The following is a 56,374-nucleotide window of genomic DNA, read 5'->3' on the forward strand; positions in this document are numbered from 1 at the left end:
CCCCGCCCCCCGGGGGGGCGGGGCCCGCCCGGCCCGGGCCGTGTGACCAGCCCGGGGCCTCAAAAACCCCCCCCCCCCCACCCCCCCCCCCCCCCCCAACCCGGGGGGCCGCCCCCCGCCGCCCGCCGCCCCCCACGACTTCATCGAGCATTTGCCCGATGGCTACGACACCGAGCTCGAGCAGCGCGGCGGCAATCTCTCGCTCGGCCAGCGCCAGCTGATCAGCTTTGCCCGCGCGCTGGTGGCGGACGCCAAGATCCTGGTGCTCGACGAGGCCACGGCGAGCATCGATTCCTACACCGAGATGCTGATCCAGAAGGCGCTGGTCACGCTGCTGGAGGGGCGCACCGGCCTGGTCATCGCCCATCGGCTGGCGACCATACGCGGCGCCGACCGCATCATCGTTTTACAGAACGGCGAGATCGTCGAAAGCGGCAACCACGAGCAGCTGATGGCGGCCAAGGGCCTCTATGCCAGGCTCTACAACATGAACTACGCATCGTTCGACGATATTGCCGAGGAAGACATAGGCGCGCTGGCCGGCAAGGCGACGTGAGCTGCTGCCGGTTCGGCTCGACTGGAAATGGTGCGGGGCCAAAACTCGTCGTCGACCAATTCGGCTTCAGATGTCGACACGTTTAAGCTCGCCTTCCAGCGTAAGCTCGGCGTCACGCCTGCCGGCGCGTTCGGGTGGACGAGCCGCCGGCCGCCTTAAGGGCGATCCCGCGCAAATTCTGAATTCTACGCGCCGCCCAGCGCGCGTGATGGCACGCCGAGCTTGCGCCTGAACCTCAGCAAACGCCGTGATGATGGCTTTCGTTCCTTAGCCGTCGGATGAAAATCGCCGGGGAACAGGAAGGCTTGCTGGGAGTTTAGTTCTTCGAGCCGCGCCGTGAACGGCGCGGCAGCGAAGGAGACGGCATATGGGCCTGGGTACCATTCTTATTATCATCCTGATCATCGCGTTGCTCGGCGGCTTCAGCGGCCTCGGCGGCGGCCCGTTCTACGGCACTGGTTACTATGGCGGCGGTGGCCTCGGGCTGGTGCTGATCATCGTGATCATTCTGGTTGTTCTCGGGCGAATATAGCGTCGCCATTGGCGGCCGCCGAGTTTCTACGGCGGCCGCGTTTTCGCCTGACATCGAGGTTTGAAGACATGGCAGCTGAAGACATTGCTGGTCCGGACTGGGCCGGCGTCGGCGCGAGCGAGAGCGAACGCGACGAGCTGGGATATCCTAATGGTGGCACTATCCGAAGGCGGCGGGCGTAAGCTGCAGACCCCGACACCCGCCTGGCGGCCGTGGCGTTCATCGAGGCGGATCGGACGCTTCGAGAAACCCAGGACGGCGACGAGGCGGGTCCGGCCTTTCTCGCTATTGTCGACAAGGGCAGCATCGGCCTGAAGGCCGCAATGGCAGGCACGCCTTACGCCTGAACGCGGTCAACCCGCCGTAACTCCGCCAGCAGAAACACCACCAGCACGCAGCACAGCAGGCCAAGCGACAATGGCAGTCCCTGATGTCCGGTCAGTTGCATCGCCAGCCCGGCCACGGGTGAGCCGACGATGCCGCCTACCCCCCATACGAACGCGAAGGCGGCATTGCCGGAGATCAAGGCTTGACCGGTGAAACGCTCGCCGAGCTGGATCAGCGACAGCGTGTAGATCCCGAACGAGACCCCGCCCCAGACGAAGAAGAGCGGCCAGACAAGCCATGTAGCGAAGAGCAACGGCAACAGCAAACAACCGGCCAGGCAAGCCAGGACACAGAACAGCATCATCGGCTTCGAGCCAAACCGTTCGGCGGCGCGCCCAAGCACGACCTGCAGCACGGCATTGCCGGCGATGAAACAGGTGATGAGCGAAGCGATGCGCTGCTCAGTGCTGCCGAGCGCGGCACCATAGACCGCGAACAGCGAAAGCAGGACTTGCTCGAAGGCGGCAGCCGTGAAGACTGCGAACAAGAGCAGCGGCGCCAGCGCGAAGAAGCCGCCGACCGACACCGCTTCGCCCTCACGCGGCATGTCGGGCAGGCGTGGCGCGACGGCAAGCACGATCAGGCCGCAGACAAGGAAGGCCGCGCTGCCGATGATGAAGGGTGGCCATCCTTGCGTGCCGACCAAGCCTAGCGACAGCGGGCCGAGGCCAAAGCCGGCGGAAACGATGGAGGAGTATAGGCCCATGATGCGGCCTCGGCGTGCGGCGGGTGTGATCGAGACCAGCCAGGTTTCACTGATCACGTAAAGCGGATTGGCAAAGAAGCCGAGCAGGAAGCGCAACGGCATCCAGGCCCATACATCCTGCGTCCAGGCAATCGCGATCAGGACGGTTGCTGCCAGGATCGAACACACAACCGCAAAGCGCGCCGCGCCCACCCGCCGGACCAGCGCCGGCGTGAAGAGCGACGATATAATGAAACCCAGAGGCGTCATCGCGGCCGAGAGGCCGATAAGGCCCGGTGTCGTCCCTTGCCGTTCCAGGATGAAGCTGAGCAGCGGATACGTCAGCCCCTGTGCTATGGCGAACACCGTAACTGTCGCGATGATGCCGGCCATCGCGGCCCATGCGATGAGGTTCTCCGGCGGTGACGTCGCGTCTTCGGCGCTCATGCCGACTTCGAAGCAGGATCGGCACGTTCCGGCAAGTGCAAATGCCGGCAAAACGCCGCGGTACGCCCAAACAGGCGGGCGGGTCTTATCCGCGACATCAGCTCACACTTGCCAGAAGCGTTTGACGATTTCGGCCTCGACCTGGCGTCTGGTCAGACCGATATCGTCGATCAGGTGCGGATTGGCCTCCGCCATCTGCTTGAGGTCCCAGCGAAAGCGTATCCGCTCGCGCCAGGCCGCGATCATGCCCCGCGGGCCCGTCGGACGCCGGCCCGATGACACCGCCTTTTCCGGCAAGGCTGCACGAGCAGAAGCAAGGGTATCGTTCATGGCAACCTCCATTCGGTTTGAGGGGCGACAGCCCTCGGCTTGAAAGAGGTTGAATTCTGCCGCATGCGGACGGCGCCGTAATTAAGCGCGGCCAAATAGTTCTCAAAAGTTCCAAAGCAGTTAGAGCACCTCGCCGATTCATCGAAACGACGAGGTGCTCAACTCCTTGTTTTGACGCCATACGTCCGTGAAGCGCTCTGCGCTTTCCCGTGGGAAAACCGCCTTCACACCTTTCCTGGAATTGCTCTATAGATGCGCGTTATGCAGGGATCGCGCTTTGCCTTTGGTCCGTTCGTGCTTGATCCGGGTGCGGGAACGCTCCTTCGGGACCAAGTTCCCGTCGCCGCCGGCCACCGCGGACTGCAGCTGCTGGCGGCGCTCGTCGCCCGGCCCGGCGAGATCGTGGCCAAGGCCGAGTTGATGGATGCGGCATGGCCAGGCACCGCCGTTGAGGAAGGCAACCTCACCGTCCAGATTGCGCAATTGCGCAAGCTGCTGGGTCCGGCCACGAACGGCGGAGAATGGATATCGACCGTTCCGCGCGTCGGCTATCGCTTCGCCGGCGCCATCGAACAGCTCGGCGACGAGAAGCGACAGGCTTTGCCGCTGCCCGCCAAACCGTCGATAGCCGTGCTGCCCTTTGCCAATTTCAGCAACGACCCCGAGCAGGAAGCCTTCGCCGACGGGTTGACCGAAGACCTGATCACCGACCTGTCGAGGATCGGCGGCCTGTTCGTCATCGCGCGCAACTCGACCTTTGCCTACAAGGGCAAGGCGGTGGATGTGCGCGAGGTCGCCAGAGAACTTGGCGTGCGCTATCTGTTGGAGGGCAGCGCCAGACGCGCCGCCGGGCGCGTGCGCATCAACGCCCAGCTGGTCGACGCGCTGAGCGGCGAGCATTTGTGGGCAGACCGCTTCGATCGCGGCCTGAAAGATATTTTTGCCGTTCAGGACGAGGTGACGGCCAAGATCGTCGAGGCGCTGCTTGGCCGGCTGCGCGCGCCGCTGCCGCGCAACCGGCCCCGAAATCTCGAGGCCTACGATCTGTGCGTGCGGGCCCGCAACCTGATCGACGTCTCGCCGGAGACGGCGCGCGAAGCGCATCTGTTGCTGACGCGCGCGCTTGCGCTCGATCCGGACTATGCCGAAGCCTATCGCTGGCTTGCCATGAACCACTGGATGGGATGGGTGCATTGGGGAGAGCCCATTGAGCCTGCCCGCGGCCTTGCCCTGGAACTGGCGCGCAAGGCTGTGGCGATCGATCCCAACGATGCCGGCTGCCACTGGGTGCTTGCCAACCTGCTTGCCTATGAGCGCAGATTCGACGAGGCGGATGTGGGATTTGCCAAGGCGTTCGAGCTCGACCCGAACGAGGCCGATGCCTGGGCGACATTGTCCGACATCGCGGTCCTGGCCGGGCGCGTCGAGGAGGGCCTCGACTATATCAGCAAGGCGTTCCGGCTGAACCCGTTTCCGGCAAGCTGGTACTATCTGACGCTCGGCCAGGCGCAATATGCGGCGCGCGACTATGAAGCCGCCGTCGAGACGACGCGCCGGGACGAGACGTATCGGACAAGCTCGCGCCGTTTCCTTGCGGCAAGCCTTGCGCAACTCGGCCGGATCGACGAGGCGCGCGCCGAGGTCGACCTGTTCCTCGTCGCGAACCCACATTTCACCACCCGTCACTGGGTCGAGACGGAGCCGTTCCGCGACACTGCCACGCTCGACCATTTCGTCGATGGCTTCCGAAAGGCCGGCCTTCCGGAGTGACGGACCGGCGTGCTGGATCGATGCCAGGCACCGTCGGTTGCGGATCAATCCTGCCAATGTTTGCACGTCGCGAGGCCGCTCGACCGATCTTGCTTCCGCGAGCAGTCATCCAACAGCGATTGCAGCGAAGCGGCGCGCGAAACCTCTGTCACGGTGAAGCCGGCTGGAACGGCCACGATCGATCCGGCCACGGGTGAGCGCTGGGTGGCGGCTGGCGACTGCCTGTTGCGCTCTCGTCTGCAATGCCGGCATCACGGTCGCCGTGGGCAATGATCGGCTTGCCTCATTGAGCTTTTAGCGACGCGCTCCGACAACTCGCGATGATTTTTCTAGATGCCATTTGTCGAAGCACGATCTTTTCCGAAAGCCGGTTTCCACTTTTCGGGACCATGCTCTAGCGGCTGTCTGTTTCTTGTTGCTGGCGCGATCGGAAGTCACCCGCACAACCTGGTTATCTGAGCGCCCTTTAGCTTCCTTGTTTGAGGTCGGCGGCGGGAGTAATAGTCGCCAAGGAATTGCGAGGAGGAAGAGATGACGCTGAACTTCGACCCGAAGGCGAAGGCCACGGCGTTGTACCATGGCGAATTCCGACCGATGTTCATTGGCGGCAAGTGGGTCGCGGCGCAGTCCGGCCACGGCATGCAGGCACTCAATCCGGCAACAGGCGAGGTGCTGGCGACAGTGCCGCGCGGCGGGGCTGCCGATATCGACTCGGCGGTGGCCGCCGCGCGCGCGGCCTTCGAAGGCTCATGGTCCAAATTCTCGCCCTACGAGCGGCAGTGCGTGCTGCTCAGGATCGCCGATCTCTTCGAGACGCATTGGGAAGAGCTCAGCGTTTCCGACACGCTGGATATGGGGCTGCCGATCACGCGCACGCTCGCTAACCGGCGCCGCGTCATCGGCATGCTGCGCTTCTATGCCGGCATGGCGACGGCGCTGCATGGCGAGACGATCGACAATTCGATTCCCGGCGAGATCGTCACCTTCACCCGGCGCGAGCCGGTGGGCGTCGTTGGTGCGATCATTCCCTGGAACGCGCCGACCGCCGCCTCGATTTGGAAGATCGCGCCGGCGCTGGCGACGGGCTGCACCATCGTGCTGAAACCGTCCGAGGATGCGTCGCTGACGCCGCTGCTGATCGCGCAACTGATGCAGGAAGCCGGCGTGCCCGACGGCGTCGTCAACGTCGTCACCGGCACCGGGGCCGAAGCCGGTGCGCGGCTCGCCGAACATCCAGACGTCAACAAGATCGTTTTCACCGGATCGACGCTGACCGGCCAGGCCATTGCGCGGGCAGCCGTGGCCAACCTCAAGCGCGTTTCGCTGGAACTCGGCGGCAAGTCGCCGATCATCGTCTGCCGCGACGCCGACATCGACAAGGCTGTTCCGATCGCGGCGATGGCGGTGTTCGTGCATTCGGGCCAGATCTGCATTGCAGGCTCGCGGCTGTTCGTGGCGCGCGAAATCCATGACGAGTTCGTCCGACGGCTCGCCGATTTCGCCGGCAGACTGCGAATCGGCCATGGCATCGAGGCCGAGACGGAAATCGGACCGCTCATCAATGCCAGGCAGGCAGCCAAGGTGGAGGGCTATATCAGGGCCGGCAGCGACGAAGGCGCCGAACTGGTCGCCGGCGGCTCGCGGCTGACCGGCGAGCTCTACGATGGCGGCAACTTCATTGCGCCGACGGTCTTCGGCGCCGTGTCGGACCAGATGACCATCGCGCGCGAGGAGATTTTCGGCCCGGTGATTTCGGCGATGCCCTTCGACACGCTCGACGAAGCGGTGGCGCGTGCCAATGCGACGCCCTATGGCCTGGCCGCCGGCATCTTCACGACACATCTGGGCACCGCGCACAAGCTTGCCCGCCGCGTCAAGGCCGGCTCGGTCTGGGTCAACATGTACCATGCCATCGACCCGGCGGTGCCGTTCGGCGGCATGAAGATGTCGGGCTATGGCCGTGAGGGCGGCATCGAGCATCTGCACGAGTATCTGGAGACCAAGTCGGTCTGGATCCAGACCGACTGATATTCGCGCGGCGTACTCTGCGAAATCACGATGAAACCAAAACGGCCAGGACGGCGGCGCAGTCACCGGCTTTGACCAGGCCGGGGAAATGCCGCGCCGCCAGAATGCCGGACATTTTTGCCCGGATTTCCTGCGGAGCGATGCCGGTGCGGCCGGTGGAATGGATGCGCCCCAGCACCGAGCCTTCTTTCACAGGCTCGCCGAGATCGACCATGGTTTCGATCATGCCGTCGTCCTCGGCGAAGGAGAAGCAATCGCCCGACGGCATGTCGAGCCACTGCGTCGGGCTCTTCTCTACTGCACCGGCGACAATGCCGGCATGACGCAGCACATTGCTGATGCCGCGCCGCGCAATCCGCACCGTCTGTGCGCGCGAGGTGCCGCCGCCACCAAGCTCGGTGCTGACGAAGACCTTGCCCATTTCCTCCGCCGCCGTGTCGTACATGCCGACGGAGTCGATCTCGATCATGCGCATCGAGAACGGAGCCGCGAATGCGGCGACCGCGTCGAAGGCTTTCTGCTCCAGTGCCTTGTCGGGCACCGTGTGCGCGGCACAGAAGGGCACGAAATCCAGCGTCCTGCCGCCGGAGTGGAAATCGAAGACGAGGTCGGCGCGCGGCAGCAGTTCGCGTTGAAAGTAGTCGGCGATCTTCTCGGTCACCGTGCCGTCGGGGCGGCCGGGAAAGCTGCGGTTCATATTGCCCTTGTCGATCGGCGACGTCCGGGTGCCGGCGCGGAAGGCCGGATAGTTCATCGCCGGCACAATGATCACCGTGCCGCTGACCTGTTTGGGATCGAGCGTGCGGGCAAGATCGTAGAGCGCCAGCGGCCCCTCATACTCGTCGCCATGGTTGCCGCCGGTGAGCAGCGCGGCCGGCCCCTTGCCGTTGCGGATGACGCAGATCGGGATCATCACCGAGCCCCAGGCCGAGTCGTCGCGGCTGTAGGGCAGGCGCAGGAAACCATGTTGCACGCCGTCCTTGTCGAAATCGACGGTCGGCGCGATCGGAGATGGGCGGAGGCTAGGCATCGGGCTCAATTCTTCACCACAAGTTTGCGCGGTACATTGGCGAGGCACTCTACACCGGTTTCGGTGATCAGGATGGATTCGGTGATTTCCAGTCCCATCGTCTCCAGCCACAGGCCGGTCATGAAATGGAAGGTCATGCCGGGCTTGAGTTCGGTGCGGTCGCCGGGGCGCAGGCTCATGGTGCGTTCGCCCCAATCCGGCGGATAGGATAGGCCGATGGAGTAGCCGGTGCGGTTGTCCTTGACGATGCCGTATTTCTTCAACACGGCGAAAAAGGCATTGGCGATGTCCTCGCAGGCATTGCCGGGTTTCGCCGCCGCAAGCCCCGCCTCCATGCCTTCCAGCGTCGCCTTCTCGGCATCGAGGAATTCCTGTGTCGGCTTGCCGAGAAAGACGGTGCGCGACAGCGGGCAATGGTAGCGGTTGTAGCAGCCGGCGATCTCGAAGAAGGTGCCCTCGCCCGACTTCATCGGCTGGTCGTCCCAGGTGAGATGTGGCGCCGAGGCGTCGGCGCCCGACGGCAGCAGCGGCACGATCGCCGGATAGTCGCCGCCGACGCCATCGACACCGCGCGTGCCGGCATCGTAGATCTCGGCGACCAGATCGCATTTGCGCATGCCGACCTGGATCTTGTCGACGATGCGCTGGTGCATGGCTTCGACGATGCGGGCCGCCTTGCGCATATAGTCGATTTCAGTCGGGCTCTTCACCGCGCGCTGCCAATTGACCAGCGCTGTCGCGTCGACGAAGCGGGCGTTGGGCAGGTGCTTCTGCAACGCGGCGAAGGCGGCAGCCGAGAACCAGTAATTGTCCATCTCGACGCCGACGGTCAGCTTGCCCCAGCCGCGATCACTAAGCACGCTTGCCAAAAAATCCATCGGGTGGCGCTCGGTCGACTGCACGTAGTGGTCGGCATAGCCGACGATGTTGTCATGCGCGAGATAGGCGGTGCGCTTGGCGCCATTGGCATCCTGGCCGCGACCGTACCAGACCGGCTCGCCCGATGGTGGCACGATCACCGCCTGATGCACATAGAACGACCAGCCATCATAGCCGGTCAGCCAGGCCATGTTGGATGGGTCGCTGATAACAAGCAGATCGACGCCTTTCCCCTCCATGGCTTTTCGCGTCTTGGCGAGGCGATCCGCAAATTCGGCGCGCGAGAATTTCAGGTTCGGTTGCATTGTTCTTGGTCCTCGTTTGTTGGGCCTTGCGACCAGCATCAGCTTTCAAAAATGGTTCCGGCATTGGCCGCCCGCGCCCGGTCGCGAGCGAGCGTGGCGATCGCCGTATCCTGCACGCCGGTGCCGGTGAGGTCGGCAATGGTGATATCGCTGGGTGAGCGCCTTCCGTGCCGTTCGCCGGCGATGATCTGGCCGAGTTCGGTGACCTCGGCATCGGCTCCCATCACGCCCGATGCGATGGCGTGATGCAGTTCTCCCAGACGCCGTGTCTGCTTGGCGCTGTCGGCGACATAGAGATCGGCCATGCGCAGGATCGCCGGCGCGATCTCGTTCTTGTGTTCGGCATCCGAGCCCATGGCGGTGATGTGCTGCCCGGCAACGACAAAGCCGGCCTTGATCAGCGGCTCGGTCGACGGCGTGGTGGTGACGATGATGTCGGCGCCGATGGTTGCTTTGGCTGCATCCGGCTCGGCGCGCACGAGGACGCCAAGTTCTTCGCGCAGCGCGCCTGCGGCCGCCTCCGCCTTGACGGCATCGCGCGCCCAGATACGTGCCTCGGCGATCGGCCGCACCAACATGAGCGCTTCGAGTTGCAGCCCGGCTTGCACGCCGGCGCCGAAGATTGCGGCGACGGACGAATCCGGCCGCGACAGATGCTTCGCCGCGACGGCGCCGGCAGCAGCGGTGCGGACATCTGTGAGATAGCCATTGTCCAGCAGCAGCGCCTCGACCACACCGGTTCTTGCCGAGAGCAACACCATCATGCCGCCCCCGCTGGGCAGACCGAGCTTCGGATTGTCGAAGAAGCCGGAGCTTATCTTAACGGCGAAACCGTCTATTCCAGGCACATAGGCCGACTTCACATCGACCTCGCCGCGCTGCTCGTGAATGTCCAACCGCAGGATCGGCGGCATCGCCACCGGCAATGTGGCGAGCGCGCAGAAAGCGTTTTCGACGCAGGCGACCGCGTCGAGATCGAGCGGCACGATTGTGCGCAGTTCCTTCTCGGTGAGGATGGTCATCGGACTCATGTGTCGCGCTCCGTACTAGCGCGCACGACGAAGGATAGTGTTCCGTCACACCCCCCTCTGGCCTGCCGGCCATCTCCCCCGCAAGGGGGGAGATTGGACTGCACTCCTGCCTTCGCCAATCTCCAGCGCAGCAAGAACAGCGACCGCATCGAAGCTGCCGATCTCCCCCCTTGCGGGGGAGATGTCCGGCAGGACAGAGGGGGGTGGGCGGGAATTCGGCGTGGGAGAGCTTTCATGCCGCGCGCTCCGCGATTGCGTCACCGCAGACGATCTTGCGATGCGTGTTCATGTCGATATTGCGGCCCGAGAGAAGAACGACCACCGGCCCGGTCGCCCTGACCTTGCCGGCGAGTAGCGCAGCGATGCCGACCGCACCGGCGCCTTCGACGATCTCGCGCTCCTGTTCATAGGCATGTCGGATGCCGGCGGCGATCTCGTCCTCGGTGAGCAGGATGACGTCGTCGAGCAGATCGCGGCACATGGCGAAGGTCAGCCGGTTGTCGAGACCGATGCCGCCGCCGAGCGAATCCGCCAGTGTCGGCAGTTCTTCAACCTCGACCGGCCGGCCGGCGTCGAGGCTGGCCTTCATCGCAGCGCCACGTTCCATCGAAACGCCGATCACTTTTGTCCTGGGGCTAGTGCCTTTGATAGCTGCGGCGATGCCCGAGGCCAAGCCGCCACCGGAAAGCTGGACGAGGACGAGAGCGGCATCCGGGACCTGCTCGATCATCTCCAGTCCAAGCGTGCCCTGCCCAGCGATGATGGCCGGGTGGTCGAAGGGCGGCAGCATCACCAGTCCCTCCTGCGCCACCAGCCGTTCGACCTCCTGCTGCGCCTCGTCCTGACTGTTGCCGATGATGCGGACATCCGCGCCAAGCCGACGGATTTCGTCGAGCTTGTTGCCCGGCACCAGTCGCGACATGCAGATCACCGCACGCATGCCTTCGAGCTTCGCAGCATGGGCCAGCGCACGGCCATGATTGCCGGTCGACGCCGCGACCACGCCGCGCGCCTTCTCCTCGGCGCTCAGCGAAGCAACGGCATTCGAGGCGCCGCGCAGCTTGAAGCTGCCGGTGGTCTGGCGGTGTTCAAGCTTGAGGTGGACGGGGATGCCCAGTCGTTCGGAAAGGCTGTGAGATAACCCTGTCGGCGTGCGTTCGATTTTGCCGGCAATTCGCTCCCGGGCGGCACGAATATCGTTAAGGGTGACTGTCGTCATGATCGTCAATCGCGCGGCAAAGGCAGCGTCATCAGACGGCCAAATTCGGGATGCGACGTCCCGTCGCCACACAACCGCAAACAATTCCAGGCGCTGGCCTGATTGCTGGTGACGACCGGGCGGTCGATCGCCTGTTCCATGCCGGGAACCGCGAGCGCTCCGCGCAATGCGGTGCAGGACACGAACAGTGCATCGGCCTGCGCATGCGTCGCCTCACGAGCCAGGTCGACGATCGCTGCCGGCGCAATGCGCGCCATCTCGCGATCGTCCTCGAAGCCGAGGCAGGTGAAGCTGACGATCTCAAAGCCGCGCTCGCCGAAATACGTCGCCATCGGCCTGGAGGTTTCGACGGTGTAAGGGGTGAGGATGCTGATCTTTTTCGCGCCCAGCGCCTGCAGCCCGCGCACGCCGGCCATCGGCGGCGTGACGACGGGAACACCCGGCTTGGCAGACTGGATCGCGGCCTCGATTTCAGCGTCGCCAATCACCACCGAGGCCGAGGTGCAGGAGTAGCAGATCGCGTCGAGCGGCTCATCGGGCAGGATGAGGGCAGCACCCGCCGCCAGCTCGGGCTGCATCTTGCGGAGATTCTCGGGTGTGGTCGGATTCTTGTAGGGAATGCGCGCGACATAGACGCCGACCCGCTCGCTCGCCACCATGCGGCGGAAATCCGGTTCGCTGGTGTGGTCGGTGGCAAGGATGATCAGGCCGACGCGCTTTTCCAGCGGGCGCGCATCGAGCGCCGGCCTTGTCGGCATCAGCCTGATCTCGGGCAGCGGTTTCATCTTGAGAATTACCTTTCGATCTTGCCGTAGCGATGTTCCAGCCAGCGCAGCAGCACGACCGAGAAGAGGCTGATGACGAGGAAGAAAGCGCCGACCAGCGTGATCGGCTCAATGTAGCGATAGTAGGTGTTGGCGACGCTCTTTGCCTGGTTCATCAGCTCCAGCACGGTGATTGCCGATAGCAGCGGTGTCTCCTTGAACATGGCGATGAAATAATTGGCCAGCGCCGGGATCATCGGTGGGATCGCTTGCGGAATGATGATGTTGGTCCAGGTCTGCGTGGCGCTCAGATTGCAGGCCTTGGCCGCCTCCCACTGGCCGCGCGGCACGTTGTCGATGCCGGCGCGATAGACTTCCGCCGTGTAGGTGCCGTAGTGCAGGCCGAGCCCGATGACGCCGGCGACCAGCGGCGGCAACAGGATGCCGAAATCCGGCAGGACATAGAAGATGAAATAAAGTTGCACCAGAAGTGGCGTGCCGCGGATGAATTCGGCCGCCCAGCCGACGGTGCGCGACAGGACCTTGTTGGGCGAGCGTCGCGCCAGCGCGATGCCCAGACCCACGATAGCGGCCAGCACGGAGCCGAGCAGCGTTGCCAGGATGGTGATCTTCACGCCCTGGATCAGCGTCGGCAGGATCTCCCAGACGAAGTTCCAGTCCCAATCCATCAGACGCGCACCCCGTCGAGGCCGCGCGCCATGCGGCGTTCCAGAGAACGCACGCCCCAGGAGATGATCAGCGCCAGGGCGAAATAGATGATCAGGATGGTGGTGAACGGCGCCAGCGTGTTGCCGGTCTGCGAGCGCACGACCTGCGCCTGAAAGGTGAGATCGGCGAGCGAGATCAGCGACACCACGGAGGTCGCCTTGAGCAGTTCGATGGCATTGTTGCCGAAGGTCGGCAGCATGACCAGCAGCGCCTGCGGCAGGATGACATGGCGCATGCCTTGCCAGCGGCCGAGGTTGAGCGCGATGCAGGCCTCATATTGTTCGCGGCCGACCGACTGGATGGCGCCGCGTACCACCTCGGCCGCATAGGCGCCGACATTGAGGCCCAGCGCCAGCACACCCGCCTGCAGCGGGGTCAGTTCGAGGCCGATCAACGGCAACACGAAATAGGCAAAAAACAGCTGCACGAAGATCGAGGTGCCGCGGAAGAATTCTATATAGGCGGTGGCCAGCCAGCGCAGCGCAAAGAAGCGCGACACGCGGCCCATGCCGGCGAGGAAGGCCATGATCAGGGCGAGCACCGACCCCATCAGCGTCAGCTCGATGGTGACAAGCGCTCCCTGCAATATCAGGCCGAGGTAGCCGGACCACTGGGTCATTCGGGTTCCAACGTTGGCGGTTAGCTTCCTTCTCCCCGTTCACGGAGAGAAGATGCCAGTCCACCCTCCGAAGCTGCAGCGCAGCTGCTGCGGAGGACGGGCAGGCAGATGAGGGGCAGCGCTAAATTCTCAGAACCTGGCGCCGCCCCTCATCCGGCCCTTCGGGCCACCTTCTCCCCGTGAACAGGGAGAAGGCAAAAACGGCGCTATTTCGCCGCGCAGAGCTTGTCCCGCGTGGTCGACATCGCGGCTGCGGCCGAGAAGCCGTAGGGCTCGATGATCTTGGCGAACTCGCCGGATTTCTTCAGCTTGGCGAGCTCGACATCGAAGGCATCGCGCAGGGCCTCATCGCCTTTCTTGAAGGCGGCGCCGTCGCAATAGACCGGCGCGCCGACCACTGGGGCGATGACTTCGAGGTTCGGATCGTTGGCTTTCTTGACGAGGTCGTTGATCGACAGGACGGGAAGCGAATAGGCATCGATGCGACCGTCCTGCAGCATCTTCAGGCCGCTCTGGCCGTCCGGCACGACGATGACGCGCTCGCGCGGCACGCCGGCGTTGAGCGCCAGCTTCTCCTCGGTGCCGCCACCGGGCGCGCCAATGGTGGCTGACGTGTCCTTGGCGACGTCCTCGTAGCTCTTGAAGCCCTTCGGATTGCCCTTCTTGACCAACATCGCCTCGGCGTCGCACAGCACCGGCTCGGAATAGACGACCGCCGCGCAACGCTCCGGCTTCATGAACAGGCCGGCGGTGACGACGTCGAAGCGGCCGGCCTGCAGGCCGGGGATCATCGCGCCATATTCGGAGATCGAAGCGACGATGTCGGCAACACCGAGACGCTTGAAGACCTCGCGCGCCACGTCGGGCGCCGCACCCGAAACTTTGCCGTCGGCGGCGACCGCAGTGTAGGGCGGCTCGTTGGCGATGGCGACGCGGGCAAAGCCCTGCGCCTTCAATTGCTCGAGCTTGCCGTCATCGGCCGAACCGGTGCCCGACGCGGCGAGCACCGCCGTCAGTGCGAGACCGGCGACACCGGCCAGAATGCCAAGTTTCTTCATTGTTCCCAACTCCTTGTTGTCTTCTTGGTTTTGTCTGGGGCGGTCTTCCGCCCCGCAAAGCGGTCAGACACGATGTCCGGCTGCGATGATCTTCTTCAGGAAGCCTTGCGTGCGCTCCTGCTTTGGATGGCGGAAAATCTCGTCTGGTTTGCCCTCTTCGACGATCTTGCCGCGGTCGAAGAACAGCACGCGGTCGGCGAAGTCGTGGGCAAAGCCCATCTCGTGGGTGACCAGCAGCATGGTCATGTCGGTCTCTGCGGCGAGCTTGCGCATGACATTCATCACCTCCTCGACCAGCTCCGGATCGAGGGCCGACGTCACCTCGTCGAACAGCATGATCTTCGGCGACAATGCCAGCGCACGGGCAATCGCCACGCGCTGCTTCTGGCCGCCGGACAGCTGCGCCGGCATCGACTTCGCCTTGTCGGCCATGCCGACCATGTCGAGCAGTTCCATGGCCCGCTTTTCAGCGGCGGCGCGAGGCGTGCCCTTGGTCAGCATCGGCGCCAGCGTGACGTTATCCATGACGCATTTGTGCGGAAACAGATTGAACAGCTGGAAGACCATGCCGATCTTCTGCCGCATCTTGGTCAGGTGCCGCTCGTCGGCGGGCAGCAGCTGGCCGTTGCGCTCCATGTGATAGAGCTGCTCGCCATCGATCTGGATATGGCCGCCGTCGATCTTCTCCAGCGTCATCAGGATTCGCAGGATCGTCGTCTTGCCCGAGCCGGACGGGCCGATCAGCGCCAGCTTCTCGCCGGGCATGACCTGCATCGACAGGCCGTCCAGTACCTTGAACGAGCCGAAGCTCTTCGAAATGGCGTCGACCTTGATGATGGGTGAGGACAAATGAATTTCCCCTGCTGGAGAAGCCTGTGCCCTTAACGATGCGGAACGCGCCAAATCATGTCAATTGGGAAAATAAAATCATGACAATATTTCCGGCACTGCATGATTCCAGAGCAATTCCCGCTTAGATTGCGAGCAGCAGATGCTCCGGATCGCCAAGCAGCAACTTGGTGACAACGCCGAGGCCGGCGCGCAGTTCCCCCTCGGTGGTCGAGCCGAGCGAGATGCGCACCGCCGGATGCCAGGGCGCATCCGAGATGCGGAAGGAGGTGCCGGGCGCGATCGCCACGCCTTGCAGGCGGGCCTGGGCGACGAAGCTTTCCTCGGCACGGTCCGCGGGCAGTTGCAACCAGACATGCAGCCCGTCGCGCCTGGCGCGATAACCAACCCCGCCCAGCACCTCGGCTGCGATGTCCTGGCGGCGGCGCAATGCCGCGCGCTGCCAGCGAACGAGTTCCATCGCCGTGCCGTCGGTCACCCATTTGGTGGCGATCTCGGCCACCAGCGGCGTCGCCATCCAGTTCGACACCAGATGCCGGTTGGCAACGGCGGCGACATAGCGGTCGGGCGCCGCGAGATAGCCGATGCGCAGGCCAGGTACGGTGATCTTGGTGAAGGAAGTGACGTAGAGCGTGCGCTCCGGCGCAAAGGCGGCGACCGGCGGCGGCCGGTCCTCGACCAGCGGACCCAGCACATCGTTCTCGATGATGGCGATGTCGTGCTTGCGCGCGACCGCGGCGATCTCTTCGCGCCGCCGAGCGTCCATCAGCGTCGCCGTCGGGTTGATCACCGACGGTTGCACGAATACCGCGCGAATGTCGGTGAGCCGGCAGACCTCGTCCAACGCCTCCGGGATCAGGCCATTGCCGTCGATCGGCAGGCCTTCCAGGTTGAAGCCGAGATAGCGCGCCAGCGGCACCAGCGTGTGGTGGCCGATAGCCTCGGTGGCGACGGTCGAGCCCGGCGGCGCCACGCTCATCAGCGCTACGGTCATCCCAGCAGTGGCGCCGTTGGTCAGGCTGATATTCTGCGCGGAGACGTCAAGCCCGCACAGTTTCAGCCATTCGACCGCCACCGCGCGGTGGCGCGGAAACACCATGTTGGGCCGAAACGACAGCGCCGAACTCGATGGCAGGTTTTCGGCCAGCCAGCCCAGCGCCTGCTTCAGCCGCTCCAGATGCATCGGCTCGCAGACCGGCTTCAGGATCGATAGGTCGATGACCTCGCCGAGGCGCTCCGGCAGATAGGGCGGCTCCGGTTCACGGCGCTGCGTCTGGACAAAGCTGCCGCGGCCGATCTCGCCCGAAATCAGGCCGCGCCGGATCAGTTCTTCGTAGGCGCGGCTGACCGTCTGCACCGACAGTTTTAAATCGTCTGCCAGCCTTCGATGCGTTGGCAGCCGCGCGCCATTGGCCAGCCGCCCGTCATGAATGGCGCGGGCGAACTGGTCGGCCAGCGATTGATAGGCTGGCCGGCGGAGGAGCGCAGGGTCGGGTTGCCATAATGTCATGACTTAATAGAGATCGAAATCAGTGCAATTGACAATCGAAATAATGCGCCGTCATGGTGATGCCGACAAAAAGCGGACGCCGATGACATCGAAACTCGACGCGGTCGACCTCAGGATACTCGACGCCATCCAGCGCGACGGGCGCATCACCAAGCTGGCGCTGGCCGAACAGGTCGGGCTGTCGCCGACGCCGTGCTGGATGCGGCTGCGCAAGCTGGAGAAGGCCGGCATCGTCTCGGGCTACCACGCCAGGATCGCCATGCGCGTCGTGGCGCCGGTCGCCACCGTGCTGATGGAGGTGACGCTGGCCAGCCATCGCCAGGCCGATTTCGATCGCTTCGAACGCGTCATCCGCGATATCCCCGAAATCGTCGCCTGCTGGTCGGTGGGCGGCGGCGTCGACTATGTGGTGAAGGTGATGACGCGCGACATCGACGCCTATCAGCGGCTGGTCGACGGCCTGCTGGAGCGCGAGATCGGCATCGACCGCTACTTCACCTACATCGTCACCAAGACGGTGAAGGACGAAATCGTGCTACCGATATCCGACCTGTTGCCGGCGTCGGCATAAGCCCGGAGAGAATGTCTGTCGGGACGGCACAATAGAGAGAGTCTCTCTCCTTCAGGGCGTCGAAACAGTCTCTCTGTCTGGATGTGACGGATAGTCTTCCCGCATCGTCCGAACCGGGAGGCCTCGACCATGTCCGCGCATTTTGCCCGCTCGCATCGCCATGAGGCGCTCGACCGCCTCTCCGACCGCCGGCTGCTGCGCGAGCTCGCCTATGTCGACGGTCACTGGACGGCAAGCGGAGCGGCGAAGAGTTTCGAGGTTACCGATCCGGCGACCGGCACCACTGTCGCATTTGTCGCGGCGCTCGATGCCGGGCAGACGACCAAAGCAATCGGTGCCGCCGCGCGTGCCTTCCCGGCTTGGCGGTCACTGCTGCCGCAGGAGCGGTCCAGAATTCTGCGAAAATGGTTCGAGCTGATCGTTGCAGCCAAGGATGATCTGGCCCTGCTGATGACACTGGAACAGGGCAAGCCGCTGCAGGAATCGTTTGGCGAAATCGACTACGCCGCCTCCTTCGTCGAGTGGTATGCCGAAGAGGCAAAGCGCCTCAACGCCGAGAGCGTCACCAGCCATCTGCCCAAAGCGGAAATGATGGTGCGACGAGAGCCGCTCGGCGTTGTCGGCGTCGTCACGCCCTGGAATTTTCCGGCGGCGATGCTGACCCGCAAGGCGGCGGCCGCCCTTGCCGCCGGCTGCACCATCGTCGCGCATCCTTCATCCGAGACGCCGCTGTCGGCGCTGGCGCTGGCGGAACTTGGCGAGCGCGCCGGCATCCCCGCCGGTGTCTTCAACGTCATCACCGGAAAGGCTGCAACCATCGTCGGCCGCATGTGCGAAGACCCGCGCGTTCGCGCCATAAGCTTCACCGGCTCGACCGAGTTCGGCCGGCTGATCGCGGCGCAAAGCGCGCCGACGATGAAGCGGCTGGTGATGGAGCTTGGGGGCCACGCGCCGCTGATCGTCTTTGCCGATACCGATCTGGACAAGGCGGTGAGCATCGCCATCGATGCCAAATTCGCCACCTCCGGCCAGGACTGCCTCGCCGCCAACCGCATCTATGTCCAGCGCCCGATCTACGATCGCTTCTGCGCCGCTTTTGCCAGGCGTATCGAGGCGCTGCGCACCGGCAACGGCCTTACCGACAAGATCGACATCGGGCCGCTGATGCATGAGCGTGCCGTCGCAAGGGTCGAAGAGCAGGTCGCCCATGCCATCGCTCGTGGCGCGCGCTGTCTCACCGGCGGCAAGCGGCATCAGGCCGGGCCGCTGTTCTACCAGCCGACGCTGCTGGCCGATGTCAGCGACGAAGCGCTGATCATGCGCGAGGAGACCTTTGGGCCGGTCGCCGCCGTCACGCCGTTCGACAGTGAGGACGAAGTGATCGCCCGTGCCAACGCCACAGAATATGGCCTGGTTGCCTATGTCGTTACCGAGAACGGCGCCCGCCAGCAGCGCCTGGGCCGCGCGCTCGACTACGGCATGGTCGCTATCAACCGCGTCAAGATCACCGGCGCGCCGATCCCATTCGGCGGCGTCAAGCAATCCGGCATCGGCCGCGAAGGCTCGCGCCATGGGCTCGAAGCTTTCGCCGATCTGAAGTACCTCTGCCTGGACGTCGCATAAGTCCGTCCGGCCATCTCTCAAGGAGTCAAAAAATGCTCGACCAATCCAACGAACTCAATGCCTGGGATCGCGACCACTTCTTCCATCCTTCGACCCATATGGGCACGCATGCGCGGGGTGAATCGCCGACCCGCATCATGGCCGGCGGCGAAGGCGTCACCGTCTGGGACAACAATGGCAGGAAGAGCATCGATGCCTTTGCCGGTCTCTATTGCGTCAATGTCGGCTATGGCCGCCAGAAGATCGCCGACGCGATCGCCACCCAGGCGAAGAACCTCGCCTACTACCACGCCTATGTCGGCCACGGGACCGAGGCCTCGATCACGCTGGCCAAGATGATCATCGACCGCGCGCCGAAGGGCATGTCGAGGGTCTATTTCGGCCTCTCGGGTTCGGATGCCAACGAGACCAACATCAAGCTGATCTGGTACTACAACAACGTGCTTGGGCGGCCGGAGAAGAAGAAGATCATCTCGCGCTGGCGCGGCTATCACGGTTCGGGCGTGATGACGGGATCACTGACCGGGCTCGACCTGTTCCATAACGCCTTCGACCTGCCGCGCGCGCCGGTCCTGCACACCGAAGCGCCCTACTATTTCCGCCGCGCCGACCGCTCGATGAGCGAGGAGCAGTTCTCGCAGCATTGCGCCGACAGACTGGAAGAGATGATCCTGGCCGAAGGTCCCGAAACCGTCGCCGCCTTCATCGGCGAGCCGATCCTCGGTACTGGCGGCATCGTGCCGCCGCCGGCCGGCTACTGGGAGAAGATCCAGGCGGTGCTGAAGAAGTATGACGTGCTGCTGGTCGCCGACGAGGTGGTGACGGGCTTCGGCCGTCTGGGCACCATGTTCGGCTCCGACCATTACGGCATCAAGCCGGACCTCATCACCATCGCAAAGGGGCTGACCTCGGCCTATGCGCCGCTGTCGGGTGTCATCGTTGCCGACAAGATGTGGCAGGTGCTGGTGCAGGGCTCCGACAAGCTCGGTTCGCTCGGCCATGGCTGGACCTATGCCGCGCATCCGATCTGCGTCGCCGCAGGTGTCGCCAATCTCGAACTGATCGACGAACTGGACCTGGTAACGAACGCCGGTGAGACCGGCGCTTATTTCCGCGCCGAACTGACCAAGGCTGTCGGCGGGCACAGACACGTCGGCGACGTGCGCGGCGATGGCATGCTGGCGGCGGTCGAATTTGTCGCCGACAAGGACGACCGGGTGTTCTTCGACGCCTCGCTCAAGATCGGGCCGCAAGTGGCGACAGCACTTGCCGCCAGCGGCGTCATCGGCCGCGCCATGCCGCAGGGCGACATACTAGGCTTCGCGCCGCCGCTCTGCCTGACGCGTGAGGAAGCCGACATCGTCGTTTCGAAAACCGCCGATGCCGTCAACAGCGTGTTTTCCAATCTCTGAGATCGACCATGAATGCCATGACCAAGACCCTCCCCGCCACCATGGCCGCCGTGCTGCTCACCGGGCATGGCGGGCCGGAAAAGCTCGTCTATCGCAGCGATGTGAAAGTGCCTGTGCCTGCCGCCGGCGAGGTGCTGGTTAAGGTCAGCGCTTGCGGTATGAACAACACCGATGTCTGGGTACGCCAGGGCGCCTATGGCACGGAGGAGGACGCTGCCGCCGTGTCGACGTGGCGGCGGCAAGGCAACACGCTTACCTTCCCGCGCATCCAGGGCACCGACACGGTCGGCACCATCGCTGCCGTCGGCGAAGGCGTTTCCCCGGGCCGTATCGGCGAACGGGTAATGGTCGATTTTTCGATCTACAACCGCGACGACGATTCCCTCGCCGACATTGACTATATGGGCCACGGTCGCGACGGCGGGTACGCCGAGTACCAGACGGTGCCGGGCGAGAATGCGCATTTCGTCGATACTGACATGAGCGACGTCGAACTCGCCACCTTCTGCTGCGCCTACCTCACCGGCGAACAGATGCTGGAGCGCGCCGGGCTGAAAGCCGGCGAACGCGTGCTGGTCACCGGCGCCTCAGGCGGCGTCGGTTCCGGCATCGTGCAGCTGGCGCGGGCGCGCGGCGCCATTCCCTATGCGGTCGTCGGCAAGGGCAAGGAGCAGGCGGTGCGCGACATCGGCGCCGAAGCGGTCATTACCCGTGGGGTTGCCGATCTTCCCGCCGCCGTGAATGAAGCCACTGGCGACCAGCCGATCGATGTGGTCGCTGATCTCGTCGGCGGCGCGATCTTCAACGACCTGCTGCGCATCCTGCGACCTGAAGGCCGCTACACCACCGCCGGCGCCATCGCCGGCCCGGTCGTGCAGCTCGATCTCAGGACCATGTATCTCAAGCAGCTGCAACTGCACGGATCGAGCCAGGGCACGCGCGCCGACTTCCGCCGCATCATTGGATACATCGAAGCGAAGAAAATCCGGCCGCTGGTCGGCGGCGTCTACAGGCTCTCCGATTTTCACAAGGCGCAGGCAGACTTTGTTGCCAAGGACTTCGTCGGCAAGCTGGTGATCGTGCCGGACGCCATGTGGAACCCGAATATCCGCACATAACGCCCCTACGTCAGAGCTCGTCGTAAACGGCATCATCAACACCTTGCGGCGTGGAGTCGTCGAAACCCAGCATGCGGTTGGTGACGTAGCCGAATCCGACACCGGCGCCGGGATCGGCAAAACCGAGGGCGCCGCCCCAGCCGCCATCGCAGCGACGCGCGGCTGGCATAGGCGGCGTCGTCGAGTTGAAAGCCGGCGGCGAATTGTCGGCGCTTGAGACATAGCGCGCATGAGGCGAACCGGAATCATCGCAACGAATGCAATCCACAGGCCGGCAACCAGACCCTGCATCTTGACAGACGAGGCGAAAGCCAAAAGAGTGAAACCGGTTTCACTGGGGACCGCCGGTGCATTTCGATCTGTCCACTCTGCTCCCGCATCTGGGTTTTCTGGCGCGCGGCGCCGAACTCACGGCCGCGGCTTGCGCGCTGTCGCTGGTAGGAAGCGTCTTCATGGGCGCGTTGGTGGCGATCGCACGCACCTCCGCCTCGGCACTGCTTCGACGGATCGCCTTCGTCTATGTCGATCTCTTCCGCAATGTGCCGTTCATCGTCCAGCTGTTCTTCTTCTATTACGGCCTGCCCGAGCTCGGCATTTACATCGATGCCTTCACCACCGGCGTCGTGGCGCTTTCGATTGCCGGCGGCGCCTATGCCTCCGACATCATTCGCGCCGGCATCCTCGCCATCGACCAGGGCATCATCGACGCCGCTGAAGTGAGCGGCCTGTCCAGGCGCAAGATCTTCACCCGCATCGTGCTGCCGATTGCGCTGCGCACCTCCGTGCGACCGCTCGGATCCGTGCTCATCAACATGATCCTTACGTCCTCGATCCTCTCGACAATCACGCTCAACGAGCTCACCGGCTCAGCCCAGATCGTGGTCTCGCAGACCTATCGGCCCTTCGAGGTCTATATGGTGCTGCTCTGTGCCTATGCGGCCCTGACCTATCTGGTCTCGCTGGGCGTCACCCTGCTCCACCGCCATCTCAATCGGGACATGATGGAGGCGGTCGACTGATGCGGTTCAGCGACTTCACCTCCTACGACCTGATCCTGCTGGCGCAAGGTCTCGGCACCAACATCGCGCTGTTTCTCGTCACCTCTCTGATCGGACTGCTGATTGGCCTGAGCTGGGCGTTGGTGCGGTTCTACCGTGTGCCGGTTCTGGCCCAGGTCGTCACCTTCCTGTCGGAGCTGTTGAAGAACTCGCCGGTGTTGGTGCAGCTGTTCCTGGTGTTCTTCGGCCTGCCGGCGCTGTTGCATATAAGGGTGACGCCGGTCACCGCAGCGACCATCACTCTGTCGGCGAACACCGCGGCATTCGTCTATGTCATCGCGGTCTCGGCGATCGAGTCGATCGAACGCGAGCAGGTCGAGGCCGCGCGTGTCTTCGGCCTGACCCGGTGGCAGGTCCTGCGCCATATCGTTTCGCCCCAGGCTGCCGCCTTCGCGGTCGGCCCGCTCGTCGCGCTGCTGGTCAACCAGCTTCAGGTGACGTCGCTGATTTCTGTCATCGGCGTCGTCGACCTGACCAAGATTGGCCACATCCTCAACATGCGAACCTTGAAGCCGTTCGTGGTCTGGACCGTCGTCGGGCTGCTCTACTATGGCGCGGCAAAGCTGGTCGCCCTGCTTGGCGAGCGTCTTGAAAACCGCCTGCGGGCGCACAGCGCCTGGCGGGGGCTTTAACATGCTCAAGATCGAAAACGTGCACAAAGCGTTCGGCGAGGTCACTGTGCTGGACGGCGTCGACCTGACGATCGCGCCCGGCGAAGTGGTCTCGATCCTCGGGTCGTCGGGGTCCGGCAAGTCGACACTGATCCGTTGCATCAACGGCCTCGAAATGCTGAAGTCGGGCCGCATCACGGTCGACGATTTCGATGTCAGCAAGCCGAAGGAGCTGGCCGAGGCGCGCAAGCGCTCAGGCACCGTCTTCCAGCTGTTCAACCTCTATCCGCATATGAGCGCGCTTCAGAACATTACGCTCGCCCCGATCGAGGTGCTGAAAATGCCGCGCCCTGAGGCCGAGGCGCTGGCGCGCAAGCTGCTCGAGTCCGTCGGCCTCGCCGATCGGGCCAACGCCTACCCGGCGCAGTTGTCGGGCGGGCAGCGCCAGCGTGTCGGCATCTGCCGGGCGCTCGCCATGCAGCCGCGCTATCTGCTGCTCGATGAAGTGACCAGCGCGCTCGACCCGGAAATGACTTCCGAGGTGCTGGCCATCCTGGCAAAGCTCGCCGCGCAAGGCACGACGATGCTGTTCGTCACCCACGAGATCGAATTCGCGCGCGAGATTTCCAACCGCATCGTCTTCCTCGACAAGGGCAGGCTGGTGGTCGATCTGCCAACGGATCGTTTCTTCGCCGCGGACGGCGGCCGGGCGCAGCCGCGGGTTGCGCAGTTTCTCTCCAAGATGCGCAAGGACTAGGAATGCTGCTGTTAGCCAACAACGAAGCATGGCCGGGATTCGAAACCTCGGTGCAAATGCTGCGCGATGGCGCCGTCAGCCTGGACGCGATGGTTGCCGGCATCGGCATGGTGGAGAAAGAGGTCAAGGTTCGCAGCGTCGGTTATGGCGGCTGGCCGAACATGCTGGGCGAGATGGAGTTCGACGCCGGCGTCATGGACGGCAATACAAGAGAGGTCGGTTCAGTCGGCGCCGTGCCAAGGACCTTGGCGGTCGCTGCCCTGGCGCAGCAGGTAATGAAGCGCCTGCCGCATGTGATGCTGACCGGCGAAGGGGCGCGGCGCTTTGCCAGCGAAATCGGTTTTGCCGAAGACGAAGTCTTGTTCGAGGACAGCAAGCGCGTCTGGTGGGAGCGGCTGCAACAGGAACTCACACCGCAACAGCTGGCGAAATTCCCCGATATCGATCTGGCGCCGCTCAGCCGTACTATCACCGATCCCGAGCGGGTCCGCGACACCACCGTCTTCCTGTCGGCGGATGCGCGGCGCGGCGTCCATGCCGCGAGTTCGACCTCGGGCTGGGCGTGGAAATATCCGGGCCGGCTCGGCGATTCTCCCATTCCCGGCGCAGGCTTTTACGCCGACAGCCGCTATGGCGCGGCGGCGTGCACCCATACCGGCGAGATGACGATGCGCTGCGCCACCGCACGGACCGTCGTGCTGGCCATGAAGCTTGGCCGATCCCTGTCGGATGCGGTCGCGCTGGCGGTCGAGGAACTGGCTGAACTCGACACCGGCTTCCTGGCCGGAGTGGTCATCCACGCCGTCGACGCCGAGCAGAACCACGAGGTGGTGAATTTCAGATGCGAGGGCGAGGTCCGCTACTGGCTCTGGAAGGATTCCATGCCCGCACCCGAATTGCGGGCAGCAAAACGTGTCACTAGAAAATAAGGAGAGGAACCATGAAAACCGTACTGCGTGCCTTCGCCGCGCTGGCCATCGTGGCCGGTTCGGCTTTTCCGGCCCTTGCCGGCATGATTGACGACATCCGCTCACGCGGCACCATTCGCATCGGCGTATCGCTCGGCGGCGAGCCGATCGGCTTTCGCGATGCACAAAACAACCCTGTCGGCTACGATGTCGATGTCGCGACGCTGCTGGCGCAAAAGCTCGGGGTGCCGGTCGAGTTCGTCGACGTCTCGGGCGATGCCCGTATTTCCATGCTGGTGTCGGGACAGATCGATGTCGCGGTCGCAAACACCTCGGCAACGCTCGAGCGGGCCAAGACCGTCAACTTCACCATCCCCTACAACCGGGCCGGGCTGCGCGTCATCGTCCAGAAGGATGCCGGGATAACCGACCTCAAGGGGCTCGCCGGCAAGAAGGTTGTCGTCGGCCGCGGCACCACGGGCGAAACCTTCCTCAAGGCGGCCGTGCCGGAAGCAGAGCTCGTCTATGTCGACCAGTTCGCGCCCGACGGGGTTCTGCAGCTGCAACAGAAGCGCGTCGATGCGGCGATCGAGGATTCCTCGCTGCTCGATTACCTCGCGACCAAGACACCGAGCCTGGTGACGCTGCCTGGCCTCTATTCCAACGATCCGATCGGCATCGCGGTCGCCAAGGGCGATCCCGAATTCGTCCGCTGGCTCGACATGTTCGTGTCCGACTTCATCCAGTCGGGCACCTATGAGACGACCTACAAGAAGTGGTGGGGGCCGGACTCCAACCCGCCGGCGCTCAACCCGCTGTGGTGACACCCACTACCGGTAACCGATCGGCGCACACTCGAGGCGCCGTCGCAACGATCGCCGATGTCGCGCGGCTGGCAGGCGTGTCGCGTGCCGCGGCCAGCCGTGCGCTGTCGAGCGGACCGCGACCGGTCTCGGCGGACAAACGCGAACGTGTCGTGCAGGCCGCCGCGCAGCTAGGCTACAAACCCAATCTCCTGGCGCAAAGCCTGACCACCAAGACCGTCAATCTGGTTGCCGTCGTGGTCAACCACATTCACGACCTTTCAGATCTCGACCTGTTCGACCGGCTGCTCGACGCAATCCAGTCGATCGGCAAGCAGGTCATCCTCATCCGCATCGGCTCGGCGGACGGGGTCGAGGATTTTCTGCGCAACGGCGTTGCCTATCATGTCGATGCCGCCGTGGTGTTCTCCGACTTTGCCGATGCAGCGACGGTGCGGCGCATGTTTCGCTCGGACCTGGTCATCATGCTGAACGGACTGCATGACGATCTGTCACCCACCGTCATTCCCGATGAAGGCGTCGGCATCGCCGAGGCCGTGGCGGATGCGGCGGCCAAGCGCGCGCGCACGGCCAGCCTGCTGACCGGCCGTTCGTCCTCGCGGGTCGAACAGCTGCGCATCGGCCACTACCTCGGAGCGTTCCGGCATCATGGAATTGAACTGCTGCAGACGATCCAGGGAGACTATTCCTACGAGTCGGGTCATGCGGCGGCAGTCGGCCTGACGGAACGCGGCTGTCCAGATGCGGTCTTTTGTACGTCCGACGCGATGGCCATGGGTGTTCTGGATGTCTGCCGGGCGGATTTCCCCGACAACCGGCCCAGCCGCTTCCGCCTCTATGGCTTCGACAATGTGTCCCTGACCAATTTCGACGCCTACCCGATATCGTCAATCGGCTACGACAAATCAGACTTTGTGGGTCATATCGTCGGCGCCCTCTCCAATCCGCAGGTCTTCATGCCCGGCCAGCCGCCTGTCGTTATATTGACCCGGCTGATTTCGCGCTTGACCGCGTAACTAGCGCCGATGTTGGACTGCTTGTCCGGCGTCGATCTCCCAGAGATCGAACGGAGATCGCGCCGGACAATGTACCAGCGCCTATTGCAATTTCGCCTGCAGCGCGTTGACGTCGTCGGTTGTCATTTCACCGTCGGTCGTCACCTTGCCGTCGACGATCTTCCACAGCCGGAACGGGCCGGTGATGTCGCCATATTTGTCGAAGCTGACCGGACCGATGACGCCTTCATAGCGGATCGGCTTGCCGTCCTTGATCAGGCCGAGCGCCTTGGCGAACTCGTCCTTGCCGGCATAGATCGGTGTGCCGGCAGGATCGACCGCCTTGTACATGGCATCCTTGATCTTGGCTGGATCCTCGGAGCCGGCAATGGCAATGGCGAGGCCGACAATGGCGCCGGCATCATAGGAACGGTCGGCTGCCGGGTTCGACGGCTCGATACCCGAAAACTCCTTGTAGTTTTTCAGGAAGTAGTCGGTGGAGGCCGTCGGGCTGGTGCCGGAAGAGGTGCCATAGGCATCCTTGAGATAGTCGGCGCCGACGGATTCGATGAAGTCCGGGCTGTTCATGCCGTCATTGAGCAGGAATTTCTGCACGCCGCCCTGCGATATCCAGGTGCGGGCGACCGTTGCGCCGTCGACCGGCGTGCTGACGAGGTAGAGTCCGTCCGGCTCGCCTCCCATCGCCGCCGTCACTTCCGAAGCATAGCTCGACTGCTTTTCATTATAGGGCGTGTCGGAGACGATGGTGCCGCCGAGCGCTTTGTAGGCACGCGAGAATTCGGCCACCATGTTGACGCCGAAGTCGTTGTTGACATGGATGATCGACAGTTTCTTGAAGCCCTTGTCGATGGCGTATTTGGCGGCGGCCACGCCTTGCAGCGCATCCGACGTGATGGTGCGGAAGAAGATGCCGTTGGTCTTGCCGTCGCGGCCAAGGGCGGTCAGCGTCGGCGAGGATGAAGCCGGCGACACCTGCACGATCTTGGCCGGCCCGGTGACCGAGGTCAGGATCGGGATTGACACCGAGGAGATGATGCCGCCGATGATCACCGGCACCTTCTTGACCTGTACAAGCTGGGTCGCGGCATCGACCGCGATATTGCCCTGGCTCTGGCTGTCGCGCGTGTCGGTTACGAGATCGCAGCCGCGAACACCGCCGGCTTCATTGATGTCGCGGAAGGCCATTTCGACGGACTTCGCGCCGGCCTGGCCGTATTCGCCGGCCGGACCGGTGAGCTCCATGACCAGGCCGACGGTGATCTTGCAGTCCGCTGCGTGTGCGGCGCCGGCCATCGTCACGAGAGCCAGTGCTGTGGTGATTTGAAGTATCGTCTTCTTCATTGCCGTTCCCCTTTTCTTGTTTGAACTTTTGCCTGTTCAGCCTTCCGGCGCCTGCAGCCAGGTCTCATGCAGATGCCGCCATTCGACGCCGTTTGGTGCCGATGAACTGGTGGTGAAGACCGCACTGGACTGCCGGCGGCTATGCTTGCCGGCGCGCAGTTGCGCCTCGACGTAGAAGACGACGATCGTGTCCGCGTCCTGCCAACCCGGCCTGATATCCTCGATCGATATGGAAAAACCGTCGTCGCAAGTGGCGCGGCTTGTCCGGACATGATCTACGACCGCGTCGCGATCGAGGATCTGGCCATTCGGCGCCACCATGGTGAGGCCTTCGCCCATGACAGCCTCGAAGCGGCCGAACTCCACAGCGTCGGCTCGCGCGGCGACAAACCAGTCGACGAAGAAGCGATGCAGGTCGATGATTTCAGCGCTGGCACGCGAAAAAAGGGAAGGCTCTCCGCTCATTTCTTCCCCGCATTGAGGTTGTAATGCATGATCGAGCCGTGGCGGCCATGACGGTCGCGCTCCAGCGCGTAGACATCGCCCGCGAGGCCGGTGCCTTGTGCGATGGCGGCAGCAATCCGCGCGCGATCGTCGGCGTCGAGCGCGACGTCCATGATTTTCGTATTGGCCAGCGCATGTGCCTGGTTGCGCGCACCCACAATGACGGCCGCGACCTGCGGCTGCTCGAGCACCCATGCCGAGGCGATGGTGGCGATGTCGACGCCGTGGCGATCGCCGACCGCTTTCAGCGCCTTGAGCAGGGACTGGAACAGCTCCCAGCCGCCGAAGTCGTCGATGATCAGCTTGTATTTGACCAGCGAGCGGTTTTCGAGCGGCGTGGAGGGCTCGGCCACGCCAAGCCATTTGTCGCTGAGGAAGCCGCCCGCCACCGAGCCGTAGCAGAGGAAGCGGACACCGTTCTTAGCGGCAAGGCCCGCAAGGCTGTTTGCCGGCCGCTGGTCGAGCACTGAATATTGCAGTTGCTGGCTGACCAGCGGGATGCCCGCGGAGAGGATTTCGGCTAGCCTCGGCGTATCGAAATTGGTGGTGCCGAGATTGCGCACCTTGCCTTCCAGCCGAAGCTCGTCGAGCCAACCCATCGCCTCGACGTAACGAGGCTGGTCATAATCCCACCAGTGAAACTGCACAAGATCGATCCGCTCCGTCTTCAGCCTGCGAAGCGACTGATTGACGATGCCCCTGATGTAGTCGCGGCTGATGCTTGCCAGTCGTTCGAGGTCCGGCACCAGCTTGGTGTGCACCTTCATCCTGGCCGCAACATCGAGACCGCGCTCGCCGGCCAGCCGCAGGCGCGCGGCGCCGATCAGTTCCTCGACGCCGGTGTAGATGTCGGCGCAGTCATAGGTCCAGATGCCGGCATCGAAAGTGGCGATGAGGTCGGTCACCGCCTGGCTGCGGTCGACGGCGCCATGCCCGCCGGCCAGCTGCCAGCCACCGCGGATGACTCGCGAGATCCCATAGCCGGGGCTGAGTTCGATGGTCCTGGCGGTCATCCCTTGTCGGTCTCCTTCGGCAGCGGCACGGCCGTGGTTTCGGCATGGCTGAACCGCCGCTTGGCCAGCCTGACGATGCGGAGCCGGCTGGCGCAATTGGGATCGGGACAGGCGATCTCGGCATCCGAGGTCATCCAGTCATTTGCATGCGTCGGGCGCTGCTTTGCCGCCAGGAGCGGCAACACGGCCGAGATCGAATAGATCGAAAAACCCTGCCCTGCCGGCAGCGAGAGCATTTCGCCCTTGAGTTCGAAATAGTCGCCGGCCCTGGCGCCGCAATAGACCGGCTTGCCCTCGGGGATGACCGCTTCGACGCGCAGATCGAAGAGTTCGAAACTGTCGTCGGCCATTCAGGCCTCCACCAGGCTGAAGGTGATGTCACAGGCGCCGTTGCGGCGGATGACGCCGCAGGCGGCGGCAAACTGATCGCGCTCTCCGGCAAGCACTTGCGCGACCACGCTGCCGGCCAGCCAGCCGATCGGGAACAGCAGCCGCGCCCCCTGCCCGTAGTACAGGCCGATATCGAAGATGGCATTGGGATTGCCGCCCCACACGCGTGGCGGCACATAGGACAGCACGATATCGCCGGGCTGCGGCGTCAGCGTTGCATTCTCCGGTGGCAAAGACTGGGCATAGGCCTGGCCGTGGAGATCGGCTGACGGAACCGGGCACGAGATTTCCGGTCCTGTCCACATCGCATGGATGCCTGGGATGATGCGTGGCTGCGCCAGATACGCCAGCAGGAAGGCGGCATTCTCCGGCGCCTTTTCGGGCAATAGCAGCGCCGTCACGGAAAGCTTCGAGCGTGGTTCTGTGATGCCGATGGCGGGCTTGGGCATGTCAGTCCTTCGCCGATTGAAGTTTGTCGCGCAGGAAGGCGAAGGGGCGGCTGATGTCGGCTACCAGCGCCTCGCGCGCCGCTTGCGCATCCTGTTTGGCAAGTGCCGCGACAATTCGACGATGATAGTGGGCGGTATCAACCTCGCCTGCCTCGGAGAAGGCATAGATGGCGACGCGGATGCAGGGACCCGATTGAAGCCAGAGGCTTTCGATCATCGGGATCAGCACAGCCGAGCCGCAGCAGCGGTAGATCTCAAAATGGAAGCTCTGGTTGAGCGTCGCTTCGCGATCGATATCCTTCTTGTGCTTCAGGGCCCGCATCTCGTCCCACTCGCCCAGCATGGCTTCGATCGATGCGATCTGGCGCGGGCTCATGCGCCTGGCGGCAAGCGCTATCGCTTCGCCTTCGATGAGGGAGCGGGCACGCAGGAGGTCGTCGATGCGCTCCAGCGTGATCGGCGGCACGCGCACGGAACGGTTGGGCAGCGCCTCCAGCGCCTTTTCCGTGATCAGCCGGCCGAGCGCTTCGCGTACCGGCATGGTCGAGGTGACCAGCGCATCGGCAAGACCACGGATGGTCAGCACCTGGTTTGGCTCGAAAAGGCCACCGATCAGAGCACGGCGCAACTCGGAATAGACGCGATCCTGCACCGTCTCGCGGCCGACCGGCGTAAGCTGGGCTGCGATCGTCTCGTTGTTCTTTTCGATGGCAGCCTTCTGCATTACCGGCATTTGCCCCGTTTTCGGCTTGCGAATGAAATTAAAGCCGAATAGCGTGATCAAAGCAAGTGTGATCACAAATCAAAAATCAGGAGGCGACAACGATCGTCTTCGGCCAGAGGGTTTGATGAGCGATGCAGCGGAGCGCCAACGGCAGGAGACCCGTGCGCCAGTTCTGACGGCACGAAACGTCGTCAGGCGTTTTGGCGGCCTTGTCGCCGTCAACGATGTCTCGTTTGATGTCAAAGCGGGCGAAATCCTCGGCCTGATCGGGCCGAATGGCGCCGGCAAGACGACGATGTTCGATCTGTTGGCGGGCAGCATATTGCCAACCAGCGGCGATATCCTGCTCAATGGCACGCGCGTCTCCGGCGAAGCCGCTCATCTGCGTATCGGCCGTGGTCTTGGCCGCACCTTCCAGATCCCGCGCCCCCTGCCCAATCTGACGCTGATCGAAAACATCATGCTGGCGGCGCAGGGCCAAGCCGGCGAAAAATTGCTCGCCAACTTCGTCACGCCGTGGCGAGTGGCGGCACAGGAAAGAGCAGCCAGGGCAAAGGCACTCGAGCTGCTCGAGCTCGTCTCGCTCGCTCGGCTGGCGCACGAACCGGCGCGCGTGCTTTCCGGCGGTCAACGCAAGCTGCTCGAACTCGCCCGCGTCATGATGGCCGATCCGGCGATCATCCTGCTCGACGAACCGGCCGCCGGCGTCAACGCGACGCTGCTCGAGATCATCATCGACCGCATCCGCGACATCAACGCGCACGGCATCACCTTTCTGCTGATCGAGCACAATATCGACATGGTGACGCGGCTCTGCCATCGCGTCCTCGTCATGGCGAGCGGCCAGTTGCTCAGCGAAGGCACGGCGGAAGAGGTCGCCCGCGACCCGCGCGTCATCGAGGCCTATCTCGGAGGTGCGGCATGAGCGAAACTGTCCTCAACGTCCGCAATCTCGAGGCCGGCTATGAGCCCGGCGTGCCGATTGTGCGCGGCGCCTCGATCACCGTCGGCAAGGGGGAGATCGTCGTCGTGCTCGGCCCCAACGGCGCCGGCAAGTCGAGCTTCATCAAGGCGATCGCCGGCCTTGTCCCGATCACCGGCGGCACCGTATTTCTGGACGGCAAGGACATCACCGCCGCTCCCGCGCACACCATGGTTCGGCTCGGCCTGGCCTTCGTACCGCAGACGGAGAACATCTTCCCGCTGATGTCGGTCGAGGACAATCTGAAGGTCGCCTGCGGCATCCTCGAGCGACGCGAAATCCCTGCCCGCATCGAGGAAATGTATGCGGCCTTCCCCGACCTCGTCCGCCAGCGCCGCACCGCCGCCGGCAATCTGTCGGGCGGACAACGGCAGATGCTTGCCGTCGCACGCGCGCTGATCGTCCATCCCAAGGTGCTGGTGCTCGACGAGCCGTCGGCCGGCCTGTCGCCGAAATTCGTATCGACGGTGTTCGAGATGCTGGCCGGCATCCGCAAGTCCGGCGTCACCATCCTGCTGGTCGAACAGAACGCCAAGGCAGCGCTTGCCATCGGCGACCGCGCCTATGTGCTGGTCGACGGCAAGGACCGGCACGAGGGCGTTGCTTCCGAACTGTGGAACGATCCTGTCGTCGCCGAACTCTATCTCGGCCAACGCCCGTCCCCCGTCGGCAAGGGAGGCGCGGCATGAGCCTGCAATTTGTCGTCGATGGGCTGCTGACCGGCTCGATGATCGGCCTTGGCGCCATCGGCGTGACGCTGACCTACTCGATCCTGCGCTTCTCGAACTTCGCCCATGGCGACTTCATGGCCTGGGGCACCTATGCGACGCTCGCCGTCGTCAGCGCCATCGGCGCGATCTTCGGCAAGGTGGCGCCCATTGGACCGCTGTCTTTCGGCTGGCCGCTGCTGGTTGCGCTGCTTGTCGGCATGACTTTCACCGCCCTGCTGGCGCTGTTGCTCGACAAGGTGCTGTTTTCGCGGCTGCGCTCGCAGGGGCAAGCGATCATCGTGGTGATGGCGAGCTTCGGCGCCTCGATGGCACTGCGCAGCCTGCTCGAATTCACCTTCAGCTCACGCCCGACCTATTTCAGCCGGGCGATCCAGATCGCCATGCCGGTCGGCTTCGGCATCCGCATCACGCCCGATCAGATCGCGCTGCTGCTGCTGACCGCAGTGCTGGTGCTCGGCGTGCATCTGTTGATGACACGCACGCAGACCGGCCGCTCCATGCAGGCGCTGAGCCAGAATGCGGCCCTGGCCCGCATCGTCGGTATCGACGTTGCCTCCGTTGTGCGTGTCACCTGGATCATCGGCGGGGCGCTGGCCTGCGTGGCCGGCGTGATGATCGGCATTCTGGTGCAGATCCGCCCGTTCATGGGCTTCGACATGCTGCTGCCGATGTTTGCCGCAGCCATCCTCGGCGGCATCGGCAGCATTCCGGGCGCTGTGCTCGGCGGCTTGATCATCGGTCTTGCCGAAGCAGGTGCGGTGCAGCTGATCGGCGCCGAATGGCGCGCCGCAATCTCCTTCATCATCCTGATGGCGGTGCTGTTCGTGCGGCCGATCGGCCTGTTTGGTGTGAGGGAACGCTGATGGACCTGCTCGGCTACGGCGCCTTCTTCCTGACCACCGCACTGATCTTTTCGCTGGTCACACTGGGGCTCAATCTGCAGTGGGGGCTGACTGGCCTTTTCAATGTCGGCCTTGCCGGATTCGTCGCCATCGGCGCCTATACATCGGCGCTGCTGACGACCCCGGACGATGCCGCGCGCTTCGGCGGCTTCGGTCTGCCGATCCTGGTCGGCTGGGCGGGCGCCATGGTCGTCGGCGGTATCGCCGCAGCACTTACCGGCATGGCCACGCTGCGTCTGCGATCCGACTACCTGGCGATCACCACCTTCGGCGTCGCCGTCGTCGTGCAGCTGGTCGCGCTCAACGCGCAGAAACTCACCGGCGGCCCGTTCGGCATCGGTTTCATCCCGCGCCCGTTCGGCGGCCTTGCCGAAACGCCGCTGCTGTTCAACCTGTCGAACCTCGCCGTCGTTTCGGCTGTGACGCTGATCGCCTATCTCGCTCTGGAGCACCTGTCGCGCAGCCCCTGGGGCCGCGTGCTCAAGGCGCTGCGCGAGGACGAGCGAGCGGCGATTTCGCTGGGCAAGAGCGCGCGCTTCTACCGCGTCCAGGCCTTCGCCGTCGGCGGCGCTATCATGGCGCTGGCCGGCGCTTTGCAGGCGCATTTCACCGCCTTCATCGCGCCCGATAACTATCTGCCGATCCTGACCTTCCAGGTCTGGGTGATGCTGATCGTCGGCGGCTCGGGCAGCAATGCCGGCGCCATTGCCGGCAGCATCCTGGTCTGGGCGATATGGGCGGGGTCGGGCACGCTGACCAGCGTGCTGTTTGCGCCCGAGCAGCAAGCACGCGCGGCCTCGCTGCAGATCGTCGCCATCGGCGTCATGCTGTGCGTCATCCTGCTGATCCGGCCGAACGGATTGTTCGGCGATCGGCCGCGCCGGCCGAAGCCCGGCAAACAGACAAAGGCGGCGGCCAGCGAGAACGAGGCCGGACCATGAATGCCATGATCCGGCAAGACGTGCATGGCGTTTCACTCTGGCATGCCGTTAGCCGCAACCGCCGCGACCGGGGCACGCTGCAAGGCGGGCTCGACGTCGATCTCGCGATCGTTGGCGGCGGCTTTTCCGGCCTGTCGACGGCATTGCATGCCGCCGAGAAGGGGCTTTCGGTCGCGATCCTCGAAGCCGAATTCCTTGCTTGGGGTGCGACCGGCCGGAATGCCGGCTTCGTCGTTCCGAACTTCGCCAAGCGGGATCCAGACGACATCATCGCCGAACTCGGACCCGAGCGCGGCGGGCGCCTGGTTGACTTCGCCGCCGGCAGCGCTGATCTCGTCTTCGGCCTGATCAAGCGGCACGGCATCGAATGCGACGCTGTGCAGAATGGTTGGATCCAGCCGGCGCATTCGTCCGCCGCGCTGGAAAAGACGCGATCGCGCGCCGAGCAATGGGCGGCGCGGGGCAGGCCGACCGTTGCGCTCGATGCCATGGCGGTCACGGAGCTCACCGGCATCGACGGCTATGCCGGCGGCTGGATGGACAGATCTGGCGGCGTCCTCAATCCGGTCGAGTATGCGCGCGGCCTGGCCGACGCCGCAGAAAAGGCTGGCGCACGCATCTTCGAGCAGACGCGTGTCACTTCCATCGACCGCACTCCGGATGGCTGGGCCTTGAAGACCGGGTCCGGCACTACGCGAGCGGGCAAGGTCTTGGTCGCCACCAACGCCTATGGTGGAGCGCTGAACCCGACACTGGCGCGGACCTACATCCCGCTGAAAGTCTTCCAGATCGCCACCGCGCCGCTGTCGCGGGCCATACGCGCGCGCCTGCTGCCCGGCGGCCAGGGCGTTGGCGACACCAGGCGCAACCTGTTCACGTGCCGCTTCGATGGCCAGAACCGGCTGATCAGCGGCGGCATGCATGTCGTCGGAGCCGGCGCTGAGACGCGCATGCCGCAAACGATTTGGCGACGGCTCGCCAGGCATCTCGATTTGCCTGACCTGCCGCCGCTTGCCTACAGCTGGACAGGCGTGGCGGCGGTGGTGCCGGATTTCCTGCCGCGTCTCATCGACCTCGGCCCGGGCCTGATCGCCGGCTTCGCCTGCAACGGTCGCGGCATCGCCATGACCACGGCAATGGGCAAGATGTTGGCGGACTGGGCGAGCGGAACGGACGCAAGGGATTTGCCGCTCCCTTTCGCCGCACCATCGCCGATCCCGCTGCACAGCCTCGTGCGCTATGCACCGAATATGCTGCTCCCCTGGAGCATCCTGCGCGACCGGCTGGACTAGACAGCCAAGCCAGGTGATCCTCCTGCCGGCGCACTCACAGCGACCCGAAAAGGACCGCCACACCTTCCGCAATCGATGACCGTGGTGGCCCAAGAGGATATAGTCAGATCCCCTCCCCATCCAGCCGCATCTACTCCGCAGCCTGAACCCGATTGGCCCGGATGACCGCCCGGATCTCGGACCGGCAGGAGCCGCAATTGGTGCCGGCCTTCAGGGCGCCGCCTATGGCTTCGACTGTCGTGCACCCGGCCGCCACTGCCGCCACGATCTGGTTGACCCCGACGTTGAAACAGGAGCAGACGGTCGCGCCCGCATCGGGCCGATCGGCGCCGGCGCGACCGGCCACGATCCTGAAGCGTTCGCGCTGGCTGGTGTGAACCTCCTGGAGTTGCTGTGCCGCCCAACCCCGCGAAACCGCCACCGGTCCCGACGCGATAAACAAAGCCCCGGCGAGGTGCTGGTCGTCAAAGGCAGCAACACGATGCTGGCCGGTATCGCGGTCGTGATAGGCGAGCATGTCGGCTACGCGAACATCGAAAAGCGAACCAGCAAAACCAGCCCAGTCGATGTCGTCGTCGGCAAAGGCAAGCTCCACTCGCCAGCCGCCCTTGCATTTGGCCACGGCCCAGTAATCTGCTGCGACCGGCACCGGCTTGTGGCGCACCACAGCGAAGCCGAAGGCTCTCGCGGCGAATTTCTCGATACGGGCGCCGACATGTTTCAGCGCAGGCTGACCGGAAACCGGATCGGTCAGAGGCGCGGTCAGCGCATCGAGCCGGCCCTTTGCCGAAAACTGGTCAGTCCAGTGCATCGGCGCAAACACGCTCCCCTGGCGCTGGCGTGCCGTCACCAGCGCGCGCACCAGCACATCGCCGCGCGGGCTGGAGACGCGCACGATGTCGGCGTCGCCAATGCCGTGATGCGTGGCGTCCGCCGGGTGGATCTCGACGAAGGGCTCGGCCATGTGCTGGGAGAGACGTGGGCTTTTGCCGGTGCGGGTCATTGTGTGCCAATGGTCGCGAACGCGGCCGGTGTTGAGGATCAGCGGATAGTCCGGGCTGGTGCGTGTCTCGACGATGGGACGAATGGCGATGAAGCGGGCCTTGCGGTCGGGATTGTAGAAATTGCCGTTGGCGAAGAAGCGGGTGTTGGAAGGGTCAAGTCCCGCTTGAACACCCCCCTCTGTCCTGCCGGACATCTCCCCCGCAAGGGGGGAGATTGGCAGCTTTGACGCCGGCATATCTTCTGCATCGTTGGTAATTGGCGAAGGCCGAGGCGACGGCTGATCTCCCCCCTTGCGGGGGAGATGGCCGGCAGGCCAGAGGGGGATGGCTGGGCTCGGCGCCGGCCATTGGAAAGGCTCAAGCGCTGCATAGGCCTCCTTATCAACACCAGCATAACCACCAATATCGAAATCCCGTGCGCCGTCATTCTCGAACCCCGACAGCGCGGCGTGTTCGGCGAAGATTTCCGCTGGCGACGAATAGGAAAACGCCTCGTCAAACCCCATCCGCTTGCCCACCTCGGCGACGATCAACCAATCCGGCCGCGCCTCACCAGGCACCGCAAGAAAGCTGCGCTGGCGCGAGATGCGGCGCTCTGAATTGGTCACGGTGCCGTCCTTCTCGCCCCATGCGGCGGCGGGCAGCCGCACATGGCCGTGGCGCACGGTGTCCGTGCTCGCCAGCACATCCGAAACCGCGACAAACGGGCAGGCCTTGATCGCTGCCTCGACGGCATCGGCATCCGGCATCGAATCGACCGGGTTGGTGGCCATGATCCACAGCGCCTTGATGCGCCCGTCGGCCACCGCCTGAAACATCTCGACCGCCTTCAGACCGGGCTTTTGGGCGACGGCCGGCGCATTCCAGAAACGCTGCACGCGGTCGCGGTGCTCGGGGTTTTCGATCTCCATATGGGCGGCCAGCATATTGGCCATGCCGCCGACCTCGCGGCCGCCCATGGCGTTGGGCTGGCCGGTCACTGAAAACGGCCCTGCCCCAGGTTTGCCGATGCGGCCGGTGGCGAGATGGCAGTTGATGATGGCGTTGACCTTGTCGGTGCCCGAAGACGACTGGTTCACTCCCTGGCTGTAGACCGTGACGGTTTTCGCAGTCGCGGCGAACAGGTTGTAGAAGCGGGTGAGCTCGTCCTCGCTCAGGCCGGTGGCGGCGGCGATGCCGGCAAGGTCGAGCGCCGATGCGGCGAAGAGAGCTTGGCCGAAGCCGGTCGTGTGTGCGGTCACATAGCCACGGTCGAGTGCGTTGTGCCGGCCGAGCCAGGCGAGCAGGCCGGTGAACAAAGCAACGTCGCCATCCGGCGCGATCGCCAGGTGAATGTCGGCGATATCAGCGGTCATGGTGCGGCGCGGGTCGACCAGCACGACCTTCATCTCCGGTCGTTTTTCCCGGGCCGCCGCGATGCGCTGGAAGAGCACGGGATGGCACCAGGCGAGATTGGAGCCGACCAGCACGATCAGGTCGGCGAGCTCGAGATCCTCGTAGGTGCCGGGCACGGTGTCGGAGCCGAAGGCGCGGCGGTGGCCGGCAACCGAGGAGGCCATGCATAGCCGCGAATTGGTGTCGATGTTGGCCGAGCCGATGAAGCCCTTCATCAGCTTGTTGGCGACATAGTAGTCTTCGGTCAGCAACTGGCCGGAGACATAGAAGGCGACGGAGTCAGGACCGTGCTCGGCGATGGTTTGCGAAAAGGTCGAAGCGACGCGGTCGAGCGCCTCGTCCCAGCCGGCACGGCGACCGTGGATTTCGGGGTAGAGCAGCCTGCCGTCGAGGTCGATGGTTTCGGCCAGGGCCGAGCCCTTGGAGCAGAGCCGGCCGAAGTTCGCTGGATGGTCGGGGTCGCCGCGGACGCTGACTTCACCGTCCGTGGCGACTTTCGCCAGCACGCCGCAACCCACCCCGCAATAGGGGCAGGTGGTCCTCACCTCGCGCGCTTCGCCCAGTTCCATGCTTCAGGCCGCGCGGCTGGCCAGCGCTTTCAGCGCAATGAACAGGAGCTCGCCTTCGATCCGCACAGGAATGGTGCGCACGGCGCCCTCGTCGGCGCCGAGCGCCTTGCCCGTCTCCAGCGAGATGACCCAATTGTGCAAGGGACAGGTGACGGCGGTGCCGTGGACGATGCCTTGGCTCAGCGGCCCACCTCTGTGCGGGCAATGATCGTCGATGGCGTAGACCTGATCGTCCTGCGTGCGGAAGACGGCGATCTTACCCTCGGGTGTGTCGACGCAGCGCGCGCCACGCCGCGGGATGTCGGAGAGTGAGCCGATCGATATCCAGTCCATTTTGATCACTCCGCAGCCTGCGCAAACCCGACAGAAGCCATTGGCCGGAACTCGTGCTTGTCCTTGCCGGAGACGCGTTCCGACCACGGGTCGACCTGGGCGAATTTCTGGCTGAAGACGAAGCGTTCGTAATAGGCCTTGCGCTTGGCGCCGTCGTCCATGATCTGGCGCTTGATCTCGGGGATGCCGATGCGCTTGGCCCATTTGTAGATGCGCTCGAGATAGCGGCCCTGCTCGCGGTACATCTGCGTCAGCGCCACGATATGCTCCAGCGCCTCGTCCTCGGTCTTGACCAGGCCAAGCACTTCGGTGCCCTTGATGTCGAGCCCGGCGGCGCCGGCGAAATGGATCTCGTAGCCACTGTCGACACAGATCACGCCGACATCCTTGCAGGTCGCCTCGGCGCAGTTGCGCGGACAGCCCGATACCGCCATCTTAACCTTGGCCGGGGTCCACGAGCCCCACATGAATTTCTCGATGCGAATGCCGAGGCCGGTCGAATCCTGCGTGCCGAAGCGGCACCAGTCGGAGCCGACACAGGTCTTCACCGTGCGCAGGCCCTTGGCGTAAGCATGGCCTGAGACGAAGCCGGCCTGGCCGAGATCGGCCCACACCGCCGGCAGATCCTCCTTGCGGATGCCCAGCATGTCGATGCGCTGGCCGCCGGTGACCTTGACCATCGGTATCTCGAACTTGTCGACGACGTCGGCGATGGCGCGCAGTTCGGCGGCGTTGGTGACGCCGCCCCACATGCGCGGCACCACCGAATAGGTGCCGTCCTTCTGGATGTTGGCGTGGACGCGTTCGTTGATGAAGCGCGACTGATAGTCGTCGGCGTAATCGTTCGGCCAGTCGCAGACGAGGTAGTAGTTGAGCGCCGGCCGACATTTTGCGCAGCCGCAGGAGGTCGTCCATTCCAGCTCCTGCATGACGGCGGGAATGGTCTTCAGGCTCTTGGCGATGATCAGCCGGCGCACCTCGTCATGGCCGAGCGTTGTGCAGCCGCACATCGGTTGCACGGCGGCCGGGTTGTATTTGTCGCCGATGGTCAGCACCATCAGCTTCTCGACCAGCCCGGTGCACGAACCGCAGGAAGCCGATGCCTTGGTGTGGGCGCGCACGTCGTCGAGCGAAGCCAGGCCCTTGGCCGTGATCGCGCCGGTGATCTTGCCCTTGCAAACGCCGTTGCAGCCGCAGATTTCCGCATCATCCGGCAAGGCTGCAACGGCCGCCATAGGGTCCAGCGGGGCACCCCCCTGGTAGGACTGGCCGAAGATGAGCGTGTCGCGCATCTCCGATATGTCGGTCTGCTTCTTCTTGAGATCGTTGAACCAGGCCCCATCCGCCGTCTCGCCATAAAGCACGGTGCCGATGATGCGGTCGTCCTTGAGCACAAGGCGCTTGTAGACGCCGGCGGCGGCATCGCGCAGCACGATCTCCTGGCGGTCCTCGCCTTCGGCGAAGTCGCCAAGCGAGAACAGGTCGATGCCGGTGACCTTGAGCTTGGTCGGCGTGTCCATGTGGACGAAGGCCGCTGCCTCGTTGCCGGCCAACTGGTTCGCGGCAACGCGCGCCATCTCATAGAGCGGCGCGACCAGCCCGTAGACCTGGCCGTTGACCTCGGCGCATTCGCCGAGCGCGTAGATGTCGGGGTCGTTGCTGCGCATGCCGGCATCGACGACGATACCACGATTGACGGCTATGCCGGCCTCCCTGGCCAGCGCCGCATTCGGCCGGATGCCGACCGCCATCACCACCAGCGTTGCCGGGATAATAGTGCCGTCGGCAAGCTCCACCTGCCCGACCTTGCCGTTGCCGGTGATCGCCTGGGTGTTGGCCTTGGTGATGACCTTGATGCCGCGCTGTTCCACCGCGCGCTGCAGGAGATAGCCGGCGGCTGGATCGAGCTGACGCTCCATCAATGTCGGCATGACATGCAGCACGGTGACGTCCATGCCTTGGGCGTTCAAACCTGCTGCCGCCTCCAGCCCGAGCAGGCCGCCGCCGATGACCACGGCCTTGGCGCGCGACTGGGCGGCAAGCATCATGGCCTGAACATCGTCGAGGTCGCGATAGGTCAGCACCCCCGGCAGATCATGGCCGGGCACCGGAATGATAAAGGGCACCGATCCGGTGGCGATGACGAGCTTGTCGTAAGGCTCGGTGACGCCGTGATCGGAGGTGACTGTCTTGGCCGCCCGGTCGATGGCGACGATCTTGTGACCTTTGTAGAGGGTGATGTTATTGGCGATGTACCAGCCGTCGCCGTGGATGATGATTTCCTCATAGGCCTTTTCGCCGGAGAGAACCGGCGACAGCATGATGCGGTCGTAGTTCACCCGCGGCTCGGCGTTGAAAATGGTCACGGTGTAGCGGCCCGGCGCCTGTTCGAGCAGATGCTCCAGCATGCGCCCAGGGGCCATGCCGTTGCCGATGATGACGAGTTTTTCGGTCATGGCGTTACTCCGCGGCTTCGACGAAGCGGTGGCGTTCATAGAGGAACTTCAGCACCGCTTCGCGGCAGCGCAGGAAGGTGCGGTCGGAAGAGAGTTCGACGCGTCGACGCGGCCGCAGCAGCGGCACCGCAAGCACCTCGCCGATTGTCGCCGCCGGACCGTTGGTCATCATGACGATGCGGTCGGACAACAGCACCGCCTCGTCGACATCGTGGGTGATCATGATCGTCGTCGAGCCGAGCCTGGAATGGATGTCCATAACCGCATCCTGCAGATGGGCGCGCGTCAGCGCGTCGAGTGCCCCGAACGGCTCGTCGAGCAACAGGATCTTCGGCTCCATGGCAAGCGCCCGGGCAATGCCGACGCGCTGCTTCATGCCGCCCGATATTTCGGCCGGCCGCTTGTCCTTGGCATGGGCCATCTGCACGAGATCGAGATTGCGCATGATCCAGTCATGTCGCTCGGTCCTGCTCTTGGAACGGCCAAAGACTTTCGACACCGCCAGGCTGATGTTTTCGTAGACGGTGAGCCATGGCAGCAGGCTGTGGTTCTGGAACACCACGGCGCGCTCGGGTCCGGGGCTGTCGACCTCCTTGTTTTCAAGCAGCACGGCGCCGGCGGAAACCTTGGTCAGCCCGGCGATCAGATTGAGCAAGGTCGACTTGCCACAGCCGGAATGGCCGATGATGGAGACGAATTCGCCCTTGTCGATGGTCAGCCTGATGTCCTTGAGCACCTCGCTGACCTGACCGCCGCGGGCAAAGGATTTGTTGATATGGTCGAGCTTCAGATAGGCCGTCATCGCCCTCTCCTCACTTTGCCGTTGTGCCGCGGGTGACGAAAGCGCCGACCGCAGCGACCAGGCGGTCGAGGCAGAAGCCGGTGACGCCGATATAGGCGAGCGCGACGATGATGTCGGGCAGCCGCGACGAGTTCCAGGCGTCCCAGATGAAGAAGCCGATGCCGACGCCGCCGGTCAGCATTTCGGCGGCGACGATGGCGAGCCAGGACAGGCCGATGCCGATTCTGAGGCCGGTGAAGATGTAGGGTGCGGCGGCCGGAACCATGATCTTGACGAAGAATTCGAACTGGTTGAGCCGCAAGATGCGCGAGACGTTGCGGTAGTCTTCCGGAATGTTTCGCACGCCGACGGCGGTGTTGATGATGATCGGCCAGATCGAGGTGATGAAGATAACGAACAGCGCCGACGGGCTGGAATCGCGGAAAGCAGCCAGCGACAGCGGCAACCAGGCCAGCGGCGGCACGGTGCGCAGTATCTGGAACACCGGATCGAGGCCACGCATGGCCCAGATCGACTGGCCGACCAGGGCGCCGAGCGCGACGCCGACGATCGCCGCCAGGCCGAAGCCGATGGCGACGCGCTGCAGAGAGATCAGCACCCGCCACGCAAGGCCGATATCCTGCGGGCCGTTGTTGAAGAACGGATGCGCGATCAGGTCATAGGCCTCGTTCCACACCTGGCTGGGCGGCGGCAGGCTGGCGGTCGGCGACGAGCAGGCGATCTGCCACACGACCAGCATGAAGGCGATAACGATGACCGGCGGCACCAGGGCGGTGGCCAGCCTGCCGGCGATCGCGATCGGGTCGAAGCGGCGCCGCGCTTTGGCGGTGAAAGCGATGACCGCGGCAGGCTTCGCGGGGAACGCCTTCACCGTGGTTTCCTCAATGGCTTGGATGGACATGTCTGGGTATAACTCCGGGGTCGATGCGGGCGACAACGGCGAAGCGCCGTTGCGCTGGGGGCGACAAACGGCGCAACGCGCCGTTTGCGCTGGTCAAGCCGATGCCTTGATCTTCAGGCTGTCGAGATAGGCCGACGGGTTGGCCGGGTCGAAAATCTTGCCGTCGAAGAATGTCTCGACGCCACGCGACGACGAGGCCGGAATATCGGCTGCGGCAAGGCCGAGATCCTTCGCCGCCTCGCGCCAGATATCCTCGCGATTGACCTGGTCGACCAGCGTCTTGATGTCGGTGGTCGGCGCGAATTTTCCCCAACGGATGTTTTCGGCGAGGAACCAGCTGTCGTGGCTCTTGTAGGGATAGGAGACGCCACCCTTCCAGAATTTCATGTAGAGGTCAGTGCCGGTGGCCACGCGGCCATTGCCGTAGTTGATGTCGCCCTTGAGGCGGCCGATAATGTCGGCGACAGGCACGTTCATCCATTGCCGCTTGCCGATGATGGCGGCCATCTCGTCCTTGTTCTCCGTGGCCTCACACCATTGCTGGGCCTCCATGACGGCCATCACGATCGCCTTGGTGGCGTTCGGGTATTTGTCGATGAATTCGGCGCGGAGGCCGAGCGCCTTTTCGGGATGACCCTTCCACAGTTCGCCGGTGGTGGCGGCGGTGAAACCAACGCCTTGGTGGACGAGCTGTTCGTTCCACGGTTCGCCAACGCAGAACACGTCCATGTTGCCGACTTTCATGTTGGCGACCATCTGCGGCGGCGGCACGACGATGGTCGAGACGTCCTTGTCGGGATCGATGCCGCCGGCGGCCAGCCAATAGCGCAGCCACAAATCATGCGTGCCGCCCGGGAACGTCATGGCGGCCTTGATTTCCTTGCCGGCCGCCTTCTTGGCGGCGAAGGCGTCCTTCAGCTTGGAGGCGTCGAGGCCGACACCGGTGCCGGCGTATTCCTGCGCAACCGAAATGCCCTGGCAGTCGTAGTTGAGCCGCGCCACGATAGCCATCGGCATCGGCTGGTTGTTCTGCGTCACCTTGCCGGTGTGCATGAGATAGGGCAGCGGCGTCAGGATGTGAGCGCCGTCGATGCCGTTGGCTTCGCCGCCGAGCATCAGATTGTCGCGCGTCGCGCCCCAGGAGGCCTGCTTGATCACCTCGACGTCGGGCATGCCGAACTTGGCGAACAGCCCCTTCTCCTTGGCGATCATCAGCGGCGCCGCGTCGGTCAGCGCGATGAAGCCGAGCTTGGCGCCGGTGACCTCCGGAGCGGTCGTGGCGGCATAGGCGCCCGAGGGGAAGAGCTTGCGGGCCGCCACGAACAGGCCGGCCGTCATGGCGCTGCTGACAAGAAAATCGCGGCGCGTCACATCCTTGAGCGATGTTCCCGTCCCGATCCATTTCCCTATTTTTTCTTTCATCGTGATCTCCGGTTGAACGCTTCGTCGAGTGGCCCAAAACAAAAAAGCCGCCGTCCAGGCCTCGCGCGTCCGTACATCCGGGATCGCGTCGTTGACCTGAGCGGCAGCTTTGCCTGTGGCGCCCGCCATTGGACGCCTGTTCCGTGACCCGCGAAGGGTCTGGCTAATTCAAAGCAGGAACCGTGCCAGTTCTGAGTGAAACGAAAAACCTAAATGAAATCAACATTACGCGCCAGACGCCGGCACGCGAGGCGACATCGCAAGCAGGTCAAAGATTGTTCATTACAGCAATCGCACGCACATTTTTTGTGCAATGCACAAGAATGGCGCGAGAATGATCAGGCTTCCGCGCGAGCGACTTTCTGGCGCGCTATATAGCCGTCGATCTCGTCGGGGTCGAAGGTCTGACCGTCGAAGAAGCCGTCCGGCCCAAGCACCAAGCCTGCCCCAGTCGCACCGACAGCCGTGGCGACCTTAAGCGCGCCCTCGACCTTCGCATTGGCGCCGGGAAGTGCAACGCCAAGCGGCTTTAGCGCCGAGCGGTAGAGGTCCGGACGGTAGCAGTCACGGGCGATAGCAAGGTTTTCCGGCGTGTGCTCGACATGCCCCCAGCGCACCATCTGCGTATAGAACCACAGCGCATGGCTCTTCCACGGAAAGTTCGCCGCCTTGTCGAAGGGCAGGAAGAAGTCGTCGACATCCAGTTCGGCGCCGCCGCCCAGTTCAAGATGGCCGGTCAGGATCGGCATCTGGACAGCTGGTGGCAGGCCGAGGAAGCCAGCTTGAGCCATCACACCAGCCAGTTCGGCGTGGTTGCCCCGATCCTGGCACCAGCGCGCCGAATGATGCAGCGCGCGCAGCAATGCTGCCAGCGCGACCGGGTTCTCCTGCGACCAGGCCTTGCGCACGCCGATCACCTTCTCCGGACTGTTGCGCCACAGCAGCGCCTTGACGGTGACGATATGGCCGGTGCCGGCAGCGACCGAGGCGCTGTTCCAGGGCTCGCCGACGCAGTAGCCGTCGATCCGCCCGGCGGCCAGCGCATCGGCCATGAAGGGCGGCGGCACGATGACGATCTCGATCTCGCGCTCCGGATCGATGCCGCATCCGGCAAGCCAGTAGCGCAGTTCGTAATTATGCCCCGAATGCGGGTGCACCACGGCAAAGCGCAGCGGATCGCCGCCAGCCCCGGCGCGCTCGCGAATGAAGGCACGAAGGGCTGCGCCCGCGCGCGCGGGCTCGAGATCGGGTATGGCGCCGTGTGCCGCCATGCCTTCCCAGACGGCGTTGGAGATGGTGACGCAATTGCCGCCAAGCCCGAGCGAAAACGGCACGATGGTCTCGGAAGCAAGCGGCGTCAGCCCGAGATTGCAGGCGAGCGGCATCGGCCCCAGCATGTGCGCCAGGTGGAAATGGCCGATGGCGATGCGGTCGCGGATGTTGGCCCAGGAGGTCTCGCGGTGCAGTGTGAGATCGATGCCCTCGCGCGCGGCAAATCCAAGCTCACCCGCCGCAACCAGCACGGCACTGTCGAAGAGCGGCATGAAGCCGGCGGTGATCTGGTGCTCGGCGCTCATGCTCATTCGTCCTCCGACGGCCCGAGCAGCCCGGCGGCAGTCACCAGGCTCTGGGCAATGTCGCCGATCTTGCGGTTCTGGTTCATCGCCGTCTTGCGCAGCAGCGTGTAGGCGGCCTCTTCGGTCAGGCCGCGCGACTTCATCAGGATGCCCTTGGCACGGTCGATCACCTTGCGGCTCTCAAGCTCGCCTCGAACCTCTTCCAGCTCGCGCGCCATGCGCGAGAAAGCGTTGAAGCGGCTGACCGCCATGTCCAGAATCGGCTTGACGCGCTCTTGCCTGAGGCCGTCGACGACATAGGCCGAAACGCCGGCATCGACCGCCGCTTCGATCGATGCCTGGTCCGATCGGTCGACGAACATGGCGATCGGCCGCTTCACCGCACGCGACAGCTGGAACATGTTTTCCAGCATGTCGCGGTTCGGGTTTTCCAGGTCGATGACGATGACGTCCGGCTCGATCTCGGCGATCCGCCGCGCAATGCCGGTCACGTCGTGGATGACGGTGACCCGGTCATGGCCGGCCTCGCGCAAACCTGCCTCGATGATCGCGGCGCGGATACGGTTTTCGTCGATGACCAGGACGGCGAGTGAGCTGCGGACCATGCGTGCATTGTGGGCAAGGTCGCAAAATTGTGCAATGCGGCATGGTCACAGGCTCCCGCCGCGGAGCAACCGACGACCGACAATGACCCGGTCTAGGTGGTCGGGACAAGGAATGCAGCGCAACGCTGGCACTGTGATGACAGCCTTGCCGGTCGCCTGGTGCCCTACCCAACGGTCTAGGTGCGATGAGACTTGCACCGCAACATCGGCTTGTTAAAGGTGGGGGCAACGACGGACATAGCTGTCCTTGCTCGCCGATCTGACCGGAAGGTTACCGCACGATGCTGCTCATGAAACGACGATTGGGGGCCAGGGAGCCGGCGCGCCCGGCACGGCGTCCCGGGAACCTGACGGCGATGTTCGTCCTGATAGCCGGGCCGCTCGTCCTTGGCATCGCCCTCCTGTTGGCTGGTCCGGCACAGGCCCAGGCACCGGCCGCCGTCACGCCGGACAAGGTCAAACAGCTGTTCGAGCTTCTCGACGATCCGTCGGTGAAGGCCTGGGTGGCCGAGCAACGAAATCAGGGCGCAGGATCGACGGAAGCGCCTGCCGAGACTAGCGCTCCGCCGGCCGACGCCGTGGCCGCACCGGGCCAGATGAATACTATGGCATCCTCGACGCTCGATCGGATCAAGCATCACATCGAAAAGATCGTGCGAACCTTGCCTTCGCTGCCGGACCAGTTCGCGCGCGTCCGGGCCAATACCATGGACGATATGTCCAGCAAGGGCCCCGTCAGCATATTGGTGCTGATTGCGATCTTTATCGCTGCCGGCCTGGCGCTCACCTGGGCAATATACAAGCTCACCCGTCCATTTCGTCTTTGGATCATCGCGCAACCCAGAGATACGCCCATCGGGCGGGCCAAGAAGATCGGCGGCCGCACGCTTTATTCCAGCATGATGATCGGCTCGTTCGCGCTGGGCAGCGCCGGTGCGTTCATGCTGTTCGACTGGCCAGCGCTCATCCGCGAGATTGTGCTGACATTTCTGATGGCTGCGGTCTTTACGTGGGCTGTGCGCCTATACGTGATGGCCACACTCGTCCCTTCTTTCATGGAGGTCGAGCACGCCATCGAGGTTCGTGCCCTGCCGATCACCGACGGAGCTGCTGACCATTGGGCTTATTGGCTGCCCCGGATCGTCGGCGTTTTCGCCTTCTTCGCCGCCGCGTTTGTCCTCTTGCCGGGTCTCGGCATAGACCAGGACGGAATGATGGTCCTGTCCGTCGGCGCCGATTTCATATTGCTGTTGCTCTTCCTGCTGGCCATTTGGCGTCGGCCAAGAACGCAGCGAGACGGCGCGCGCCACAGCGGTCACACGGCAGTGACATGGTTGTTGACGGCTTATTTCGTCGTTCTGTTCCTCGAACGCATTGCCGGCCTCTACACATTCTTCTGGTTTACCTTCACCGCATTCTTCCTGCCTTTGGCAATTGTGCTGACAGAGCGCGGGGTTAATTTCGTCCTGCGGCCCGGTTCGGAAGATGCGGGCCGGCCGACGATCCCGGCGGTGACGATCGCTGTCATCGATCGCGGTATCCGGATGATTTTCATCCTCGCGGCGGCTTACCTTCTCGCACGCGTACTGGGCCTGGACATGCAATCCATGCGCGGCAGCGATACGACCACCATGCTCATATTGCGCGGCTTGATCAACGTCGTGGTCATTGCCCTTGCTGCCGATTTCGGCTGGTCGATCATCAAAGCGTTGATCGAACGAAAGCTGGGCGTCGCGATACCGCAAGCCGTGATGGGCGAGGAGGACATCCTCACCCTCGATCCGCATCAGGCGCGGCTGCACACGCTGTTGCCGATCATTCAGAACATTCTGCTCGCGGTGATCATCGTGATGGCGGTGCTGATGATGCTCGCTTCGATCGGAATCCAGATCGGCCCGCTGATCGCCGGCGCCGGCGTCGTCGGCGTCGCCGTGGGTTTTGGCGCGCAAACCATCGTCAAGGACGTGATCTCTGGCGTGTTTTATCTGCTCGACGATGCTTTCCGTGTCGGCGAATACATTTCATCGGGCAGCTACAGGGGTACGGTGGAGAGCTTTTCGCTGCGCTCGGTGAAGCTGCGCCACCATCGTGGTCCGCTGTTCACGATACCTTTCGGTGAACTCGGCGCCGTGCAGAACCAGAGCCGTGACTGGGTCACCGACAAATTCAACATCACCGTTGGCTATGACACCGATATCGACTTTGCTCGCAAACTGATCAAGCGAATTGGCCTGGAACTGGCCGAAGATCCGGAGTTCAAACACTGGGTGATCGAACCGATCAAGATGCAGGGCGTGCAGGAGTTCGGCGAGTACGGCATCGTCTTGAGGGTCAAGGTTACGACCAGACCTGGAGGCGCCTTCAGCATGAAAGGCAGGTTCTTTTTGCGCCTCCGCCAGGCCTTCAAGGAGCAGGGCATCGAACTCCCATTCCCGACCGTCCACGTCCAGGGGCTGCAAGACCCGCATGGGACAGAGAATGCGCGTTTGGAGATCACACCCGAATTACGAATGGCCGTCGCCCAGTCGCACACCAATCGGCGCAGAAAAAAAGCGAGCACAACGGAGTAGGACGCCGTGATACCGGCCGGCCGCAACACGGCTTTCCGCGCAAAACCAGGACCCACGACACCACGCTAGTCGGAACTGCCGATAGCGGTGACGCGATCGCCGCCAACCAGCACCAGCGTGGCGTTTCTGAGGCCAAGCTTGACGAAAAGAGCAGATACGCTGGCCTTTCCGCAAGGCTCAGAGCGCAATCCAGGCGGTCTTGAGGTGGACAAATTTCTCCAGCGCATGCAGCGACTTGTCACGGCCGAAACCGGACTGTTTGACGCCGCCAAGCGGCACGGTGATATCGGCTCCGCCATAGGTGTTGACGTGGACGACACCGGCGTTGATGGCGCGCACCATGCGATGGGCCGTGGAAAGATTGGCGGTCCACACCGCCGAGGCAAGTCCGTAGACAGTGGAGTTGGCGAGATGCACCGCCTCCTCCTCGGTCTCGAAGCGCATCGCGCCGAGCACCGGTCCGAACACCTCCTCGCGCGCCAACTGCATCTCTTGCGTCACGTTCTCGAAGATCGTCGGCGCCATGTAGCTGCCGCCAGTCTCGGTCAGTATCCGTTCGCCACCGGCGACGAGACGGGCGCCTTCGGCTTGCGCCATGGCGACGAAGCCGAGATTCTTGTCCAGCTGTTCGGCGCTCGATACCGCACCGATATCGCTGGCGAGATCGAGCGGGTCGCCGACCTTGAGCCGCGTGGTTGCCGAGACAAGTTCGTCCATGAAAAGATCATAGACCGACGACTGGACGAGCAGACGCGAGCCCGCCACGCAGACCTGGCCTGAATTGCGAAAGATGCCGTTGGCCGATACGACCGCCGCCTGCTTCAGGTCCGGAGCGTCGGCAAAGACGATGTTGGGCGACTTGCCGCCAAGCTCGAGGAAGACCCGCTTCAAATTGGAACGGGCGGAGTATTCGAGCAGCCGCCGGCCGACCGGCCCCGATCCGGTAAAGGCGATGGCGTCGACATCCATATGCAGGCCAAGCGCTTCGCCGGCGACAGCACCATGACCGGTAACGACGTTGAACACGCCCTCGGGAAGTCCAGCCTCGCTTGCGAGTTCGGCCAGCCGCAGCAAGGTCAGCGAGGCGATCTCCGGCGGCTTGACGACGACGCTGTTGCCGGTGGCCAGTGCGGGCGCAATCTTCCAGGCGCCGATCATCAGCGGGAAGTTCCACGGCACGATGACGCCGACGACACCGAGTGGCTCCCTGTGGATCAGCCCGAGCACATTGTCGGCCGTCGGCGCGATCTCGCCATAGACCTTATCGATCGCCTCGGCGTAGTAGCGGATGGTGCCGGCCGCCGACAGCGGCTCGGCCTTGTAGGCCATGCCGATCTCGGTGCCGTTGTCGCGCACGCCAAGCACGGCCAGCTCATCGACATGTTTTTCGATCAGCTCGGCAAATTTCGTCAGCACCTTCTTGCGAAAGGCAGGGGCGGCGCGCGACCATAAACCCTTCTCAAATGCTTTTCGCGCCGATCGGACCGCGCGATCGATGTCGGCGGCATTGCCGTCGGCGATGCTGGCAAAAGCGCGGCCGTCGATCGGCGAAATCACCGCCAGCGTCGCGCCGCTCGTCGCTGCGGCCTGTACGCCATCGATAAACAAGCCCCGCTCGCCGATCTCCGTCTTGCGCAGCGCGTCGATGGCATTCTGGCTGATCATTGGTGGCGGACTCCCAGGGAAACATACAACGTGGTTGGCGCGCGGAATTCCCAGCCGCGAAACACCGGCACCTTGCCCGGCACCAGACTGAGATCGGGGAAGCGCAGGAGCAGCAGCCTTAATGCAAGGCACATCTGCTCGCGCGCGAAAAACCGGCCCGAACAGAAATGATGACCAAAGCCGAAGGCGGCATGATTGCCTTCCCTGCGGTTGATGTCGAAGCGGTCTGGATCGGCAAAGCGGCTCTCGTCGCGGCTTGCCGAGGAGACAAGTGCAGCGACCGCGGCGCCGGCAGGGATCGTTACGCCGCCAAGCTCGACCGCCCGCGTCGTCTGCCGCGTCTGGGTGCCGATCGGCGCCACCCAGCGCAAGCCTTCATCGACAGCCCTGGGCACAAAGGTCTCGGGATCGGCGAGCACCTGCCGCAATTGTTCGGAATGCGCAAGCAGGCCGGCGAGGATCGAACCGGCACCATGTCCGGGCTCCTGCATGCCGCCAAGCAGGATGACCTTGATGCTTGGCATCAAGAAATCGATCGGCCGCGTCGTGCCTTCCGGCATGCCGTCATGCAGCATATGCGATAGCGCCGAGTCGTCGGGTGCGCGCGCCAGTCTATCCAGAGTCGGCCGGATGGCTGCGCCGACCTCGGCGCTGATCGCGTCGGCGATCTCTTGCCGCTTCGGGTCGTTCTCGAAATTGATGGCGCCCTGCGCAAGGCCATAGAACCAGCGGCGCAGCGTCGGCATGTCGATGTCGGCAAGGCCAAGCGAGCGCGCCAGGCTGAGCGTCGACACCGGCTCGAAATAATCCGCCATCAGCTCGGCGGAGCCTTGTTCGGCGATCCGGTCGAGAAAAGGTTCGGCAATCGACCGTACGAGATCGCCGGCATAGGCGGCGACGGTGCGCGGCCGGTATTTCGGATCGACGCCTTGGCGCAGCTGTCTATGCGTTTCGCCGTCGGTAGTCAGGATGGTCGGCTTGCCGAACGAGCGTTCGACCGGAGACGTACCGACGACGGCGGAGAAGATGTCGGGTGACTTTGCGACGGTCTCGACGTCCTTCCAGCGGGTGACGAACCAGAGATTGACCGCCGGCACGAAAGCGACAGGCGCGCTGCGCCGCAGTTCCGCATAGATCGGATACGGATCGGCTTCCAGCGCCTCAACGGTGATGCTCTCGGCAAAGCTCAACGCCGTTACTCCCTTGCGCTGGAAAGGGGCGGCGCCGAACGCGCTACCCCCTTGTCCTTTGTCCCTAGTCCTTCAGCGGCACCCCGAGATTTTCGAAGGCAACCGGATCCCGGCTCTTCAACGCACCGGCAAGCAGCAGGCCGACCACCGCGGCGATCAGCACCAGTCCCGGAAGGAACACGCCAAGGAAGCCACCGGCCCCGGACAGGCTGCCGAAATTGATGACGATCAGGTAGATGATGATGACGAAGGCGATGAAGGTCAGCCCCGGCAGGATGGTGGTCTTCAGCGCGTTTTCCTGGGCAGACGGATTGGCGCGAAAGTACATCACCACGGCGAGCGAGGCCACAGCCATCATCACGATGACTCCGAGCGTCGCGACATTGGTCAGCCAGGAAAACAGCGCCAGCACCGGATCGAGGCCGAGTATCGCGAACAGTCCGATGACGAGCGCGGCCAACACGCTCTGGATGACGGAAGCGGCATGCGGGCTCTGGTGCACTGAATGCGTCACGCCGATCGCTTCAGGCAACAGCTTCTCGCGGCCCGAGACGTAGATGTAGCGGGCAACGGCGTTGTGGAACGCCAGCACGCCGGCAAACAGGCTCGATACGAACAGGATGCCCATGGCGTGCGACAGCATGGTTCCGGCGTAGCGGTCGGACAGGCCGAACAGGAAGGTCGTCGGATCCTGAAGCGCCTGCAGTGCAGACAACAATTTGTCGACGCCGGCCCCGACCGCCATCAGCCAGGCCGTGACCATGTAGAAGACGCCGATCAGCAACACTGAGAAATAGGTGGCGCGCGGAATGGTCACCTTGGGGTCGCGGGCTTCCTCGGCGTAGATCGTCGTCGCCTCGAAACCGATGAAGGCGGCGAAACAGAACAGGATGGCGATGGCGGGCGAGCCGCTGACGATGTGGCTCCAGCTGAACGGCGCCGCCGAGAGACCACTGTCGCCACCGGTCTTGAGGATGGCGAGGTCTAGCACCAGCACAACGATGTATTCGCACAGCACCAGCAACGTCAGGATCTTGGCCGACAGGTCGACCTGGCGGTAGCCCAATACCGCGACGATGGCGACGGCGATGAAGCTCCACACCCACCAGGGCAGGTCGATGCCCCAGCCGGCGAACAGGCCGGCGGTCGCGGCCCCCAGCAGGCCCATGACCCCGATCTGCATGGCGTTGTAGGACAGGATCGCGATGATTGCGGTTGCGCCGCCGGCAAAACCGCCGAGCCCGCGCGCGGCATAGGCATAGAAGGCGCCGGCATTGCCGACATGGCGCGACATGGCGACGTAGCCGACGGCAAACAGCAGCAGCAACACGGTCACGATAAGATAGGTGCCGGCAAAGCCCGCCCCATTGCCCATAAGCATGCCTAGCGGCGTGCCGCCGGCGACCGCGGTGAGCGGCGCCGCCGCCGAAATCACCATGAAGGTGATAGCGCCGACGCCAAGACTGTTCTTGCGCAGCCTGTTGGCGGGCGCCTGTTCCGAAACTGCTGACATTTGTCCCTCCAGTCTTACGAACCCCTGGGTTCGCGGCCGCTCGGCCTGTTCCCTGAATGCCATTGGTTCATTATTTGAACCCTTATTTTGAATATAGACTTGCAAAGAATGCGGATGCCTGTCAAGTTAATTCACACATTAAGTTTCTATCCGAGCGGGAGGCTGGATGGGTACGGTCGGCAAGGCGATTTCACTTCTGGAGCTGTTCACGGCGGACGAGCCCGAGCTCGGACTTTCCGATCTCGCGCGGCGGTGTGCGTTCGACAAGGCGACGACGCGGCGGCTGCTGGTGGCGCTTGGCGGCCATGGTTTCGTCGAGCAGGATGCCGGCACGCGGCACTATCGCCTCGGCGCCGGCCTGTCGCGGCTGGCGCGTATCCGCGAAGCCTGCTTCCCGTTCCTGCAAACGGCAATTCCCGTGGCGCAGGATTTGGCGGGTTCGACAACCGAGACGGTGCATCTGTCGGAATTCGGCGTCGACAGGCTGATCACCGTTTATGTCGAGCATTCAAGCTGGGCAAACCGGGTGAACATCGATGTCGGCCAGCTTCTGCCGCTGCATTCCACCGCCTCCGGCATCGCCTATCTCGCCTTCGCCGACAACGCGACCGTGAAAGCATGCCTGACAGGTTCGCTTGAGGCCTTCACCGATCATACCCTCGTCGAGCCGGCCGCCATTTCAAAGTCGATCGGCGAGGCGCGCGACCGCGGCTATTCGATCTGCGACCAGGGCCATGAGGACGGCGTGATCGGCGTCGCGGCTGCAATCCGCGCCGCCGATGGTCTTGCGCTGGGGACAATTGCGGTGGCAGCCCCGAAGGCCAGGACGACACCGGCTACGATCGTGGAACGAGGGCTTGCGGTTGTGACCGCGGCACGGGAGATTTCGATGCGCCTCAATGGCGAAAACCTGCAAACCCTGAGGAGGCAGGCCTGATGTCTGCAGATATGGCGACGCCCCGCATCCTGGTCATCGGCACGGGCGACACCAAGACCGACGAACTGCTGTTCATGAAAGCGTGTATCGAGGCATCCGGTGGCCGCGCCGTGATGATGGATGTCAGCGTGCTGGGCGCCCCCGCCTATAGTCCCGATCACGACAAGCATGCCGTTGCGCGGGCCGCTGGCGTGACGATGGCCGAAATCGTCTCGAGCGGCGACGAAAACACCGCCATGACATTGATGGCCGTCGGCGCCGTTCAGCTGGTGCGCCAGCTTCACCAGCGCGGCGAGATCGACGCCTTCATCGCCATCGGTGGTTCGATGGGAACCGATTTGGCGCTCGATGTCGCGCTGTGCCTGCCGCTCGGCGTGCCGAAATTCGTCGTCTCGACCATCGCCTACTCGCATCTCATTCCGCCCGAGCGCGTCGCGCCCGACCTGATGATGATCCTGTGGGCAGGCGGGCTCTACGGCCTCAACACCATCTGCAAGCTGGTCCTTTCCCAGGCCTGCGGCGCGGTGGTCGGTGCGGCGAGGATCGTGCTTGCATCCCGTGCTTCGGCCCCGGCGGTCGGACCGACCATCGGCATGACTTCGCTGGGCAGCAGTTGCCTGCGCTATATGAAGACGCTGAAGCCGGCGTTGGAGCAGCGCGGCTATGACGTCGCAGTCTTTCACACCACCGGGATGGGGGGCCGGGCCTTCGAATCGATCGCCAGCCAGGACCATTTCTGCGCGGTGTTCGACTTCAGCCTGCAGGAGATCACCAATCATCTTGCCGGTTCGGTCGTCAGCTCCGGCGCCGACCGGCTCGAGAATGCCGGCGCCCGCGGCATTCCGCAGATCGCAGCCCCTGGCGCCGTAGACATGGTCGATTTGCCGACCTGGCAGGCGCTGCCGACAAAGTTCGCGCAGCGGCCATTCCATGCTCATAACAGGTTGATCGGCTCGATCACCGTCGATGCCGCCGACCGCCGTGAAGTCGCCAGGACCATCGCCGCCAAGCTCGGTGCGTCGAAGGGGCGCTCCGCTTTCATCCTGCCCTCCGGCGGCATCCAGGAATGGGATGCGCAGGGCGAGCCGCTGTACGAACCCGAAGCCCTCGCGGCGTTCACCGATGAGATGCGCAAGGCCATTCCCGCCGGCGTCGAGTTCCACGAGATCGACGCCCACATCAACAGCGACGAGTTCGTCGGCAAGGCGCTCGAAATCTTCGACCGCTGGGTCGAGGAAGGCATCATCCCGCGCGGCATGCCGGCCAAGGGAGTGGCTGCGTGAGCGCTGTTCCTGCCCAGGCGCTCGTCCTCGATTTCGGCGGCGTCGTCACCCGGACCCTTTTCGAGACCCATGCCTTGACCGAACAGGCGCTCGGCCTCGCGCCGGGAACGCTGCAATGGCACGGGCCGTTCGACCCGGATTCAGATCCGCTGTGGCGCTCCATGCAGGCCAACGACATCAGCGAGCGCGATTATTGGCGCACCCGCACCAGCGAAGTCGGCCGGCTCGTCGGCGAGGACTGGGAGGCAATGGAGACA

At 64.0% G+C, this 56,374-nt stretch carries 53 protein-coding genes and 1 pseudogene (1 of these 54 cut by a window edge); 24 read left to right on the plus strand and 30 right to left on the minus strand.

Going from position 1 to position 56,374, the window contains the following annotated elements:
- Window positions 1–133 precede the first annotated feature (133 nt).
- The 3 genes and pseudogenes from NKH35_RS07845 to NKH35_RS07855 all read left to right on the plus strand — a co-directional run.
- Window positions 134–556 (plus strand): annotated as a pseudogene (locus NKH35_RS07845) (ATP-binding cassette domain-containing protein); the annotation flags it as partial.
- Between the two features lie 367 nt (window positions 557–923).
- On the plus strand, window positions 924–1,088 hold the full coding sequence (locus NKH35_RS07850) for a DUF3309 family protein (RefSeq protein ID WP_023667887.1): 165 nt from the start codon (window positions 924–926) through the stop codon (window positions 1,086–1,088).
- A gap of 212 nt (window positions 1,089–1,300) precedes the next feature.
- Entirely contained in the window at window positions 1,301–1,435 is a 135-nt protein-coding gene (locus NKH35_RS07855) for a hypothetical protein (RefSeq protein WP_023682661.1), read from the plus strand.
- On the opposite strand, the gene NKH35_RS07860 is transcribed toward NKH35_RS07855, so the two are convergent.
- Together NKH35_RS07860 and NKH35_RS07865 are read right to left on the minus strand one after the other, a co-directional pair.
- Window positions 1,426–2,607, minus strand: coding sequence for an MFS transporter (locus NKH35_RS07860; protein ID WP_023732226.1), 1,182 nt, complete (start codon window positions 2,605–2,607; stop codon window positions 1,426–1,428). The genes NKH35_RS07855 and NKH35_RS07860 overlap by 10 nt on opposite strands.
- Window positions 2,608–2,709: 102 nt before the next feature.
- A complete protein-coding gene (locus NKH35_RS07865; RefSeq protein ID WP_023692229.1) occupies window positions 2,710–2,937 on the minus strand; it encodes a DUF1127 domain-containing protein in 228 nt (75 codons plus the stop codon).
- A gap of 252 nt (window positions 2,938–3,189) precedes the next feature.
- Here NKH35_RS07865 and NKH35_RS07870 point away from each other — a divergent pair, with 252 nt between their 5' ends.
- A complete protein-coding gene (locus NKH35_RS07870; protein ID WP_352537124.1) occupies window positions 3,190–4,707 on the plus strand; it encodes a winged helix-turn-helix domain-containing tetratricopeptide repeat protein in 1,518 nt (505 codons plus the stop codon).
- Window positions 4,708–5,238: 531 nt separating this feature from the next.
- Window positions 5,239–6,735 carry an aldehyde dehydrogenase family protein gene (locus tag NKH35_RS07875; RefSeq protein WP_352914039.1) on the plus strand — a complete coding sequence of 499 codons (1,497 nt, stop codon included), beginning with the start codon at window positions 5,239–5,241 and terminating at the stop codon, window positions 6,733–6,735.
- 25 nt (window positions 6,736–6,760) lie between these two features.
- Here the strand turns inward: NKH35_RS07875 and doeB are convergent, their stop codons facing one another.
- From doeB to ehuR, 10 genes are all read right to left on the minus strand, one after another.
- A complete protein-coding gene (doeB, locus tag NKH35_RS07880; RefSeq protein WP_023823547.1) occupies window positions 6,761–7,765 on the minus strand; it encodes a N(2)-acetyl-L-2,4-diaminobutanoate deacetylase DoeB in 1,005 nt (334 codons plus the stop codon).
- 5 nt (window positions 7,766–7,770) lie between these two features.
- The gene (gene doeA, locus NKH35_RS07885) at window positions 7,771–8,949 is read right to left on the minus strand and encodes an ectoine hydrolase DoeA (protein WP_023823548.1); all 1,179 of its coding nucleotides are present in this window, start codon (window positions 8,947–8,949) and stop codon (window positions 7,771–7,773) included.
- Window positions 8,950–8,987: 38 nt separating this feature from the next.
- Window positions 8,988–9,980: a cyclodeaminase gene (locus tag NKH35_RS07890; protein ID WP_352914041.1), complete on the minus strand. Its 993-nt coding sequence runs from the start codon at window positions 9,978–9,980 to the stop codon at window positions 8,988–8,990.
- A 232-nt stretch (window positions 9,981–10,212) separates the two neighbouring features.
- On the minus strand, window positions 10,213–11,199 hold the full coding sequence (eutB, locus tag NKH35_RS07895) for a hydroxyectoine utilization dehydratase EutB (protein ID WP_352498037.1): 987 nt from the start codon (window positions 11,197–11,199) through the stop codon (window positions 10,213–10,215).
- Between the two features lie 5 nt (window positions 11,200–11,204).
- Window positions 11,205–11,984, minus strand: coding sequence for an ectoine utilization protein EutA (gene eutA, locus NKH35_RS07900; protein ID WP_023686971.1), 780 nt, complete (start codon window positions 11,982–11,984; stop codon window positions 11,205–11,207).
- 8 nt (window positions 11,985–11,992) lie between these two features.
- Entirely contained in the window at window positions 11,993–12,652 is a 660-nt protein-coding gene (ehuD, locus tag NKH35_RS07905) for an ectoine/hydroxyectoine ABC transporter permease subunit EhuD (protein ID WP_023686970.1), read from the minus strand.
- Window positions 12,652–13,311, minus strand: a complete 660-nt coding sequence (ehuC, locus tag NKH35_RS07910) for an ectoine/hydroxyectoine ABC transporter permease subunit EhuC (protein WP_023667875.1) — start codon at window positions 13,309–13,311, stop codon at window positions 12,652–12,654. The genes ehuD and ehuC overlap by 1 nt, the downstream gene beginning before the upstream one ends.
- Before the next feature lie 206 nt (window positions 13,312–13,517).
- Window positions 13,518–14,369, minus strand: a complete 852-nt coding sequence (gene ehuB, locus NKH35_RS07915; protein ID WP_352914045.1) for an ectoine/hydroxyectoine ABC transporter substrate-binding protein EhuB — start codon at window positions 14,367–14,369, stop codon at window positions 13,518–13,520.
- Window positions 14,370–14,432: 63 nt separating this feature from the next.
- The gene (ehuA, locus tag NKH35_RS07920; protein ID WP_023682675.1) at window positions 14,433–15,218 is read right to left on the minus strand and encodes an ectoine/hydroxyectoine ABC transporter ATP-binding protein EhuA; all 786 of its coding nucleotides are present in this window, start codon (window positions 15,216–15,218) and stop codon (window positions 14,433–14,435) included.
- Between the two features lie 124 nt (window positions 15,219–15,342).
- The gene (gene ehuR / locus NKH35_RS07925; protein WP_023732236.1) at window positions 15,343–16,728 is read right to left on the minus strand and encodes a MocR-like ectoine utilization transcription factor EhuR; all 1,386 of its coding nucleotides are present in this window, start codon (window positions 16,726–16,728) and stop codon (window positions 15,343–15,345) included.
- A gap of 82 nt (window positions 16,729–16,810) precedes the next feature.
- Here ehuR and NKH35_RS07930 point away from each other — a divergent pair, with 82 nt between their 5' ends.
- From NKH35_RS07930 to NKH35_RS07945, 4 genes are all read left to right on the plus strand, one after another.
- Entirely contained in the window at window positions 16,811–17,299 is a 489-nt protein-coding gene (locus tag NKH35_RS07930; protein WP_023732237.1) for an Lrp/AsnC family transcriptional regulator, read from the plus strand.
- 129 nt (window positions 17,300–17,428) lie between these two features.
- Window positions 17,429–18,922, plus strand: coding sequence for an NAD-dependent succinate-semialdehyde dehydrogenase (locus tag NKH35_RS07935; RefSeq protein WP_352914048.1), 1,494 nt, complete (start codon window positions 17,429–17,431; stop codon window positions 18,920–18,922).
- A 32-nt stretch (window positions 18,923–18,954) separates the two neighbouring features.
- Complete coding sequence (locus NKH35_RS07940; protein ID WP_023682678.1) at window positions 18,955–20,334, plus strand: aspartate aminotransferase family protein; 1,380 nt, start codon at window positions 18,955–18,957, stop codon at window positions 20,332–20,334.
- Between the two features lie 8 nt (window positions 20,335–20,342).
- Window positions 20,343–21,452: an alcohol dehydrogenase family protein gene (locus NKH35_RS07945; protein WP_023745633.1), complete on the plus strand. Its 1,110-nt coding sequence runs from the start codon at window positions 20,343–20,345 to the stop codon at window positions 21,450–21,452.
- Between the two features lie 10 nt (window positions 21,453–21,462).
- Here the strand turns inward: NKH35_RS07945 and NKH35_RS07950 are convergent, their stop codons facing one another.
- Window positions 21,463–21,621, minus strand: a complete 159-nt coding sequence (locus NKH35_RS07950; RefSeq protein ID WP_196814892.1) for a hypothetical protein — start codon at window positions 21,619–21,621, stop codon at window positions 21,463–21,465.
- Window positions 21,622–21,799: 178 nt separating this feature from the next.
- Between NKH35_RS07950 and NKH35_RS07955 the strand changes: the two genes are divergently transcribed.
- Genes NKH35_RS07955 through NKH35_RS07980 form a run of 6 tightly spaced genes read left to right on the plus strand, consistent with a single transcriptional unit; the run spans window position 21,800 to window position 26,626 of the window.
- Window positions 21,800–22,471, plus strand: a complete 672-nt coding sequence (locus NKH35_RS07955) for an amino acid ABC transporter permease (RefSeq protein WP_023682680.1) — start codon at window positions 21,800–21,802, stop codon at window positions 22,469–22,471.
- Window positions 22,471–23,142: an amino acid ABC transporter permease gene (locus tag NKH35_RS07960; protein ID WP_023667866.1), complete on the plus strand. Its 672-nt coding sequence runs from the start codon at window positions 22,471–22,473 to the stop codon at window positions 23,140–23,142. The genes NKH35_RS07955 and NKH35_RS07960 overlap by 1 nt, the downstream gene beginning before the upstream one ends.
- A 1-nt stretch (window position 23,143) precedes the next feature.
- Window positions 23,144–23,878 (plus strand): amino acid ABC transporter ATP-binding protein, encoded by a 735-nt coding sequence (locus NKH35_RS07965; RefSeq protein ID WP_023738370.1) that lies wholly within the window; start codon window positions 23,144–23,146, stop codon window positions 23,876–23,878.
- Window positions 23,879–23,880: 2 nt separating this feature from the next.
- Window positions 23,881–24,807, plus strand: coding sequence for an isoaspartyl peptidase/L-asparaginase (locus NKH35_RS07970; RefSeq protein ID WP_023667864.1), 927 nt, complete (start codon window positions 23,881–23,883; stop codon window positions 24,805–24,807).
- An 11-nt stretch (window positions 24,808–24,818) separates the two neighbouring features.
- Window positions 24,819–25,610 (plus strand): transporter substrate-binding domain-containing protein, encoded by a 792-nt coding sequence (locus NKH35_RS07975; protein WP_023695228.1) that lies wholly within the window; start codon window positions 24,819–24,821, stop codon window positions 25,608–25,610.
- Window positions 25,604–26,626 (plus strand): LacI family DNA-binding transcriptional regulator, encoded by a 1,023-nt coding sequence (locus tag NKH35_RS07980; RefSeq protein ID WP_352914052.1) that lies wholly within the window; start codon window positions 25,604–25,606, stop codon window positions 26,624–26,626. Before NKH35_RS07975 ends, NKH35_RS07980 begins: the two co-directional genes overlap by 7 nt.
- A gap of 81 nt (window positions 26,627–26,707) precedes the next feature.
- On the opposite strand, the gene NKH35_RS07985 is transcribed toward NKH35_RS07980, so the two are convergent.
- Genes NKH35_RS07985 through NKH35_RS08010 form a run of 6 tightly spaced genes read right to left on the minus strand, consistent with a single transcriptional unit; the run spans window position 26,708 to window position 31,047 of the window.
- Entirely contained in the window at window positions 26,708–27,967 is a 1,260-nt protein-coding gene (locus NKH35_RS07985; RefSeq protein WP_352914054.1) for an ABC transporter substrate-binding protein, read from the minus strand.
- A gap of 36 nt (window positions 27,968–28,003) precedes the next feature.
- Window positions 28,004–28,432, minus strand: coding sequence for a hypothetical protein (locus NKH35_RS07990; RefSeq protein ID WP_352914056.1), 429 nt, complete (start codon window positions 28,430–28,432; stop codon window positions 28,004–28,006).
- Window positions 28,429–29,484, minus strand: a complete 1,056-nt coding sequence (locus NKH35_RS07995) for an aldo/keto reductase (protein WP_352914058.1) — start codon at window positions 29,482–29,484, stop codon at window positions 28,429–28,431. Before NKH35_RS07995 ends, NKH35_RS07990 begins: the two co-directional genes overlap by 4 nt.
- Window positions 29,481–29,834: a TIGR04076 family protein gene (locus NKH35_RS08000; protein WP_023667858.1), complete on the minus strand. Its 354-nt coding sequence runs from the start codon at window positions 29,832–29,834 to the stop codon at window positions 29,481–29,483. The genes NKH35_RS07995 and NKH35_RS08000 overlap by 4 nt, the downstream gene beginning before the upstream one ends.
- Window positions 29,835–30,323, minus strand: coding sequence for a DUF3830 family protein (locus tag NKH35_RS08005; protein ID WP_023667857.1), 489 nt, complete (start codon window positions 30,321–30,323; stop codon window positions 29,835–29,837).
- A 1-nt stretch (window position 30,324) separates the two neighbouring features.
- On the minus strand, window positions 30,325–31,047 hold the full coding sequence (locus tag NKH35_RS08010) for a GntR family transcriptional regulator (RefSeq protein ID WP_023686960.1): 723 nt from the start codon (window positions 31,045–31,047) through the stop codon (window positions 30,325–30,327).
- A gap of 124 nt (window positions 31,048–31,171) precedes the next feature.
- Here NKH35_RS08010 and NKH35_RS08015 point away from each other — a divergent pair, with 124 nt between their 5' ends.
- From NKH35_RS08015 to NKH35_RS08035, 5 genes are read left to right on the plus strand one after another with little or no spacing between them, the layout of a single operon-like run.
- Entirely contained in the window at window positions 31,172–31,972 is an 801-nt protein-coding gene (locus NKH35_RS08015; protein WP_023686959.1) for an ABC transporter ATP-binding protein, read from the plus strand.
- Window positions 31,969–32,718 carry a branched-chain amino acid ABC transporter ATP-binding protein gene (locus NKH35_RS08020; protein WP_352914062.1) on the plus strand — a complete coding sequence of 250 codons (750 nt, stop codon included), beginning with the start codon at window positions 31,969–31,971 and terminating at the stop codon, window positions 32,716–32,718. The genes NKH35_RS08015 and NKH35_RS08020 overlap by 4 nt, the downstream gene beginning before the upstream one ends.
- Window positions 32,715–33,623: a branched-chain amino acid ABC transporter permease gene (locus NKH35_RS08025; RefSeq protein WP_023804430.1), complete on the plus strand. Its 909-nt coding sequence runs from the start codon at window positions 32,715–32,717 to the stop codon at window positions 33,621–33,623. The genes NKH35_RS08020 and NKH35_RS08025 overlap by 4 nt, the downstream gene beginning before the upstream one ends.
- A complete protein-coding gene (locus tag NKH35_RS08030) occupies window positions 33,620–34,603 on the plus strand; it encodes a branched-chain amino acid ABC transporter permease (RefSeq protein WP_352675537.1) in 984 nt (327 codons plus the stop codon). The genes NKH35_RS08025 and NKH35_RS08030 overlap by 4 nt, the downstream gene beginning before the upstream one ends.
- The gene (locus NKH35_RS08035) at window positions 34,600–35,895 is read left to right on the plus strand and encodes an NAD(P)/FAD-dependent oxidoreductase (protein ID WP_352914064.1); all 1,296 of its coding nucleotides are present in this window, start codon (window positions 34,600–34,602) and stop codon (window positions 35,893–35,895) included. The genes NKH35_RS08030 and NKH35_RS08035 overlap by 4 nt, the downstream gene beginning before the upstream one ends.
- A gap of 130 nt (window positions 35,896–36,025) precedes the next feature.
- Here NKH35_RS08035 and NKH35_RS08040 read toward each other — a convergent pair whose 3' ends face one another.
- The 8 genes from NKH35_RS08040 to NKH35_RS08075 all read right to left on the minus strand — a co-directional run bounded on the left by NKH35_RS08040 (window position 36,026) and on the right by NKH35_RS08075 (window position 46,959).
- Complete coding sequence (locus tag NKH35_RS08040) at window positions 36,026–38,863, minus strand: nitrate reductase (protein WP_352914066.1); 2,838 nt, start codon at window positions 38,861–38,863, stop codon at window positions 36,026–36,028.
- 3 nt (window positions 38,864–38,866) lie between these two features.
- Window positions 38,867–39,196: a nitrite reductase small subunit NirD gene (gene nirD / locus NKH35_RS08045; protein WP_023686954.1), complete on the minus strand. Its 330-nt coding sequence runs from the start codon at window positions 39,194–39,196 to the stop codon at window positions 38,867–38,869.
- A gap of 5 nt (window positions 39,197–39,201) precedes the next feature.
- Window positions 39,202–41,652, minus strand: a complete 2,451-nt coding sequence (gene nirB, locus NKH35_RS08050; RefSeq protein WP_023751805.1) for a nitrite reductase large subunit NirB — start codon at window positions 41,650–41,652, stop codon at window positions 39,202–39,204.
- 4 nt (window positions 41,653–41,656) lie between these two features.
- Entirely contained in the window at window positions 41,657–42,454 is a 798-nt protein-coding gene (locus tag NKH35_RS08055) for an ABC transporter ATP-binding protein (RefSeq protein WP_352914069.1), read from the minus strand.
- Between the two features lie 10 nt (window positions 42,455–42,464).
- Entirely contained in the window at window positions 42,465–43,355 is an 891-nt protein-coding gene (gene ntrB / locus NKH35_RS08060) for a nitrate ABC transporter permease (RefSeq protein ID WP_023682697.1), read from the minus strand.
- A gap of 93 nt (window positions 43,356–43,448) precedes the next feature.
- Complete coding sequence (locus tag NKH35_RS08065; protein ID WP_352914071.1) at window positions 43,449–44,777, minus strand: CmpA/NrtA family ABC transporter substrate-binding protein; 1,329 nt, start codon at window positions 44,775–44,777, stop codon at window positions 43,449–43,451.
- Between the two features lie 338 nt (window positions 44,778–45,115).
- Window positions 45,116–46,354: a CmpA/NrtA family ABC transporter substrate-binding protein gene (locus tag NKH35_RS08070; protein WP_352535636.1), complete on the minus strand. Its 1,239-nt coding sequence runs from the start codon at window positions 46,352–46,354 to the stop codon at window positions 45,116–45,118.
- Between the two features lie 2 nt (window positions 46,355–46,356).
- Window positions 46,357–46,959: an ANTAR domain-containing response regulator gene (locus NKH35_RS08075; protein ID WP_352914073.1), complete on the minus strand. Its 603-nt coding sequence runs from the start codon at window positions 46,957–46,959 to the stop codon at window positions 46,357–46,359.
- A gap of 281 nt (window positions 46,960–47,240) precedes the next feature.
- On the opposite strand from NKH35_RS08075, the gene NKH35_RS08080 reads away from it, so the two are divergent.
- On the plus strand, window positions 47,241–49,529 hold the full coding sequence (locus NKH35_RS08080; protein ID WP_352914075.1) for a mechanosensitive ion channel family protein: 2,289 nt from the start codon (window positions 47,241–47,243) through the stop codon (window positions 49,527–49,529).
- Between the two features lie 177 nt (window positions 49,530–49,706).
- Here the strand turns inward: NKH35_RS08080 and NKH35_RS08085 are convergent, their stop codons facing one another.
- The 3 genes from NKH35_RS08085 to NKH35_RS08095 all read right to left on the minus strand — a co-directional run bounded on the left by NKH35_RS08085 (window position 49,707) and on the right by NKH35_RS08095 (window position 53,897).
- On the minus strand, window positions 49,707–51,194 hold the full coding sequence (locus NKH35_RS08085) for an aldehyde dehydrogenase (protein WP_352914077.1): 1,488 nt from the start codon (window positions 51,192–51,194) through the stop codon (window positions 49,707–49,709).
- A complete protein-coding gene (locus tag NKH35_RS08090; RefSeq protein ID WP_352914079.1) occupies window positions 51,191–52,384 on the minus strand; it encodes a cytochrome P450 in 1,194 nt (397 codons plus the stop codon). Before NKH35_RS08090 ends, NKH35_RS08085 begins: the two co-directional genes overlap by 4 nt.
- 64 nt (window positions 52,385–52,448) lie before the next feature.
- Entirely contained in the window at window positions 52,449–53,897 is a 1,449-nt protein-coding gene (locus NKH35_RS08095) for an APC family permease (protein WP_352914081.1), read from the minus strand.
- 166 nt (window positions 53,898–54,063) lie between these two features.
- On the opposite strand from NKH35_RS08095, the gene NKH35_RS08100 reads away from it, so the two are divergent.
- The 3 genes in view from NKH35_RS08100 to NKH35_RS08110 are tightly spaced (each overlapping or abutting the next) and all read left to right on the plus strand, a layout consistent with a single transcriptional unit that may run on beyond the window.
- Entirely contained in the window at window positions 54,064–54,834 is a 771-nt protein-coding gene (locus NKH35_RS08100; RefSeq protein ID WP_023732266.1) for an IclR family transcriptional regulator, read from the plus strand.
- Window positions 54,834–56,117 (plus strand): Tm-1-like ATP-binding domain-containing protein, encoded by a 1,284-nt coding sequence (locus tag NKH35_RS08105; RefSeq protein WP_023686943.1) that lies wholly within the window; start codon window positions 54,834–54,836, stop codon window positions 56,115–56,117. The genes NKH35_RS08100 and NKH35_RS08105 overlap by 1 nt, the downstream gene beginning before the upstream one ends.
- Window positions 56,114–56,374, plus strand: the start of a protein-coding gene (locus tag NKH35_RS08110; RefSeq protein WP_352914083.1) for an HAD family hydrolase. The gene runs 402 nt beyond the window's last position; the window shows 261 of its 663 coding nt (coding positions 1–261); it begins with the start codon at window positions 56,114–56,116; its stop codon lies beyond the right edge, outside the window. The genes NKH35_RS08105 and NKH35_RS08110 overlap by 4 nt, the downstream gene beginning before the upstream one ends.

It is taken from the genome of Mesorhizobium sp. M1143, assembly GCF_040318435.1.
In the GTDB taxonomy this organism is placed as follows: domain Bacteria; phylum Pseudomonadota; class Alphaproteobacteria; order Rhizobiales; family Rhizobiaceae; genus Mesorhizobium.

Coding starts and splice junctions, on each gene's coding strand:
- NKH35_RS07850 (WP_023667887.1), top strand. CDS start 924: ATGGGCCTGGGTACCATTCTTATTATCATCCTGATCATCGCGTTGCTC.
- NKH35_RS07860 (WP_023732226.1), bottom strand. CDS start 2,607: ATGAGCGCCGAAGACGCGACGTCACCGCCGGAGAACCTCATCGCATGG.
- NKH35_RS07865 (WP_023692229.1), bottom strand. CDS start 2,937: ATGAACGATACCCTTGCTTCTGCTCGTGCAGCCTTGCCGGAAAAGGCG.
- NKH35_RS07870 (WP_352537124.1), top strand. CDS start 3,190: ATGCGCGTTATGCAGGGATCGCGCTTTGCCTTTGGTCCGTTCGTGCTT.
- NKH35_RS07875 (WP_352914039.1), top strand. CDS start 5,239: ATGACGCTGAACTTCGACCCGAAGGCGAAGGCCACGGCGTTGTACCAT.
- doeB (WP_023823547.1), bottom strand. CDS start 7,765: ATGCCTAGCCTCCGCCCATCTCCGATCGCGCCGACCGTCGATTTCGAC.
- doeA (WP_023823548.1), bottom strand. CDS start 8,949: ATGCAACCGAACCTGAAATTCTCGCGCGCCGAATTTGCGGATCGCCTC.
- NKH35_RS07890 (WP_352914041.1), bottom strand. CDS start 9,980: ATGAGTCCGATGACCATCCTCACCGAGAAGGAACTGCGCACAATCGTG.
- eutB (WP_352498037.1), bottom strand. CDS start 11,199: ATGACGACAGTCACCCTTAACGATATTCGTGCCGCCCGGGAGCGAATT.
- eutA (WP_023686971.1), bottom strand. CDS start 11,984: ATGAAACCGCTGCCCGAGATCAGGCTGATGCCGACAAGGCCGGCGCTC.
- ehuD (WP_023686970.1), bottom strand. CDS start 12,652: ATGGATTGGGACTGGAACTTCGTCTGGGAGATCCTGCCGACGCTGATC.
- ehuC (WP_023667875.1), bottom strand. CDS start 13,311: ATGACCCAGTGGTCCGGCTACCTCGGCCTGATATTGCAGGGAGCGCTT.
- ehuB (WP_352914045.1), bottom strand. CDS start 14,369: ATGAAGAAACTTGGCATTCTGGCCGGTGTCGCCGGTCTCGCACTGACG.
- ehuR (WP_023732236.1), bottom strand. CDS start 16,728: ATGACATTATGGCAACCCGACCCTGCGCTCCTCCGCCGGCCAGCCTAT.
- NKH35_RS07930 (WP_023732237.1), top strand. CDS start 16,811: ATGACATCGAAACTCGACGCGGTCGACCTCAGGATACTCGACGCCATC.
- NKH35_RS07935 (WP_352914048.1), top strand. CDS start 17,429: ATGTCCGCGCATTTTGCCCGCTCGCATCGCCATGAGGCGCTCGACCGC.
- NKH35_RS07940 (WP_023682678.1), top strand. CDS start 18,955: ATGCTCGACCAATCCAACGAACTCAATGCCTGGGATCGCGACCACTTC.
- NKH35_RS07945 (WP_023745633.1), top strand. CDS start 20,343: ATGAATGCCATGACCAAGACCCTCCCCGCCACCATGGCCGCCGTGCTG.
- NKH35_RS07950 (WP_196814892.1), bottom strand. CDS start 21,621: ATGCCAGCCGCGCGTCGCTGCGATGGCGGCTGGGGCGGCGCCCTCGGT.
- NKH35_RS07960 (WP_023667866.1), top strand. CDS start 22,471: ATGCGGTTCAGCGACTTCACCTCCTACGACCTGATCCTGCTGGCGCAA.
- NKH35_RS07965 (WP_023738370.1), top strand. CDS start 23,144: ATGCTCAAGATCGAAAACGTGCACAAAGCGTTCGGCGAGGTCACTGTG.
- NKH35_RS07970 (WP_023667864.1), top strand. CDS start 23,881: ATGCTGCTGTTAGCCAACAACGAAGCATGGCCGGGATTCGAAACCTCG.
- NKH35_RS07975 (WP_023695228.1), top strand. CDS start 24,819: ATGAAAACCGTACTGCGTGCCTTCGCCGCGCTGGCCATCGTGGCCGGT.
- NKH35_RS07985 (WP_352914054.1), bottom strand. CDS start 27,967: ATGAAGAAGACGATACTTCAAATCACCACAGCACTGGCTCTCGTGACG.
- NKH35_RS07990 (WP_352914056.1), bottom strand. CDS start 28,432: ATGAGCGGAGAGCCTTCCCTTTTTTCGCGTGCCAGCGCTGAAATCATC.
- NKH35_RS07995 (WP_352914058.1), bottom strand. CDS start 29,484: ATGACCGCCAGGACCATCGAACTCAGCCCCGGCTATGGGATCTCGCGA.
- NKH35_RS08000 (WP_023667858.1), bottom strand. CDS start 29,834: ATGGCCGACGACAGTTTCGAACTCTTCGATCTGCGCGTCGAAGCGGTC.
- NKH35_RS08005 (WP_023667857.1), bottom strand. CDS start 30,323: ATGCCCAAGCCCGCCATCGGCATCACAGAACCACGCTCGAAGCTTTCC.
- NKH35_RS08010 (WP_023686960.1), bottom strand. CDS start 31,047: ATGCAGAAGGCTGCCATCGAAAAGAACAACGAGACGATCGCAGCCCAG.
- NKH35_RS08015 (WP_023686959.1), top strand. CDS start 31,172: ATGAGCGATGCAGCGGAGCGCCAACGGCAGGAGACCCGTGCGCCAGTT.
- NKH35_RS08020 (WP_352914062.1), top strand. CDS start 31,969: ATGAGCGAAACTGTCCTCAACGTCCGCAATCTCGAGGCCGGCTATGAG.
- NKH35_RS08025 (WP_023804430.1), top strand. CDS start 32,715: ATGAGCCTGCAATTTGTCGTCGATGGGCTGCTGACCGGCTCGATGATC.
- NKH35_RS08035 (WP_352914064.1), top strand. CDS start 34,600: ATGAATGCCATGATCCGGCAAGACGTGCATGGCGTTTCACTCTGGCAT.
- NKH35_RS08040 (WP_352914066.1), bottom strand. CDS start 38,863: ATGGAACTGGGCGAAGCGCGCGAGGTGAGGACCACCTGCCCCTATTGC.
- nirD (WP_023686954.1), bottom strand. CDS start 39,196: ATGGACTGGATATCGATCGGCTCACTCTCCGACATCCCGCGGCGTGGC.
- nirB (WP_023751805.1), bottom strand. CDS start 41,652: ATGACCGAAAAACTCGTCATCATCGGCAACGGCATGGCCCCTGGGCGC.
- NKH35_RS08055 (WP_352914069.1), bottom strand. CDS start 42,454: ATGACGGCCTATCTGAAGCTCGACCATATCAACAAATCCTTTGCCCGC.
- ntrB (WP_023682697.1), bottom strand. CDS start 43,355: ATGTCCATCCAAGCCATTGAGGAAACCACGGTGAAGGCGTTCCCCGCG.
- NKH35_RS08065 (WP_352914071.1), bottom strand. CDS start 44,777: ATGAAAGAAAAAATAGGGAAATGGATCGGGACGGGAACATCGCTCAAG.
- NKH35_RS08070 (WP_352535636.1), bottom strand. CDS start 46,354: ATGAGCGCCGAGCACCAGATCACCGCCGGCTTCATGCCGCTCTTCGAC.
- NKH35_RS08075 (WP_352914073.1), bottom strand. CDS start 46,959: ATGGTCCGCAGCTCACTCGCCGTCCTGGTCATCGACGAAAACCGTATC.
- NKH35_RS08080 (WP_352914075.1), top strand. CDS start 47,241: ATGCTGCTCATGAAACGACGATTGGGGGCCAGGGAGCCGGCGCGCCCG.
- NKH35_RS08085 (WP_352914077.1), bottom strand. CDS start 51,194: ATGATCAGCCAGAATGCCATCGACGCGCTGCGCAAGACGGAGATCGGC.
- NKH35_RS08095 (WP_352914081.1), bottom strand. CDS start 53,897: ATGTCAGCAGTTTCGGAACAGGCGCCCGCCAACAGGCTGCGCAAGAAC.
- NKH35_RS08100 (WP_023732266.1), top strand. CDS start 54,064: ATGGGTACGGTCGGCAAGGCGATTTCACTTCTGGAGCTGTTCACGGCG.
- NKH35_RS08105 (WP_023686943.1), top strand. CDS start 54,834: ATGTCTGCAGATATGGCGACGCCCCGCATCCTGGTCATCGGCACGGGC.